The organism is Methylorubrum sp. B1-46 (genome assembly GCF_021117295.1).
GTDB lineage: Bacteria > Pseudomonadota > Alphaproteobacteria > Rhizobiales > Beijerinckiaceae > Methylobacterium.
The window spans coordinates 1,621,085-1,676,475 of sequence record NZ_CP088247.1 but is presented as its reverse complement, the minus strand read 5'-3'; the positions used below and the strand labels follow the sequence as shown (position 1 = coordinate 1,676,475).

The 55,391-nt window shown below is 70.6% G+C and carries 56 protein-coding genes and 1 riboswitch (2 of these 57 running past the window's edge); of the genes, 38 read left to right on the top strand and 18 right to left on the bottom strand.

Annotated features, from left to right (window positions below):
* From LPC10_RS07860 to LPC10_RS07845, 4 genes are all read right to left on the bottom strand, one after another.
* Window positions 1–762, bottom strand: the 5' portion of a protein-coding gene (locus LPC10_RS07860; protein WP_231346194.1) for an HlyD family secretion protein. 474 nt of this gene lie to the left of the window's left edge; 762 of the gene's 1,236 nt are visible here — the first part of the coding sequence; the start codon lies at window positions 760–762; its stop codon lies beyond the left edge, outside the window.
* 500 nt (window positions 763–1,262) lie between these two features.
* A complete protein-coding gene (locus LPC10_RS07855; RefSeq protein ID WP_231346193.1) occupies window positions 1,263–1,967 on the bottom strand; it encodes a uracil-DNA glycosylase in 705 nt (234 codons plus the stop codon).
* A gap of 10 nt (window positions 1,968–1,977) precedes the next feature.
* Window positions 1,978–3,480, bottom strand: coding sequence for a bifunctional UDP-sugar hydrolase/5'-nucleotidase (locus LPC10_RS07850; RefSeq protein WP_231346192.1), 1,503 nt, complete (start codon window positions 3,478–3,480; stop codon window positions 1,978–1,980).
* A 7-nt stretch (window positions 3,481–3,487) separates the two neighbouring features.
* Window positions 3,488–4,459, bottom strand: coding sequence for a bifunctional 2-polyprenyl-6-hydroxyphenol methylase/3-demethylubiquinol 3-O-methyltransferase UbiG (locus LPC10_RS07845; RefSeq protein WP_133087962.1), 972 nt, complete (start codon window positions 4,457–4,459; stop codon window positions 3,488–3,490).
* A 196-nt stretch (window positions 4,460–4,655) separates the two neighbouring features.
* On the opposite strand from LPC10_RS07845, the gene hemH reads away from it, so the two are divergent.
* From hemH to LPC10_RS07815, 6 genes are all read left to right on the top strand, one after another.
* Window positions 4,656–5,726: a ferrochelatase gene (gene hemH / locus LPC10_RS07840; protein WP_231346191.1), complete on the top strand. Its 1,071-nt coding sequence runs from the start codon at window positions 4,656–4,658 to the stop codon at window positions 5,724–5,726.
* Between the two features lie 270 nt (window positions 5,727–5,996).
* Window positions 5,997–6,566, top strand: a complete 570-nt coding sequence (locus tag LPC10_RS07835) for a F0F1 ATP synthase subunit delta (protein WP_231346190.1) — start codon at window positions 5,997–5,999, stop codon at window positions 6,564–6,566.
* A gap of 70 nt (window positions 6,567–6,636) precedes the next feature.
* Complete coding sequence (gene atpA / locus LPC10_RS07830; RefSeq protein WP_231346189.1) at window positions 6,637–8,166, top strand: F0F1 ATP synthase subunit alpha; 1,530 nt, start codon at window positions 6,637–6,639, stop codon at window positions 8,164–8,166.
* A gap of 90 nt (window positions 8,167–8,256) precedes the next feature.
* Window positions 8,257–9,147, top strand: coding sequence for a F0F1 ATP synthase subunit gamma (locus LPC10_RS07825; protein ID WP_231346188.1), 891 nt, complete (start codon window positions 8,257–8,259; stop codon window positions 9,145–9,147).
* A gap of 25 nt (window positions 9,148–9,172) precedes the next feature.
* A complete protein-coding gene (atpD, locus tag LPC10_RS07820; RefSeq protein ID WP_231346187.1) occupies window positions 9,173–10,621 on the top strand; it encodes a F0F1 ATP synthase subunit beta in 1,449 nt (482 codons plus the stop codon).
* 79 nt (window positions 10,622–10,700) lie between these two features.
* Window positions 10,701–11,102, top strand: a complete 402-nt coding sequence (locus LPC10_RS07815; RefSeq protein ID WP_108939453.1) for a F0F1 ATP synthase subunit epsilon — start codon at window positions 10,701–10,703, stop codon at window positions 11,100–11,102.
* A 167-nt stretch (window positions 11,103–11,269) separates the two neighbouring features.
* Here the strand turns inward: LPC10_RS07815 and LPC10_RS07810 are convergent, their stop codons facing one another.
* The 5 genes from LPC10_RS07810 to LPC10_RS07790 form a co-directional block, all read right to left on the bottom strand.
* Complete coding sequence (locus tag LPC10_RS07810) at window positions 11,270–12,532, bottom strand: CCA tRNA nucleotidyltransferase (RefSeq protein WP_231346186.1); 1,263 nt, start codon at window positions 12,530–12,532, stop codon at window positions 11,270–11,272.
* Window positions 12,529–12,786 carry a DUF6111 family protein gene (locus tag LPC10_RS07805; protein WP_231346185.1) on the bottom strand — a complete coding sequence of 86 codons (258 nt, stop codon included), beginning with the start codon at window positions 12,784–12,786 and terminating at the stop codon, window positions 12,529–12,531. The genes LPC10_RS07810 and LPC10_RS07805 overlap by 4 nt, the downstream gene beginning before the upstream one ends.
* A 68-nt stretch (window positions 12,787–12,854) precedes the next feature.
* A complete protein-coding gene (locus tag LPC10_RS07800) occupies window positions 12,855–13,535 on the bottom strand; it encodes a CoA pyrophosphatase (RefSeq protein WP_231346184.1) in 681 nt (226 codons plus the stop codon).
* Window positions 13,532–14,116, bottom strand: a complete 585-nt coding sequence (locus LPC10_RS07795; protein WP_231346183.1) for a DUF1285 domain-containing protein — start codon at window positions 14,114–14,116, stop codon at window positions 13,532–13,534. The genes LPC10_RS07800 and LPC10_RS07795 overlap by 4 nt, the downstream gene beginning before the upstream one ends.
* Window positions 14,113–14,547 carry a PaaI family thioesterase gene (locus LPC10_RS07790; protein ID WP_231346182.1) on the bottom strand — a complete coding sequence of 145 codons (435 nt, stop codon included), beginning with the start codon at window positions 14,545–14,547 and terminating at the stop codon, window positions 14,113–14,115. The genes LPC10_RS07795 and LPC10_RS07790 overlap by 4 nt, the downstream gene beginning before the upstream one ends.
* Before the next feature lie 197 nt (window positions 14,548–14,744).
* On the opposite strand from LPC10_RS07790, the gene LPC10_RS07785 reads away from it, so the two are divergent.
* The 5 genes from LPC10_RS07785 to LPC10_RS07765 all read left to right on the top strand — a co-directional run bounded on the left by LPC10_RS07785 (window position 14,745) and on the right by LPC10_RS07765 (window position 24,657).
* On the top strand, window positions 14,745–15,755 hold the full coding sequence (locus LPC10_RS07785; RefSeq protein ID WP_231346181.1) for a MoxR family ATPase: 1,011 nt from the start codon (window positions 14,745–14,747) through the stop codon (window positions 15,753–15,755).
* An 11-nt stretch (window positions 15,756–15,766) separates the two neighbouring features.
* Window positions 15,767–16,681, top strand: coding sequence for a DUF58 domain-containing protein (locus LPC10_RS07780; protein ID WP_231346180.1), 915 nt, complete (start codon window positions 15,767–15,769; stop codon window positions 16,679–16,681).
* A gap of 13 nt (window positions 16,682–16,694) precedes the next feature.
* A complete protein-coding gene (locus LPC10_RS07775) occupies window positions 16,695–19,529 on the top strand; it encodes a DUF4159 domain-containing protein (protein ID WP_231346179.1) in 2,835 nt (944 codons plus the stop codon).
* A gap of 85 nt (window positions 19,530–19,614) precedes the next feature.
* Window positions 19,615–21,705: a hypothetical protein gene (locus tag LPC10_RS07770; protein WP_231346178.1), complete on the top strand. Its 2,091-nt coding sequence runs from the start codon at window positions 19,615–19,617 to the stop codon at window positions 21,703–21,705.
* Between the two features lie 51 nt (window positions 21,706–21,756).
* Complete coding sequence (locus LPC10_RS07765) at window positions 21,757–24,657, top strand: PAS domain S-box protein (RefSeq protein WP_231346177.1); 2,901 nt, start codon at window positions 21,757–21,759, stop codon at window positions 24,655–24,657.
* A gap of 27 nt (window positions 24,658–24,684) precedes the next feature.
* Here the strand turns inward: LPC10_RS07765 and LPC10_RS07760 are convergent, their stop codons facing one another.
* From LPC10_RS07760 to LPC10_RS07750, 3 genes are all read right to left on the bottom strand, one after another.
* A complete protein-coding gene (locus LPC10_RS07760; protein WP_231346176.1) occupies window positions 24,685–24,990 on the bottom strand; it encodes an MmcQ/YjbR family DNA-binding protein in 306 nt (101 codons plus the stop codon).
* A 93-nt stretch (window positions 24,991–25,083) separates the two neighbouring features.
* Entirely contained in the window at window positions 25,084–26,286 is a 1,203-nt protein-coding gene (locus LPC10_RS07755; protein ID WP_231346175.1) for a YeeE/YedE thiosulfate transporter family protein, read from the bottom strand.
* A gap of 44 nt (window positions 26,287–26,330) precedes the next feature.
* Window positions 26,331–27,326 carry a sulfurtransferase gene (locus LPC10_RS07750; protein WP_231346174.1) on the bottom strand — a complete coding sequence of 332 codons (996 nt, stop codon included), beginning with the start codon at window positions 27,324–27,326 and terminating at the stop codon, window positions 26,331–26,333.
* 524 nt (window positions 27,327–27,850) lie between these two features.
* Between LPC10_RS07750 and LPC10_RS07745 the strand changes: the two genes are divergently transcribed.
* Window positions 27,851–28,297: a hypothetical protein gene (locus LPC10_RS07745; protein WP_231346173.1), complete on the top strand. Its 447-nt coding sequence runs from the start codon at window positions 27,851–27,853 to the stop codon at window positions 28,295–28,297.
* A 5-nt stretch (window positions 28,298–28,302) separates the two neighbouring features.
* Here the strand turns inward: LPC10_RS07745 and LPC10_RS07740 are convergent, their stop codons facing one another.
* On the bottom strand, window positions 28,303–28,569 hold the full coding sequence (locus LPC10_RS07740; protein ID WP_231346172.1) for a hypothetical protein: 267 nt from the start codon (window positions 28,567–28,569) through the stop codon (window positions 28,303–28,305).
* A 260-nt stretch (window positions 28,570–28,829) separates the two neighbouring features.
* Here LPC10_RS07740 and fae point away from each other — a divergent pair, with 260 nt between their 5' ends.
* Window positions 28,830–29,369, top strand: coding sequence for a formaldehyde-activating enzyme (fae, locus tag LPC10_RS07735; protein WP_231346171.1), 540 nt, complete (start codon window positions 28,830–28,832; stop codon window positions 29,367–29,369).
* On the opposite strand, the gene LPC10_RS07730 is transcribed toward fae, so the two are convergent.
* Window positions 29,356–29,769: a transcriptional regulator gene (locus LPC10_RS07730; protein ID WP_231346170.1), complete on the bottom strand. Its 414-nt coding sequence runs from the start codon at window positions 29,767–29,769 to the stop codon at window positions 29,356–29,358. The two genes, fae and LPC10_RS07730, sit on opposite strands and share 14 nt — an antisense overlap.
* A gap of 85 nt (window positions 29,770–29,854) precedes the next feature.
* Here LPC10_RS07730 and LPC10_RS07725 point away from each other — a divergent pair, with 85 nt between their 5' ends.
* On the top strand, window positions 29,855–30,664 hold the full coding sequence (locus tag LPC10_RS07725) for an IS5 family transposase (RefSeq protein WP_231346169.1): 810 nt from the start codon (window positions 29,855–29,857) through the stop codon (window positions 30,662–30,664).
* A 316-nt stretch (window positions 30,665–30,980) separates the two neighbouring features.
* Window positions 30,981–33,134 carry a methyl-accepting chemotaxis protein gene (locus LPC10_RS07720; protein ID WP_231346168.1) on the top strand — a complete coding sequence of 718 codons (2,154 nt, stop codon included), beginning with the start codon at window positions 30,981–30,983 and terminating at the stop codon, window positions 33,132–33,134.
* 403 nt (window positions 33,135–33,537) lie between these two features.
* On the opposite strand, the gene cobO is transcribed toward LPC10_RS07720, so the two are convergent.
* On the bottom strand, window positions 33,538–34,140 hold the full coding sequence (gene cobO, locus LPC10_RS07715) for a cob(I)yrinic acid a,c-diamide adenosyltransferase (RefSeq protein WP_231346167.1): 603 nt from the start codon (window positions 34,138–34,140) through the stop codon (window positions 33,538–33,540).
* The gene (gene cobU, locus LPC10_RS07710) at window positions 34,141–34,674 is read right to left on the bottom strand and encodes a bifunctional adenosylcobinamide kinase/adenosylcobinamide-phosphate guanylyltransferase (RefSeq protein WP_231346166.1); all 534 of its coding nucleotides are present in this window, start codon (window positions 34,672–34,674) and stop codon (window positions 34,141–34,143) included.
* A 66-nt stretch (window positions 34,675–34,740) separates the two neighbouring features.
* A riboswitch (cobalamin riboswitch) is annotated at window positions 34,741–34,941 on the top strand.
* 39 nt (window positions 34,942–34,980) lie between these two features.
* Between cobU and LPC10_RS07705 the strand changes: the two genes are divergently transcribed.
* The 15 genes from LPC10_RS07705 (at window position 34,981) to LPC10_RS07635 (ending at window position 50,466) form a co-directional block, all read left to right on the top strand.
* Window positions 34,981–35,160 (top strand): CbtB-domain containing protein, encoded by a 180-nt coding sequence (locus LPC10_RS07705; RefSeq protein ID WP_231346165.1) that lies wholly within the window; start codon window positions 34,981–34,983, stop codon window positions 35,158–35,160.
* A 29-nt stretch (window positions 35,161–35,189) separates the two neighbouring features.
* Complete coding sequence (locus LPC10_RS07700) at window positions 35,190–35,966, top strand: CbtA family protein (RefSeq protein ID WP_231346164.1); 777 nt, start codon at window positions 35,190–35,192, stop codon at window positions 35,964–35,966.
* Window positions 35,959–36,351 (top strand): DUF1636 domain-containing protein, encoded by a 393-nt coding sequence (locus LPC10_RS07695; protein ID WP_231346163.1) that lies wholly within the window; start codon window positions 35,959–35,961, stop codon window positions 36,349–36,351. Before LPC10_RS07700 ends, LPC10_RS07695 begins: the two co-directional genes overlap by 8 nt.
* Before the next feature lie 3 nt (window positions 36,352–36,354).
* Window positions 36,355–37,389: a cobalamin biosynthesis protein CobW gene (gene cobW / locus LPC10_RS07690; protein ID WP_231346162.1), complete on the top strand. Its 1,035-nt coding sequence runs from the start codon at window positions 36,355–36,357 to the stop codon at window positions 37,387–37,389.
* Window positions 37,386–38,285, top strand: a complete 900-nt coding sequence (locus LPC10_RS07685; protein WP_370644675.1) for a DUF4349 domain-containing protein — start codon at window positions 37,386–37,388, stop codon at window positions 38,283–38,285. The genes cobW and LPC10_RS07685 overlap by 4 nt, the downstream gene beginning before the upstream one ends.
* A 13-nt stretch (window positions 38,286–38,298) precedes the next feature.
* Window positions 38,299–41,883, top strand: coding sequence for a cobaltochelatase subunit CobN (cobN, locus tag LPC10_RS07680; RefSeq protein WP_231346160.1), 3,585 nt, complete (start codon window positions 38,299–38,301; stop codon window positions 41,881–41,883).
* Window positions 41,880–43,166 carry a precorrin-3B synthase gene (cobG, locus tag LPC10_RS07675; RefSeq protein WP_231346159.1) on the top strand — a complete coding sequence of 429 codons (1,287 nt, stop codon included), beginning with the start codon at window positions 41,880–41,882 and terminating at the stop codon, window positions 43,164–43,166. The genes cobN and cobG overlap by 4 nt, the downstream gene beginning before the upstream one ends.
* 6 nt (window positions 43,167–43,172) lie before the next feature.
* Window positions 43,173–43,805 carry a precorrin-8X methylmutase gene (locus LPC10_RS07670; protein ID WP_231346158.1) on the top strand — a complete coding sequence of 211 codons (633 nt, stop codon included), beginning with the start codon at window positions 43,173–43,175 and terminating at the stop codon, window positions 43,803–43,805.
* Complete coding sequence (locus LPC10_RS07665; RefSeq protein WP_231346157.1) at window positions 43,805–44,602, top strand: precorrin-2 C(20)-methyltransferase; 798 nt, start codon at window positions 43,805–43,807, stop codon at window positions 44,600–44,602. Before LPC10_RS07670 ends, LPC10_RS07665 begins: the two co-directional genes overlap by 1 nt.
* Window positions 44,599–45,360: a precorrin-3B C(17)-methyltransferase gene (gene cobJ / locus LPC10_RS07660; protein WP_231346156.1), complete on the top strand. Its 762-nt coding sequence runs from the start codon at window positions 44,599–44,601 to the stop codon at window positions 45,358–45,360. Before LPC10_RS07665 ends, cobJ begins: the two co-directional genes overlap by 4 nt.
* A 410-nt stretch (window positions 45,361–45,770) precedes the next feature.
* Complete coding sequence (locus tag LPC10_RS07655) at window positions 45,771–46,199, top strand: hypothetical protein (protein WP_231346155.1); 429 nt, start codon at window positions 45,771–45,773, stop codon at window positions 46,197–46,199.
* Entirely contained in the window at window positions 46,123–47,427 is a 1,305-nt protein-coding gene (locus LPC10_RS07650) for a DNA-packaging protein (protein WP_370644674.1), read from the top strand. Before LPC10_RS07655 ends, LPC10_RS07650 begins: the two co-directional genes overlap by 77 nt.
* Window positions 47,428–47,474: 47 nt before the next feature.
* Window positions 47,475–48,647, top strand: a complete 1,173-nt coding sequence (locus LPC10_RS07645; protein ID WP_231346154.1) for a phage portal protein — start codon at window positions 47,475–47,477, stop codon at window positions 48,645–48,647.
* 57 nt (window positions 48,648–48,704) lie between these two features.
* The gene (locus LPC10_RS07640; protein ID WP_231346153.1) at window positions 48,705–49,175 is read left to right on the top strand and encodes an HK97 family phage prohead protease; all 471 of its coding nucleotides are present in this window, start codon (window positions 48,705–48,707) and stop codon (window positions 49,173–49,175) included.
* A gap of 28 nt (window positions 49,176–49,203) precedes the next feature.
* Complete coding sequence (locus LPC10_RS07635; protein ID WP_231346152.1) at window positions 49,204–50,466, top strand: phage major capsid protein; 1,263 nt, start codon at window positions 49,204–49,206, stop codon at window positions 50,464–50,466.
* 11 nt (window positions 50,467–50,477) lie between these two features.
* Here LPC10_RS07635 and LPC10_RS07630 read toward each other — a convergent pair whose 3' ends face one another.
* The gene (locus LPC10_RS07630) at window positions 50,478–51,326 is read right to left on the bottom strand and encodes a trypsin-like serine protease (RefSeq protein WP_108939422.1); all 849 of its coding nucleotides are present in this window, start codon (window positions 51,324–51,326) and stop codon (window positions 50,478–50,480) included.
* 146 nt (window positions 51,327–51,472) lie between these two features.
* A complete protein-coding gene (locus LPC10_RS07625) occupies window positions 51,473–52,228 on the bottom strand; it encodes a trypsin-like serine protease (RefSeq protein WP_231346151.1) in 756 nt (251 codons plus the stop codon).
* Window positions 52,229–52,261: 33 nt separating this feature from the next.
* Between LPC10_RS07625 and LPC10_RS07620 the strand changes: the two genes are divergently transcribed.
* The 8 genes from LPC10_RS07620 to LPC10_RS07585 form a co-directional block, all read left to right on the top strand.
* Complete coding sequence (locus LPC10_RS07620) at window positions 52,262–52,837, top strand: hypothetical protein (protein ID WP_231346150.1); 576 nt, start codon at window positions 52,262–52,264, stop codon at window positions 52,835–52,837.
* 22 nt (window positions 52,838–52,859) lie between these two features.
* Window positions 52,860–53,201 (top strand): head-tail adaptor protein, encoded by a 342-nt coding sequence (locus LPC10_RS07615; protein WP_231346149.1) that lies wholly within the window; start codon window positions 52,860–52,862, stop codon window positions 53,199–53,201.
* Window positions 53,198–53,617: a DUF3168 domain-containing protein gene (locus tag LPC10_RS07610; protein ID WP_231346148.1), complete on the top strand. Its 420-nt coding sequence runs from the start codon at window positions 53,198–53,200 to the stop codon at window positions 53,615–53,617. The genes LPC10_RS07615 and LPC10_RS07610 overlap by 4 nt, the downstream gene beginning before the upstream one ends.
* A 29-nt stretch (window positions 53,618–53,646) precedes the next feature.
* Entirely contained in the window at window positions 53,647–54,057 is a 411-nt protein-coding gene (locus LPC10_RS07605; RefSeq protein WP_231346147.1) for a phage major tail protein, TP901-1 family, read from the top strand.
* Between the two features lie 2 nt (window positions 54,058–54,059).
* The gene (locus LPC10_RS07600; RefSeq protein WP_231346146.1) at window positions 54,060–54,386 is read left to right on the top strand and encodes a gene transfer agent family protein; all 327 of its coding nucleotides are present in this window, start codon (window positions 54,060–54,062) and stop codon (window positions 54,384–54,386) included.
* Between the two features lie 62 nt (window positions 54,387–54,448).
* Complete coding sequence (locus LPC10_RS07595; RefSeq protein WP_231346145.1) at window positions 54,449–54,613, top strand: phage tail assembly chaperone; 165 nt, start codon at window positions 54,449–54,451, stop codon at window positions 54,611–54,613.
* Window positions 54,613–55,185: a phage tail tape measure protein gene (locus LPC10_RS07590; protein WP_231346144.1), complete on the top strand. Its 573-nt coding sequence runs from the start codon at window positions 54,613–54,615 to the stop codon at window positions 55,183–55,185. Before LPC10_RS07595 ends, LPC10_RS07590 begins: the two co-directional genes overlap by 1 nt.
* 62 nt (window positions 55,186–55,247) lie before the next feature.
* Window positions 55,248–55,391, top strand: partial view of a DUF2460 domain-containing protein gene (locus tag LPC10_RS07585; RefSeq protein ID WP_231346143.1) — the 5' portion only. Its footprint extends 498 nt past the window's final position; 144 of the gene's 642 nt are visible here — the first part of the coding sequence; the start codon lies at window positions 55,248–55,250; the stop codon falls past the right edge of the window.

Here is a 55,391-nt window from a genome sequence, read left to right as displayed (position 1 = left end):
GCGCTCGATCAGAAGCTGCTTTTCCAGAAGCTGCACCCGCGCGCGTTCGAGCTTGGCCTGGGCCTCCACGTTGGCGAGCTGGATCGTGACCTCGTCTCCCCGCTGTTGCGAGTACGGAACATCGTTGCGGCCCTCGCCCACGAAGGTGCCGCGCTTCAGGGCGTCGAGCTGCTGATGGAGTCGGTCGAGTTCGGCTCGGGCGATCGTGCCCTCGTTGCCGGAGGCGACGGCCGCGGCCCGCGCCGCCTCGACCGAGCTGTTGGCGACCACGCCGGTCGCGCCGAGCGTCTGCTTGCGGCTGAGGTCGGCCTCGGCGGAGACGCGGTTGGCTTGAGCCGTGCTGATCCGCTGCTGGCGGATGATGATCTCCTGCTGGATGCTCTGCAGGCTCGCCTTCTGGTAGTCGCCGAGGCGCGCGGCGAGCTCCTTCTTGAGAACGGTGAGTTGACCGATCTGTCCGTCCAGCGCCTTCAGGCGCTCGCGCGCCGCGCCGAGATCGGCATCGAGCTGCGCCTCCGCCGTGCGGGCGATGCGATCGTTCGTGATCTGGAAGAGCTCCGCGTCCTCGGGAAGCGCTGTTCCGACCTTCGGCGGCGTATCGGACACGACCCCCTCGATCGGCGCCGACAGCACGGCGAAGCGCGCATTCACGGTGCCATCGAGGCTAGTATAACCTGTGAGGCCCGGCAGCATCACGACGATTGCGGTGGCTAGAAGCGCCAATCCGACAAGAATGCGAACAGCACGTGTGTTCCAAAACATGCCCCATCATCCTGAGACGGCGTCTCGGCGCCTTGTCGGTTCAGGCAGTTAGCTCAAGCGACCGCAGTGAGTTGCTTGGTTATTAACCTCGAAAACGCTCGTGATGCCGGACAGGATCCTTGAAATCGCACGATGGTTGTATTTTTCTCAACGATGCTGCTGCACTTTTACGCGTGAGGAAGCTGGGTCCGGGCGAGCCTGCCGAAGGGCGCCGTCCTTTCCTCGACGGCCCCTCTCGGATCCACGCAGGGACGGACGGATCTGCCGGCGTGCTCCGGTCCCGTCGGAGTCGCACCCCCCGCCTCGCTGGCCGCCGAAAGGCCTTGTTCGAGGGAGCTCTGCCGCACCGAGCTGCGGACGAACGCCTGCCGTGAAGGGGAGGAACCCTTCCGGCCTGTTCGGTCCGCCCGGAGGGCCGGATCGGATTGCCGGCAAGCAGGGCCTCTGACGACCCAAGCAGGCTCGGAAGCGGCCGCTTGAATCGTCGCGGCGAGATGGGTTCAGCCCTGACGCAGCCGCCAGTCGATCGGCGCGCGGCCCTGCGCTTCGAGCCACGCATTCGCCCGGTCGAACGGGCGCGATCCCGGAAAATCCCGCGCGCGGTTGAGCGGCGAGGGGTGACCCGAGGCGACGATGCCGTGGCGGCCCGTGTCGATCAGCGCCTCGCGGGCGCGGGCCTGGGCACCCCAGAGCAGGAACACCGTCGGCTCCGCGCGGCCGGAGACGGCGGCCACCGCCTCGTCGGTGAGCTGCGCCCAGCCGAGCCGCAGATGCGCACCGGCCTTGCCGGCCTCCGTCGTGAGCGCCGAATTCAGGAGCAGCACGCCGCGCTCCGCCCAGGGCGTGAGGTCGCCGCTGGAGAGGTCGGGCGTCTCCCCCTCGGGGGCCAGTTCGGCCAGGATCACCTTGAGCGAAGCCGGCAGGCGACGCGGGCCGACATAGGAGAAGGCCAGCCCGTTGGCGTCGCCCGGCGTCGGGTAGGGGTCCTGGCCGAGGATCACCGCCTTCACGGCGGGCAGGGGCGTCAGCGTCAGCGCCCGGAAGATCGCCGCGGGTTCCGGCAGCACCGTCGCCCCGGCGGCGACGCGGGCATTGACCTTTTGCGCGACCCGATCCGCCGCGCCCTCTCGGAAGAACGGCAGGTCGAGCCAGGGGGAGCCGCTGGCGCGGAACGCTTCGAGCGCGGCTTCGACGGGTCCGGTCACGCGAAATCCCCTATGGCAGAACCCGAATCCGTCCCCCGGTCTCGGCCGGGAGCGGTGCGTGGACGCGGATATAGGCCATCACCGTGTTCGCCAGCAGCGTCCCATCGGTGCCGCCGATCAGGACGCGGCCCTTGGCTAGCATCCCGTAATCGTTGCCGCCGCCCAGCATGAAATCGTTGGCCGCCACGCGGTAGGTGCGGGCCTCGTCGAGGGGCGCCCCGCCCACCCTCGCCGAGACGACGCGCCGGCCGGGCGGAGCCTTCGGGTCCAGGATCACGTCGACGCCTGAGACCTGCAGGAACCGGCCGGAGGTGCGTCCGAGATCGCGATACCCGTTCTCCAGGGCGTCCCGCAGGGTCGCCCCGTCGATCGCCACGAGCACGGTGGTGTTGCCGAAGGGCAGTTCGCTGAGGATGTCGCGCCGGGTGAGGCTCGCGCCGGCCGGGTAGAGCCGGTCGCCGCGGATGCCGCCTCCGTTCATCAGGCCGATCTCGGCGCCCGTGCCCGCCCGCACCGCGTCGGCGACGAGATCGCCGAAGCTCGCCTCCCGCGCCCGCACCGTGGCGATGCGGCTGTCGAGCGGCCCCTCCGTCGTGCCGAGCACGACGTCGAGCTCCCGCGACAGCTCGCCCGCGAGCCGCCGCACCACGGCCTCCGTTTCCGGATCGGGGGTCACCTCGGCGGTGTCGTGGATGCGGAAGGCGGCGCGCCAGCGCACCGTGCCGTCGGCTCGCGGGGTGACGAAGACGTCGATGGCCGTGACGGAGTGGGCGTCGTGGCTCGATTCGACCAGCACCGCCTGCCCGTCGTCGCGGACGCAGAGGTCGTGGTCGTGGCCCGAGAGCAGGATGTCGACGAGGCGCGCCCGCATGATCGCGTCGTCGGTCACCCGCGCCGTGTGGGCGATGCCGACGATCATCTGCGCGCCAGCCTTGCGCAAGGTGTCCGCCTCGCGGGCCAGGGTCTCGATCTCGGGGCCGAAACGCAGATTTCCCGATTGCGATTTTTCCGGCGTCGATTGCAGGGCGATGCCGACAAGGCCGACGCGGATGCCGCCGAGTTCGATCAGCCGCGCATCCTCAAGACCGGGCAGTCGTTCGCCGGCCGGCCCGCGCAGGTTGGCGGCGAGGAACGGGAAGCGGGCCTCGTTGCGGCGCTCGGCGAAGACGGCCGGTCCGAAATCGAACTCGTGATTGCCCGGCACGAACACGTCGGGCGGCGCCAGGTTCAGGAGTTCGACGATATGCGCGCCCCGGTCGAAGCCCGACATCAGCGAGGGCGAGAAGCTGTCGCCGGCATGGGCGTAGAGCAGCGGCACGCCGCGGGCGCGCTCGGCCTTCACCACCGCGTTGAGACGGGCGAAACCGCCGCGCCCCTCCACCGCCTCCATCGCGTAGATGTCGTTGACGAGGAGCAGGGTGAAGGTCGGCGCGCCCGCGAGCGCCGCCCCGGTGCCGGCCGCCAAGACACTGGCGCCGAGCCCGGCGACGGTCTGCCGACGGGTCGGGCGCATCACCGGCTCAGCGTTTGGCCACTCCGTCCTTGGCCATGCCGTCGCGCACCGCCTTGGCGTTGCGTCGCAGCGCCGGCCAGATCCAGGCGCCCGAGGCGAAGTAGAGCCCCGCCGACATCGGCTTCAGATCAACGGCGAGCCGGTCGGCGAGGCCGGGATTCGTCAGCGGCACGGCGGGCGCGTCGGTCTTGCGGTAGACCACCGTGGTGTCCTCGCGCCAGTACTCGGTATGCGGCACGAGGCCGGCGCGGCGGGCGAGCAGGTCGAAGGTCTCGCGGACGTAGCCGTGGACATGGGCGAAGTGGAAGCGCTCGTGCGGCGGCTTGCCGGTGGCGGCCATGTTCGGCACCGCGGCGTAGAGGATGCCGTCGGGCTTCAGCCAGCGGGCCAGCCGCTCCATCGTCTCGGCCGGGTTGCGCAGATGCTCGAGCACGTGGTGCGTCGAGATCACGTCGAAATGGCCGGCGGGGAAGCGGTTCGGGTCCTCGGCCTCGTCGAGCACCTCGACGCCGTGATGGGTCCGCGCATAGGTCGCGTAGTCGCGGCCCGGCTCGACGCCGATCACCTCGCAGCCGCGGCTCTTGGCTTCCGCCAGGAACTCGCCCGACCCCGAGCCGAAATCGAGCAGCTGCGCGCCCGCCTTCAGCTTCGGCGCCAGCAGGTCGGCGCGGAACTTCGCCTCGCGGGCCGAGCGGTTGAGGTGGTGGCGCGGCGGGCCGCCGGCGAAGGCGAGCTGGTAGTCGGCCCGGTAGGCGCTCGCATAATACTCCGCCAGCTCGTCCGGCGTCGGCATCGGGTCGGTGCGGATCAGGCCGCACTGGGTGCAGGCGATCGAGCGCAGGGTCTTGAGCCGCCGGTCGGTCTCGGCCACGGTGACGGCGTCGCGGCATCCGCACAGGTTGCACGCGGCCGGCGCCCCCTCGTAGGGGTAGCCGGTGAACGGCACGAAGTGCTTCAGGAAGTAGCGGGGGGACGGCATGTCGCGCTGGCCTCCGGAGCGATTTCGGGCAAAGGGTTTGCGCAAGATAAAGGCCGGACGCTCCGAGCGGAACTTCGGAGAATCTTGGCCTTGGAAAGCCGCCTGCTCTAGATCGAACGGCCGGCCCGCACAACCGGATCGCTTGCCGCATTGAGGCCGCGTTGAGGAAGGCGGGACGCCCGTGACCGGAAACCCGATGAACGAACGCGTCGAACCCGCAACCCTTCTGCGCAACCCCGTGAAGGTCGCGCCCACCGCCCTGCCGCCCGACCACCCGGCGGTGAAGACCGGCCGCGTCGGTGTGCTCTTGATGAATCTCGGCACCCCCGAGGGCACGAGCTACTGGCCGATGCGCCGCTATCTCAAGGAGTTCCTCTCCGACCGCCGGGTGATCGAGGTACCGCGGCTGATCTGGTGGCCGCTCCTCAACCTCATCATCCTGACCAAGCGGCCGGGGCCGAAGGGCCGCGACTACGCCAGCATCTGGAACAACGAGCGCGACGAGGGTCCGCTCAAGACCATCACCCGCGGCCAGTGCGAGAAACTGCAGGCGGCGATGGGCGACTCGGTCGTGGTCGACTGGGCGATGCGCTACGGCAAGCCGGAGGTGAGCCTTCGCATCCAGGCACTGCTCGACCAGGGCTGCGACCGCATCCTGCTCGTGCCGCTCTATCCGCAATACGCGGCCGCGACCTCGGCCACCGCCTGCGACCAGGCCTTCAAGGCGCTGATGCAGATGCGCTGGCAGCCGACCGTGCGGGTCTCGCCGCCCTATCACGACGATCCCGTCTACATCCAAGCCATGGCGGATTCGATCCGCGAGGGGCTGGCCAAGCTGGACTTCGAGCCGGAGGTGATTCTCACCTCGTTCCACGGCGTGCCGAAGAGCTACCTGCTCAAGGGCGACCCCTACCATTGCCAGTGCCTCAAGACCGGCCGGCTGATCCGCGAGGCGATGGGCTACACCCCCGAGCAGATGCGAGTGACCTTCCAGTCGCGCTTCGGCAACGAGGAATGGCTCAAGCCCTACACCGATGAGACCGTGCAGGCGCTGGCGAAATCCGGCGTCAAGCGCATGGCGATCGTGGCACCGGGCTTCACCGCCGACTGCCTGGAGACGCTGGAGGAACTCGACGGCGAGAACCGCCACTATTTCGAGGAGAACGGCGGCGAGAAGTATGCCTTCATTCCCTGCCTCAACGATTCCGACCTCGGCATGCGGGTGATCGAGCACATGGTCCGGCGGGAATTGCAGGGCTGGATCTGACGGCGAAGGGCCGGCCCGGATCGGACAACGCTCGCGCGAAACGATCTGAGCCGGCGTTCCGTCCATGCGCTCACGCCGGACGAAGGCTCAACCATGGCCCTAACGTTGCCTTGCGCCCCCCCGGATCGCATGCTAGGCGACAGCCGCGCCGCGGGGAGACCGTTCAAGGCCTTCCGAGCCCGGTGCAATTCCAATCCCCACGGACTTTGAGGCACCGCCGGATCCGGCGGGCGAGAAGGACCGGCGGGCAAGGATAAGAGAGAGCGACGGGTGGCGCAGAACGGTTCCGAGGGTCCCCTGCTGGCTGGTGTGGCGGGCCGCTACGCTTTGGCCCTGTACGAGCTGGCCCGCGACGAGGGTCAGGTCGACGACGTTGCCAAGAACCTCGATGCGTTCGACGCACTCTATCGCGAGAGCGCGGATCTCCGCCGCCTCGTGAAGAGCCCGGCCTTCTCGGCCGAGGAGCAGACGGCCGCCGTGAGCGCCCTGCTCGACCGCGCCGGCATCTCGGGGCTGGCCGCCAACTTCATCAAGCTCTCGGCCGCCAACCGCCGCCTCTTCGCCCTGCCGGACATGATCCGCGCCTATCGCGAGCAGGTGCGCGAGGCCAAGGGCATCGTCCGCGCCGAGGTCCGCGTGGCGGAGAAGCCCTCCGACGCCGTGATCGAGGAGATCAAGGCCTCGCTGCGCGACGTCGCCAAGTCCGAGGTCGATCTCGACCTCCACATCGACCCGAGCCTGATCGGCGGCATCGTCGTCAAGATCGGCTCGCGCATGGTCGATGCCTCGCTCCGGACCAAGCTCAACAGCATCCGTCTCGCCATGCGGGAAGCCCGCTGAGGGGCCTGTCCCCTCGCGACCGACCCGACACCCGAACAGACACGCACCCGACCTTTAAAGAGGCCCGACGATGGACATCCGCGCCGCCGAGATCTCCGCGATCCTGAAAGAGCAGATCAAGAATTTCGGCCAGGAGGCCGAAGTGACGGAAGTCGGGCAGGTGCTCGCCGTCGGCGACGGCATCGCCCGCGTCTACGGCCTCGACAACGTCCAGGCCGGTGAGATGGTCGAGTTCGAGTCGGGCGTGCGCGGCATGGCCCTCAACCTCGAGCAGGACAATGTCGGCGTCGTGATCTTCGGCTCCGACCGCGAGATCAAGGAAGGCCAGACCGTCAAGCGCACCGGCGCCATCGTGGACGTACCGGTTGGCAAAGGCCTGCTCGGCCGCGTGGTCGACGGCCTCGGCAACCCGATCGACGGCAAGGGCCCGATCCAGTCGACCGAGCGCCGCCGCGTCGACGTGAAGGCGCCGGGCATCATCCCGCGCAAGTCCGTGCACGAGCCGATGGCCACCGGCCTCAAGGCGATCGACGCCCTGATCCCCGTCGGTCGCGGCCAGCGCGAGCTGATCATCGGCGACCGCCAGACCGGCAAGACCGCGATCGCGCTCGACACCATCCTCAACCAGAAGCCGGCCCATTCGGGCACCGACGAGAACGCCAAGCTCTACTGCGTCTACGTCGCCATCGGCCAGAAGCGCTCCACCGTCGCCCAGTTCGTGAAGGTCCTCGAGGACCAGGGCGCGATGGAATACTCCATCGTCATCGCCGCCACCGCCTCGGACGCCGCGCCGATGCAGTTCATCGCGCCGTTCGCCGGCTGCGCCATGGGCGAGTATTTCCGCGACAACGGCATGCACGCCGTGATCGTCTATGACGACCTGTCCAAGCAGGCGGTGGCCTACCGCCAGATGTCGCTGCTCCTGCGCCGCCCGCCGGGCCGCGAGGCCTATCCGGGCGACGTGTTCTACCTCCACTCGCGCCTGCTCGAGCGCGCCGCCAAGATGGGCGACGCCGCCGGCAAGGGTTCGCTCACCGCGCTCCCCGTGATCGAGACCCAGGCCAACGACGTCTCGGCCTACATCCCGACCAACGTGATCTCGATCACCGACGGCCAGATCTTCCTTGAGACCGACCTGTTCTACCAGGGCGTTCGCCCGGCGGTGAACGTCGGCCTCTCGGTCTCGCGCGTCGGCTCCTCGGCCCAGACCAAGGCGATGAAAAAGGTCGCCGGCAAGATCAAGGGCGAGCTGGCGCAGTACCGCGAGATGGCTGCCTTCGCGCAGTTCGGCTCTGACCTCGATGCCTCGACCCAGCGCCTGCTCAACCGCGGCGCCCGCCTGACCGAGCTCCTGAAGCAGCCGCAATTCTCGCCGCTGAAGATGGAAGAGCAGGTCGCGGTGATCTACGCCGGCGTCAACGGCTACCTCGACAAGCTCCCGGTCAACCAAGTCCGTCCCTTCGAGGACCAGCTCCTGAACACGCTGCGCTCGAAGCACCAGGACTGGCTCGACTCGGTGCGCGACTCCAAGGACCTGTCGGACGCCAACGCCAACACGCTCAAGGGCGTGATCGAGACCGTCGCCAAGTCGTTCGCGTAAGGCGTCGATTAGAAAAGTAATGCCGGACGGCCGCTTTCTCCGGAGGGCGGCCGTCGCCGAGACGTCCGCGAGCGATCTGGAAATCCGCCGATGCCGAGTTTGAAGGATCTGCGCAACCGCATCACCTCGGTGAAGGCGACGCAGAAGATCACCAAGGCGATGCAGATGGTCGCCGCCGCCAAGCTGCGGCGCGCCCAGAACGCCGCCGAGAACGGCCGCCCCTACGCCGAGAAGATGGCCCAGGTGCTCGGCAACCTCGCCGGCAACCTGATCGGCGGCGTCGGCGCCCCGCGCCTGCTCTCCGGCACGGGCCGGGATCAGGTCCACCTGCTCGTCGTCTGCACCGGCGACCGCGGCTTGGCCGGCGCGTTCAACTCGTCGATCGCGCGTCTAGCCCGCGACCACGCCAACCGGCTGATGGCCGAGGGCAAGACCGTGAAGATCATCACGGTCGGCAAGAAGGGCCTCGATATCCTGCGCCGCCAGTTCCGCGACCAGATTATCGCCTCGCGCGATATCCGCGGCAACCGGCCGGTCGATTATCCCTTCGCCGCCGAAATCGCCGACGACATCCTCGCCCGTTTCGAGGCCGGCGAGTTCGACGTGGCGACCCTGTTCTACTCCGAGTTCCGCTCCGTCATCTCGCAGATCCCGACCGCGCAGCGGATCATCCCGGCCGAGCTGCCGCAGACCGACGCGACCGCCGCCAAGGCGGCCGGATCGGACGCGGCGATGGAGTTCGAGCCGAACGAGGAGACCATCCTCGAGACGCTGCTGCCGAAGAACCTCACCGTCCAGGTCTTCCGGGCGCTCCTGGAAAACGCCGCCTCCGAGCAGGGCGCGCGCATGAGCGCCATGGATTCGGCCACCCGCAACGCGGGCGAGATGATCAAGAAGCAGACGCTGGTCTACAACCGCACGCGTCAGGCCATGATCACCAAGGAACTCATCGAGATCATTTCGGGCGCGGAAGCGCTCTGACCGCCGCTTAAGAGGACATATCGCAATGGCGAACACCGCTTCCCCGGCCACCAATGCCAAGGGCCGCATCACCCAGGTCATCGGCCCCGTGGTCGACGTGCAGTTCGACGGCTACCTGCCGGAGATCCTGAACGCGCTGGAGACCAAGAACCAGGGCAACCGCCTCGTGCTCGAGGTGGCGCAGCAGCTCGGCGAGAACACCGTCCGCTGCATCGCCATGGACACCTCGGAAGGCCTTGTGCGCGGCCAGGAGGTCTCCGACACCGGCGCGCCGATCCGGGTGCCGGTCGGCCACAACACCCTCGGCCGCATCATGAACGTCATCGGCGAGCCGATCGACGAGGCCGGCCCGATCCAGGCCGACACCTACCGCGCCATCCACCAGCCGGCCCCGTCCTACGACGAGCAGTCGACCGAGGCGCAGATCCTCGTCACCGGCATCAAGGTGGTGGACCTGCTCGCCCCCTACGCTAAGGGTGGCAAGATCGGCCTGTTCGGCGGCGCCGGCGTCGGCAAGACCGTGCTGATCATGGAGCTGATCAACAACATCGCGAAGGCCCACTCGGGCTACTCGGTGTTCGCCGGCGTGGGCGAGCGGACGCGTGAGGGCAACGATCTCTACCACGAGATGATCGAGTCCAACGTCAACAAGAACCCCAAGGAGAACAACGGCTCGGCCGAGGGCTCCAAGTGCGCGCTCGTCTACGGCCAGATGAACGAGTCGCCCGGCGCCCGCTCCCGCGTGGCGCTGACCGGCCTGACCATCGCCGAGCAGTTCCGCGACGAGGGCCAGGACGTGCTGTTCTTCGTCGACAACATCTTCCGCTTCACGCAGGCGGGCTCCGAAGTGTCGGCGCTTCTGGGCCGCATCCCCTCCGCGGTGGGCTACCAGCCGACGCTGGCCACCGACATGGGCGCCCTGCAGGAGCGCATCACCACCACCACCAAGGGCTCGATCACCTCGGTGCAGGCGATCTACGTGCCGGCCGACGACCTGACCGACCCGGCGCCCGCCGCCTCGTTCGCCCACCTCGATGCCACGACCGTGCTCTCGCGCTCGATCGCCGAGAAGGGCATTTACCCGGCCGTGGACCCGCTCGACTCCACCTCGCGCATGCTCTCGCCGGCGATCCTCGGTGAGGAGCACTACGACGTCGCCCGCCGCGTCCAGCAGACCCTGCAGCGCTACAAGTCGCTCCAGGACATCATCGCGATCCTGGGCATGGACGAGCTCTCGGAAGAGGACAAGCTGACGGTGGCCCGTGCCCGCAAGATCGAGCGCTTCCTCAGCCAGCCGTTCCACGTCGCCGAGGTGTTCACCGGCTCGCCGGGCAAGCTCGTCGCGCTCGAAGACACGATCAAGGGCTTCAAGGGCTTGGTCGAGGGCAAGTACGACGACCTGCCGGAGGCCGCCTTCTACATGGTCGGCTCCATCGAGGAGGCCCAGGAGAAGGCCAAGAAGCTCGCCGCCTAACCACGGCCGACGCTTCCAACCCGGTGCGCGGAACCGATCCGGTCGGCGCACCGCTCAACCTCTCGCGGACACCTGACGCATGGCCACCTTCCAGTTCGATTTCGTCGGCCCCGAGCGGACGCTGTATTCCGGTGAGGTCGAGGCGGTTCAGCTTCCCGGCGCCGAGGGCGAGATGACCGTGCTGCCGGGCCACGCCCCGGTGCTGACCGCTCTTAAGGTCGGCGTCATCACCGTCACCGAGACGGCGGGTAACGGCAAGCGCATCTACGTCCAGGGCGGCTTCGCCGATATCGGGCCGACCTCCGTGACGGTGCTCGCCGAGCGCGCCGCGCCGATCGAGGAGCTGACCCCCGCCATGCTCGACAAGGAGATCGAGGCGGCGGAGCTGGCCCGCGACGCGACCCAGGACTACGCCAAGCGCGAGGCCCTGAACGCTCAGATCGTCCAGATGCAGGAAGCCAAGCACACGCTGAGCCTCTGATCCGTTTCGGAGTTTCGGATTTTGCAGGGCGCCGGGAAACCGGCGCCTTTTTTGTCTTTGCGGAAGACTTGTTTGTTTTTGCGGAAGTCTTGCGCCCTCGCGGAGCGGGGCTTCGCTTTCGCTCGCGACGACGGCGCAGAGGCGAAGCGAACCGAGCGGATTCCGTCCTAGGGCGTCCCTGCCACCTCCAGCGCCCGCGCGATCAGCCGTTCCCGCGCCTGCGCATCCGCCGGGCAGCCGCTGGCGAGCCACAGCGTCCGGGCGGCCCGCAACCCTGCTCCGACCGCCCGGCCCGGCGGCACGCCGCGCGCCACGAGGTCGGCACCCGCCACAGGGAAGACGGGCTGCGTGCCCGAAGCCTCCATCCGGTCGAGCGTTGCCCGCGCCTCGGCTGTCACGAGCGGGCGCGGCTCACCGTCGAGGGCGGTGAGGACCGCGCGCAGCGGCCCGGCGCCGTGGGTCGCGACTAGGGCCGGCACCGCCTCCGCCGCGATCACCGGCCGGTCGTGGAGAATCGCGAGCGCCGCGGCGTAAGCGGTGAGGCGGGTATGCTCGGCCCGGGACAGGCGGAGGCTTTCCTGCAGCCGGTCCGCATCCTCGGTCGTGCGCACGGCGAGCGCCGCGAAGCGGGCGACGGCATCGAGGCCCGGCTCGGCCGCCGCGCTGCGGGCGAAGCGACCGAGTTCGCCGACGCCGCCGAGGATGCGCAGCAGCAGACCGGTCTCGCTGAGCGAGGCCACCGCCTCGACCGCGCGGGGTGCGAGCAGCAGCTTCAGGAACTCGGCGCGCACCCGCTCCCGCGAGAGCCGATCCAGGCTGTCGCGGGCGGCGATGGCGGCGAGGAGGCCCTCCGGGTCGGGCGCGCCGTGTCCGTAGCGGGCATGGAAGCGGAAGAAGCGCAGGAGCCGCAGGGCATCCTCGCGCAGGCGGGTCGCGGCCTCGCCGATGAAGCGCACCCGGCCCGCGGCGAGGTCGGCCACGCCTCCGGTCGTGTCGTGCAGGCGGCCCTGCGCGTCGAGCGAGAGTGCATTGATGGTGAAATCGCGCCGCTCGGCATCGCGCGAAAAATCGCGGCCGAAGCGCACCACCGCGTGGCGCCCGTCGGTTTCCACATCCTCGCGCAGGGTCGTCACCTCGTGCGGCTGCCCTTCGACGACGAGGGTGATCGTGCCGTGCTCGATGCCGGTCGGAACCGCCTTGATTCCGGCGGCGCGGGCGCGCGCCATCACCGCCTTGGGCAGAAGCGTGGTGGCGAGATCGATGTCGCTGACGCTCGCGCCGAGCAGCGCGTCGCGCACGCAACCGCCGACGAGGCGCGTCTCCTCCCCCGGCCCGTCGAGCGCCGCGAGGCAGGCCTGCACGCCTTCCCGCGCCAGGAGGCGGGCGGGGCCGTCCGCGGCAAGGGGAGGGGGCAACGAGTCGGCGCTCATCGGAAATGGCCCGGCACCAGCCGACCGTTCTCGAAGCGGGGCAACTCGTAGCCATCCTGGGTGCGTTCCCCGGTCAGGCCGGTCATGACGAGGGAGGCGATGACGATGAACAGTCCGGCCAGCACCAGCCGCGTCCATTGCGGCTTCCACTCCGCATGGTCGAGCGGCGAGCGCCGGGCGAGCAGCAGCCACGCCGCGAAGGCGAGGAAGGGCAGGGAGAACAGGAGGATTTCCTGGAGGACGAGGCGGAGCATCAAGACTGCGATCTGCAAGGGGCCGCGAGGGGCCTGTCAGGCGTCAAGGCGTTCAGGGGTAAAGACCTTCAGGGGTAAAGACGTTCTTGGAGGTTGTGCACGATCCCCGCCGTGACGCCCCAGATCAGGTGCTCCGCGAAGGGGATGGCGTAGAAATAGCGCGTCCGGCCCTTCCATTCCGCCGAACGGACGAGATGCCGCGCCGGATCCATCAGGAAGGCGAGCGGCACCTCGAACACGGCCGCTACCTCCGCCGGGTTCGGGGTGAGAACGGCCTCATGCGCCACGAGGCCGACGACCGGCATCACGAGGAAGCCGGTGCCCGAGAGATAGGGATCGAGATAGCCGAGCGGTCGCACCGCCCCGCTCTCCAGGCCGATCTCCTCCTGCGCCTCGCGCAGAGCGGTGTCGATCGGCGAGGTGTCCTCGGGATCGACCTTGCCACCGGGGAAGGCGACCTGCCCCGAATGGTCGCGCAGATGCGCAGCCCGTTTCGTAAACAGCAGCGTCACGCCGTCCGGGCGGTCGATCACCGGAACCAGCACGGCGGCCGCCCGGTGAGGCGTGGCCGGCGCGACGGCGAAGCCCTCCGGCTGGAGGTCGTGGTCGCCGCGCGGGTTCGACAGCGGCACGCCCGGCCCCGGCGGCACGTGGCTCAGGCGGGTCTCCGCCCGCGCGAGGAAGCCGTCGAGGCCGAACACGTTCGCGGACGCGCCTTCCACAGACCCCGCCGCCTCGGCCAGCCTCATGCGCCCTCGCTGGCGGGGGCGATGCGGTGGAAATGGCCCCCGGCCCAGAGGCCGAACCACGCCTGCCCGTCGATTTCGCGCTCCTCGCCCATCTCCACGAGGTCGTAGGTCAGGGGGCGGCTCACCAGGGCCCAGAGGTCGCGGCGGACATGGAGATAGGGCTTGAGCCCGTCCGCCCCGTCGGCAAAGCGGATCGGGTGGTCGGCATCGGCCGGCACGAGGTCGTCCACGGTGGTGCGGAAGGCGATGCGCCGGCCCTCACCCTCGCCCTCCACCGCCATCTCGACGGCGGCGAAGGGCGCGTCGTCGACCTGAATGCGCACCCGCTCGGCGGGGGTGACGAGCACGGTCGAGCCGTCCGGCTCCTTGCGCAGGATCGAGGCGAAGAGCTTCACGAGCTTCGGCCGGCGGATCGGCGAGCCGTTGTGGAACCACGTCCCGTCGGCCGCGATGCGGATGTCGATCACGCCGCAATGCTCCGGGTTCCAGCGCTCCACCGGCGGCAGGCCGCGTTGGCCGACCTCGCCGAGGGCGGCGCTGAGGCGGGCCAAAGCCGGATCGTCGGAGGGAGGCTGGGTCATGACTTGCCGCCGGGCTTGTCCCGCAGAACCTTCCAGATTCCCGTCACCGCCGCCAGCGGCCGGCCGCCGCTGGTCAGCGTGCCGCGCACGAAGACGAGGGAGGCGGTCTTGCGCACGATTTCCGGGACGGTCTCGATCAGGTCGCCGATCTGCGCCGCGCCGACGAACTGGCTCGACATCTCGATGGTCACGGCCCGCGCCCCCTCGCAGGCGTCGCGCACGACGATGCTGAGCGCCCGGTCGGCGAAGGTCAGCAGCATGCCGCCATGGACGATGCCGACGAGGTTGCCGTGCCGCTCGTCGGTGCGGAAGGCGAATTCCTTCCGACCGCCGGCCGTGCGGTGATAGACCGGCCCGACATGAGCGATGAAGCCGGGATCGGTGAAGGCCTCCCACCCCTCCGGAAAGGCCGCGCGCTCCTCGTCCGTCATCCGATCTTGCCTCCCCGAATTGCGGAGGTCTCGGCCCCCGCGATGCACGATGTCGCGGGCGTCCTGCCCGCCGCGCCTGGACCGCCCATATAGTGCCGAACTGCCGCGCGGCAGCGCCGCGCTTGCGTTCGGCCCGCGTTCGGCGCCAGACTCAGGCACTTTCGGGCCCCGCGCCCGGTCATCGCAAGGTTCACTTCATGGCACAGGGCGCCGGACCGGCCAGCACGACGAGCCTCGACGACGGGATCGTCGCCACCGCCGAGACCTGCCTCGCCGCGATTCACGAGGCGCGGGAGGCGATCCACGGGGTCATCTTCGGCCAGGAGAAGATCGTCGATCTGGCCCTGGTCACCATCCTGGCCGGTGGCCACGGCCTGCTCGTCGGCCTCCCCGGCCTCGCCAAGACCAAGCTGGTCGAGACGCTGGGCACCGTACTCGGGCTCGACGCCCGCCGGGTGCAGTTCACGCCGGACCTGATGCCCTCCGACATCCTCGGCACCGAAATTCTCGACGAGGATGCCGAGCGCCGCCGCTCCTTCCGCTTCGTCAAGGGACCGGTCTTCACCCAGCTCCTGATGGCCGACGAGATCAACCGGGCCAGCCCGCGCACGCAATCGGCCCTGCTCCAGGCGATGCAGGAGCATTTCGTCTCGGTGGCGGGCGAGCGCCACGACCTGCCGCGGCCCTTCCACGTGCTGGCGACGCAGAACCCGATCGAGCAGGAGGGCACCTACCCGCTGCCCGAGGCACAGCTCGACCGCTTCCTGCTGGAGATCGATGTCGGCTATCCCGACCGCGCCGCCGAGCGCCGCATCCTCATCGAGACGACCGGCGTCGAGGACGCGCGAGCGAGGGCGGTGATGAACACCGAGCAGTTGCTCACGGCGCAGCGCCTCGTGCGGCGCCTGCCGGTGGGCGATGCCGTGGTCGACGCCATCCTCGACCTCGTCCGCTCGGCCCGCCCCGAGGGTGGCGATCCGGCCATCGCGAAGAAGCTGCTGTGGGGGCCCGGCCCCCGCGCGAGCCAGGCGCTGACGCTGGCTGTCCGCGCCCGCGCGCTGATCGAGGGCCGCGTCGCCCCTTCTGTGGCCGACGTGAAGGCGCTGGCCGAACCGGTGCTCAAGCACCGCATGGCCGTCACCTTCGCGGCGCGCGCCGACGGCGAGACGGTGACCGGCCTGATCGGCCAGCTCGCCGCCAAGCTCTGAGTTCCGCGCGGATGGCCTCCACCCGGCTCGTCGAGGCCGAGAGCCGCCGCCCCGGCGGCGCGCAGACCGGCGGTGCGCTCGCGCTCGCCGAGGTGATGCCGCGGCTCGTGCTGGAATCGCGCCGCGTCTCCGGCACCCTGGCGCACGGCCTGCACGGACGCCGCCGCGCCGGGCCGGGCGAGAGCTTCTGGCAGTTCCGCCCCTTCGTCACCGGCGAGGCGGCGGCACGCATCGACTGGCGCCGCTCGGCCCGCGACGACCGGCTCTACGTACGCGAGCGCGAGTGGGAGGCCGCCCACAACATCTGGATCTGGATTGACCGCTCCGCCTCGATGGGCTTCGCCTCGGACCTGGCCCAGACCTCGAAGGTCGAGCGGGCCCTGGTGCTCGGGCTGGCGCTCGCCGACACGTTCGTGGAGGGCGGCGAGCGCGTCGGCCTGCTCGGGCTCACCCGCGCGACGGCCGCGCGCGGCATCGTCGAGACCCTGGCCCAGGCGCTGGTCAACGACCGGGCCGGGCTGAGTCAGGACCTGCCGCCGCCGGCGCGGCCCGGCCGCTTCGACGAGGCCGTGCTGGTGAGCGACTTTCTCACTCCCCTCGACCGGGTGCGCGAGTCGGTGCAGGCCAATTCCGTCCACGGCAACCGCGGCCACCTCGTGCTGGTGGTCGATCCGGTGGAGGAGACCTTCCCCTTCACCGGCCAGGCCGTGCTGCACGATCCGGAAAGCGGAGCGAGCCTCGATATCGGCGAGGCGGGCGCCTGGGGCGAGACCTACCGGAGCCGCATCGCGGCGCACCGCGACGGCCTGTCCGAGATCGCCCGGCAGCGGGGCTGGACGTTGACGATCCACCGCACCGACCGGCCGGCGAGCGAGGCGGCCCTGCGCGTCCTCACTCTTGTCGCCGCCGCGCGCGGGCTCGGCTGAAAGGCGAACCGCATTGCTCGGGATTCCGCTCACTTTCGCCGCCCCTCTCGCGCTGGCCGCCCTCGTCGCGCTGCCGGCGCTGTGGGTGCTGCTGCGGGTCACGCCGCCGCGCCCGCGCCGCATCGCCTTCCCGCCGTTGGCGCTGGTGGCCGATCTGCTGCCGAAGCGCGAGACTCCGGCCCGCACCCCGCCGTGGCTGCTGGTCTTACGCATCCTGGCCGCCGCCTGCCTGATCCTCGCGGTGGCGGGACCGGTGTGGAATCCCGGCGGCATCGGCGCCGCCGCGGGACGCAACCCCCTTCTCCTCATCCTCGACAACGGGGTCGTCGCCGCCCACGATTGGCGCGAGCGCCTGCGCGCGGCCACCGACGAGATCGAGGCCGCCGCGCGTGATGGGCGTCCGGTGGCCCTGGTCGCGAGCGCCGAGGCGCCCGCACCCTTCGAGGCGAAGACCCCGGCCGCGGCCCTGGAACGCCTGCGGGCGATCCAGCCGCGCCCGCATCTCGGCGACCGTGACGCGCATCTGGCCTCGATCGGTACCTTCCTGGAGCGGATGCCCGGCGCCTCGATCGTCTGGATCAGCGACGGCGTGCGCGGCGCGGGCAGCGGCGATTTCGCGACAGGGCTCGGCGAACGGGCGAGCCGCCACGGCAGCGCGGTATCCGTGCTGAAGGCCGAGCGCGCCCCGGCGCTGGCCCTCGAAGGCTCGCCGGTGCAGCCGGGCGAAAAACTCTCGGCGCAGGTGCTGCGGGCCGAAGCCAATGGCCGCGATACCGGGCTGGTGCGGGCCCTCGATCAGAAGGGCCTGCCGCTCGCCGAGAGCCGGTTCACGCTCCCGCCCGAGGCGCGGGCGACGAGCGTCAGCTTCGACCTGCCGGTAGAGCTGCGCAACGCCATCGCCCGCCTGGAAATCGAAGGCGAGCGCTCGGCCGGCGCCGTGGTGCTGATGGACGAGCGCGGCAAGCGCCGTCGGGTCGGCCTCGTTTTCGGCGGCACGCTCGATCAGGCTCAGCCGCTGCTCGCGCCGACCTACTACCTCGCCAAGGCGCTGACCCCCTTCGCCGACGTGCAGCAGCCCCGCCCCGGCCAGGGCACGGCTGAATCCATCGGCGAGATGCTCGACAATCAGGTCTCGGTGTTGGCGCTGGCCGATGTCGGCGCCCTCGACGAGCGCACCCTCGCGCGGGTGGAAAAATTCGTGGACGAGGGCGGGCTGCTCCTGCGCTTCGCCGGGCCGCGGCTCGCCGCCGGCAACGATCCGCTGGTGCCGGTGCGCCTGCGCCGGGGCGGGCGTTCGCTCGGCGGCACCCTGTCCTGGGACCGGCCGAAGACGCTCGCCGCCTTCGCCCCCGAGAGCCCGTTCGCCGGCCTCAACCCGCCCGCCGATATCGGCGTGCGCCGCCAGATTCTGGCCGAGCCCGACGGCGATCTGCCGGGCAAGACCTGGGCGGCACTGCAGGACGGCACCCCGATCGTCACGGCGGGCAAGCGCGGGCAAGGGCTCGTGGTTCTGTTCCATGTGACCGCCGACACCACATGGTCGAACCTGCCGCTCTCGGGGCTGTTCGTGGACATGCTGCGCCGGGTGGTCGGGCTCGCCGGCCCTTCGGCCAAGCTCGGCGAGGGCGACGGGCGGCAGGCGAAAGCCGCGCTGCTCGCCCCGCGCCTGACCCTCGATGGTTTCGGCGCGCTCGGCTCCCCCCCGGCGAGCGCCACCGCCGTGCCCGCCGACTTCGCCGACCGCGCCGGCCCCGAGCATCCGCCGGGCTTCTACGGCACGGCGGAGGGCGGCATCGCGGTCAACGCGCTGGTGCCGGGCGATAAACTCGAACCCCTCGATCTCACCGGCCTCAGGGGCGCTCGGATGGGCTCGCTCGCGGGCGCCGAGACGCTCGACCTGCGCGCGTTCCTGTTCAGCCTCGCCCTGGCGCTGCTCGCCCTCGACACGCTGGCCGGCCTCTGGCTCGGCGGCTTTTTTCGCAGTTTGAGCCGAGGTTCAGCCGGGAAGGCGGCGCCGGCCGCCCTGCTTCTGCCGGTGCTGGTCGGCCTCGCGCTGGCCTGCACCCCCTTGCCGGTGCGGGCGCAGGAGCCGGCCGCCAACCGGCCGAACGGCATCGAATCGGCGCTCGCCACGCGGCTCGCCTTCGTCGTCACGGGCGACGCGGCGACCGATGCCGCGAGTCGCGCTGGCCTGTCGGGCCTGAGCCAGATGCTCGCCGCCCGCACCGCCCTGGAGCCGGGCGAGCCCGCCGGCCTGAACCTGGAGAAGGATGAACTCGCCTTCTACCCGCTGATCTACTGGCCGATCGTGGCTGGGCGCCCGCAGCCGAGCGAGGCGGCGATCCGCAAGATCGACGCCTTCATGAGGAACGGCGGCACCGTGATCTTCGACACCCGCGATGCCCAGACCGCCCGCGCGGGCGGTCCGCCGACCCCGGAGACGGCGTATCTGCGCAAGATGCTCGCCACCCTCGAAGTGCCGGAACTCGAGCCCGTGCCGCAGGACCACGTGCTGACCAAGGCGTTCTACCTCGTCGATGCCTTCCCCGGCCGTTACGGCACAGGCCAGACCTGGGTCGAGACGATTCCCCCCGCAGGCGAGGGCGGCGAGCGCCGCCCGGCGCGCGCCGGCGATGGCGTCACCCCGATCATCATCACCGGCAACGACCTCGCGGCCGCCTGGGCGCTCGGTCGCAACGGCGAGCCGCTCTATCCCGTGAACGGCGACCAGCGGCAGCGCGAGATGGCGTTCCGCGGCGGCATCAACATCGTGATCTACACGCTGACCGGAAACTACAAGGCCGATCAGGTCCACGTGCCGGCCCTGCTGGAGCGGTTGGGACAGTGATGGCTGCGCCGTTTCTCTCGTGTTTTCCCCTCTCCTCGCACGTGGGGAGAGGGTTTTTACGCTTCATCACAGGAGGCCCTAGCCCATGCTGAGCCTCAGCTTCACCCCCCTCGTCCCCTGGCCGGTGCTCGCCGCCTTCGGTGTGCTCGCCGCGATCCTCGCGGTCGTCGCCGTGCTCGCCCGCGGGCGCACGGCTCTGCTGCGGACGGTGGCCCTCGGCCTCGTCGTGCTCGCGCTGGCCAACCCTTCGCTGGTGCGCGAGGACCGCGACCCGGTGAAGGACGTGGCCGCCATCGTCGTCGACCGCTCCGGCTCGCAGACGCTCGGCGATCGCCCGGCCATGACCGATGCGGTCAAGGCCGAGCTGGAACGCCGCTTCGGCACGCTCACGAACATCGAGCCCCGCTTCATCGAAGTCGGCGACGCGCAGGGCTCGGAGGGCGATGACGGCACCAAGCTGTTCACCGCGCTGACCCAGGCGCTCGCCGACGTGCCGCCGGAGCGGATCGCCGGCGTGGTGATGCTCACCGACGGCGTGGTGCACGACATCCCCGCCTCGCTCAGCGCCCTCGGGCTCAAGGCGCCGCTGCACGTCCTCGTCACCGGCCGGCCGGACGAGCGCGACCGTCAGATCAAGATGCTGGAGGCCCCCCGCTTCGGTATCGTCGGCAAGGACGTGACCTTGCGCGGCGAGGTGATGGAGCGCGGCGGCACCGGCACGGCGACCGTCACCGTGCGCCGCGACGGCGAGGAGATCGACCGGCAGAGCATCGCGACCGGCGTGCCGTTCTCGCTCACCACGCATATCGAGCATGGCGGCCCGAACGTGGTCGAGATCGAGGTCGAGCCGCTGCCGGGCGAACTCACCACGGTGAACAACCGCGCGGTGCTCCCCATTGAGGGTATCCGCGAAAAACTCAGGGTGCTGCTGGTCTCCGGCGAGCCGCACCAGGGCGAGCGCACTTGGCGCAACCTGCTGAAGTCGGACGCCTCCGTCGATCTCGTCCACTTCACGATTCTCAGGCCGCCGGAGAAGCAGGACGGCACGCCGATCTCCGAACTCTCGCTGATCGCCTTCCCGACCCGCGAATTGTTCGTTCAGAAGATCAAGGATTTCGACCTCATCATCTTCGACCGCTACGCCAACCAGAGCGTGCTGCCGCAGGCCTATTTCGACAACATCGTCCGCTACGTGCGCGAGGGCGGGGCGCTGCTCATCGCCGCCGGACCGGAATTCGCCGGCCCCGCCAGTCTCGCCCGCACCCGGCTGGCAACGATCCTGCCGGGCGACCCCTCGATGAAGGTCGTCGAGCAGCCCTTCAAGGCCGCGCTCACCGAGACCGGCCACCGCCACCCCGTCACGCGGGCGCTGCCGGGCTCCGAGGCCAACCCTCCGGCCTGGGGCGACTGGCTGCGCATCGTCTCGGCGCAGACGCGGCCGGGCGTGCAGCCGATCCTGTCCGGCGCCAACGGCCTGCCGCTCCTGGCTTTGTCCCGCGAGGACAAGGGCCGCGTCGCCTTGATGCTGTCGGATCAGGCCTGGCTCTGGGCCCGCGGCTACCAGCAGGGCGGGCCCTATCTCGACCTGCTGCGCCGCCTCGCCCACTGGCTGATGAAGGAGCCGGCTCTCGAAGAGGAGGCCCTGCGCGCGCAGACCACGGGACGCGGCCGCGAGGTCCGCATCGAGCGCCAGACTATGGCCGAGGAAGCCGGCCCCGTCACGATCACCGGCCCGACGGGAAAGGAGCGGAGTCTCGACCTGACCAAGGCCGAGACCGGCCTGTTCACCGCGACCTTCGAGGCGGAGAGCCTCGGGCTTCACACCATCCGCTCCGGCAACCTCGTGGCCTTCGTCAGCGTCGGGCCGGCCAACCCGCGCGAACTCGCCGACGTGTTCAGTGACACCGAGCGGCTGAAGGGCGTGGCCGAGGGCTCCGGCGGTACGATCCGCCGAGTGGCGGCGGCGGGCGGCGGTCTCGACGTGCCGCGGCTCCAGATCACCCGCGGCGGTCGGCTCGGCGGCGCCGACTGGATCGGCTTCCGCCCGAGCGACAGCGCCACCGTGCGCGGCGTCGAGGTCTATCCCCTCGGCATCGGCCTGTGGGCACTGGTGGCGCTCGCCGCCGCCGTGCTGGCGATGTGGCTGGTGGAGGGACGGCGCGGGCGCGCGGCCTGACCTGAGATGGCCCTGTCTGACCGGGCTTCACCTGTGTAAAGCCGGTCGGGCATGACCGACTTTCCTCCGTTCCTGGCCGGCGGCGGTGAAGCCGCCCGCATGATCGCCGAGCGCGACTGGACGGATCATCCCCTCGGCCCGCCGCAGACTTGGCCGGAATCGCTGCGCACCGCGCTCAGCCTCATCCTGAACTCGCCCGAGAGCATGATCCTGGCCTGGGGGCCGGATCTACACTTCTTCTTCAACGACACCTACTTCCCGCTGCTCGGCCCGCGCCTGTCCTGGGCCATGGGCGAGCGCTTCGACCGGGTCTGGGCGGATGGCTGGGACCAGGCCAAGCCGATCATCGACGACGCCTTCGCCGGAAAAAGCCGCCGCTTCGAGGACCTGCCGTGGAAGCTCGCCACCGATCGGGGCGAGGCCGAGACGTGGTGGAGCTTCTCCTACTCGCGGGTTCTCGACGGCGAGGGCCGCGTCGCGGGCCTCTTCATCTTCACCAACGAGACGACCAAGCGCGTCCGCACCGAAGCTCGGCAGCGGGAGAGCGAGGCGGCCCTGCGCCGCAGCGAATCCTTCCTCACGGCGACCCTGGAGGGGCTGCCCGTCGGCGTCATCATCGCCGATGCCGACGGGCGGATCGTGCGCGACAACCCCGCCAACCGCGAGCTCTGGGGCGTGCCGCCGGAAACCGCGAACTGGGAGGGCTACGGCGAGTGGGTCGGCTATTGGCCGGAGACGGGCCAACGCCTGAGCGCCGAGGAATGGGGCATGGCCCGCGCCCTCCTCAACGGCGAGACCGTGCGCGGCGAACTCGTGGAGATCGAGCGGTTCGACGGCGGCGGGCGGCGGCTCTTCCTCAACAACGCCGCGCCGATCCGCGATCGCGCGGGCGCCATCGTCGGCGGCGTGGTGGCCGAACTCGATGTGACCGAGCGGATCGAGGTCGAGCGGCGGCTGCGGGAGAGCGAGGCGCTCGCCCGCGTGAACGCCGAGCGGGTCCAGCTCGCGCTCTCGGCCGGCGCCATCGTCGGCACGTGGCTCTGGGATCTGACGACCGACCGCTTCACCGTGGACGAGGCCTTCGCCCGCGCCTTCGGCCTCGATCCGGCGCTCGGCCGCGAGGGCCTAAGCCTCGCCCAGGTGGTCGAGACGGTTCATCCCGACGACAAGGCGGCGCTGGCGGAGGCGATCAACGCCGCCATCGCACGCGGCGGCGCCTACGCTCACCAGTACCGGGTGCGGCGGGCCGACGGGCGCTATTACTGGATCGAGGCCAACGGCCGGGTCGATCACGGCCCCGACGGCACGCCGCTGAGCTTCCCCGGCGTCCTCATCGACGTGGAGGAGCGCCGCGCCGTGGCGGAGGAGCGCGACCGGGCGATCGTGCTCCTGCGCCGGCTCAACGAGACGCTGGAGGAGCAGGTCGCCGCGCGCACCGCCGAGCGCGACCAGATCTGGCAGGCGTCGAGCGACCTTCTGGCCGTGGCCGATTTCGAGGGCCGCTTCGTCAGCCTCAACCCGGCCTGGAGCGCCACGCTGGGCTGGAGCGAGGCCGAGCTGAAGGCGGTCCCCTTCCTCGACTTCATCCACCCCGACGATCGGGAGCGGACGCGTGAGGCCGCCGCCGCCCTCGCCCGCGGCGAGATGCAGCTCGGCTTCGAGAACCGCTACCGCGCCCGCGACGGCGGCTACCGCTGGTTCTCCTGGAACACCGTGCCGCGCCAGGGCCTCATCTACGCCTCGGTGCGCGACGTGACCGCGATCCGGGAGCAGGCCCGCGCTCTGGCCGAGGCCGAGGAGGCCCTGCGCCAGAGCCAGAAGATGGAGGCGGTCGGCCAGCTCACCGGCGGGCTCGCCCACGACTTCAACAACCTGCTCGCCGGCATCTCGGGCAGCCTGGAGCTGATGCAGACCCGCATTGCCCAAGGGCGGCTCAAGGATGTCGATCGCTACATGGGCGCTGCTCAGGGAGCGGCCAAGCGCGCCGCCGCGCTGACGCATCGCCTGCTCGCCTTCTCACGGCGTCAGACCCTCGACCCGCGGCCGACCGACGTGAACCGGCTGGTGATGGGGATGGAGGATCTGATCCGCCGCACGGTCGGCCCCACCATCACCATCGATGTCGTCGGCGCGGCCGGGCTCTGGCCCTCCCTGGTCGATCCGCCGCAACTCGAGAACGCGCTCCTGAACCTCTGCATCAACGCCCGCGACGCGATGCCGGAGGGGGGGCGCATCACCATCGAGACCGCCAACACGTGGCTCGATCCGCGCGCCGCGCGCCAGCACGAGGTGATGCCCGGCCCTTATCTCTCGCTGTGCGTGACCGATACCGGCACCGGCATGAGCCCGGACGTCCGGGCCAAGGCGTTCGACCCGTTCTTCACGACCAAGCCCACCGGGCAGGGCACCGGGCTCGGACTGTCGATGATCTACGGCTTCGCCAAGCAGACCGGCGGGCAGGTGCGGATCTACTCGGAGGTCGGCCAGGGCACGACGGTCTGCATCTATCTTCCCCGCTTCCACGGCGAGGCCGAGTCGCCGGACGCGCTCGGAGCCCTGGTTGACGCGCCCCGCGCCGAGCAGGGTGAGACGGTGCTCGTGGTCGATGACGAGCCGACGGTGCGGATGCTGGTGACCGAGGTTCTGGAGGATCTCGGCTACACCGCGATCGAGGCGGCCGACAGCGCCTCGGGCCTCCAAGTGCTGCAATCGGACGTGCGCATCGACCTGCTCATTTCCGATGTCGGGCTCCCCGGCGGCATGAACGGCCGCCAGATGGCCGATGCCGCCCGCGTCACCCGCCCCGATCTCAAGGTGCTGTTCATCACCGGCTACGCCGAGAACGCGGCGGTGGGCAACGGCCAGCTCGAACCGGGCATGGCGGTGCTGACCAAGCCGTTCGTGGTCGAAACGCTCGGCCTGCGCATCCGCGAGATCATCTCACGCGGGTAGGGATGCCGCGCGCGACGGGCCGGCGCCTCACGCCTCCACCTGCACAGTCTCGAAGCGCGCAACGAGGCGTTTGGGTGCCACCGCCCGCCAGCGGCGCAGGAGGAAGGGCCGGAGCCGCTCCGGCTCCAGGGCCGCCAGCCGCGCGAGGACGATCGCGTGCCCCTCGTAATGGGGCGTGATGTGGAAGGTCTCGGGATCGGCGGCGATCAGCATGTCGCGCTCGTCCGGCGGGACTTCGAGGAGGACGAGACTATCGTCCTCGGTCCGCAGGCGCGTCACGAGCGTGCCGCGGACTTTGAGCGCGGGCGTGCCGTAGGAGGTCGCGGCCTCCATCTCCGGCAGCGCCAGGCCGACGGCGAGGACGTCGTTCCAGTTCAGGCGCGGATCATCGCGGATCGAGACCGGGAACGGAAGACGCGAGCGGCGTCAGGCGAGCCATCCCAGGCGCCGCCCGAGCCACAGCGTTCCCGCCGCTCCGGCGAACATCGTCACGCCGAACACCCAGCCCGAGACGGCGCCGGCCATGATGCCCGACAGCAGCGTGCCGACGCTGCAGCCGAGCCCCGTCATCGCGCCCCAGCCCAGCAGCACGCCGCCGCCCAACCCGCGCACGATCTGGCCCCGCGTCGGCAGAACGGGCCGGAACTGACCGGCGACGAGGGCGGCGGCCAGTGCGGCGAGCACGAGGCCGCCGATGAACAGGCCGTTGGGCGTGAGAAGCGCATCGCGCACGGCGGTGGCGCAACCCCGAAACGTGTCGAGGCCCTCCAGCCGCTCCGGCAGCAGGCCGAGCGCGCCCGCCGCCTGCCGCGAGCGACCGCCGATCTCCGCGGTGACGCCGAGGGGGCCGACCCGCAAATAGGCGAGCGTCCCGAGCGCCCCGACCGCGAGACCCCCGAGCCAGACCGGCCAGCGGGCCACGAACACCGCGTGGAAGGGATCGCGCCGGGTCGGCGCCTCCGGCTCGGGCAGCCGGCGCAGCAGCGGCCAGGCCAGGGCGGCGAGCAGGGCCAGCGTGAGCACGAGGCTGAAGCCGTAGCCGAGATGGCGCGGCAGCCACAGCACGGACGCCTCGGAGAGGCTGGCGAGATAGAGCGGATTCCAGCTCGCGAAGCCGAGGACGAAGCCGAGTCCGGTGCCGAGCAGCGCGAAGGGCGCCGTTGGCGAGCCCTCGCCGAGGCGGTAGAGATGGGCGCTGATGCAGGAGCCCGACACCGCCATGCCAGCGCCGAAGGCAAGCCCGGCCAGGGCGAGCACCGGCCCCACGGGACCGATATGCGCGTCCGGCGGCAGGCGGGTGCCCGAAGGATCCGGCATCCAGGCGCCGAGCACCACGGCGTAGCCCGCCGCGCCGGCCGCGAGCGCCGCCAGGATGCCGAGCATCCCCCGCGGGTCGCCCGCGACCAGGTAGTCGCGCCACTGGCAGTAGAAGCAGAAGCGGCTGCGCTGGAGCACAAGGCCGAACAGCGCACCGAAGACGAGGGACAGGGCCAGGCGCGCGCCGCCGGGCTCGCCCGAGAGGCGCCAGGACGCCGCCGCGAGCCCGGTGGCGATGAGCGCGGCAAAAGCCGCCCGAACGGGAAGGGCTGCCCGAACGGGAAGAGCGCGCCCGGCTCCGGGCGCGCCCACGCTTCGGGGTGGGAGAGGCAGTGCATCCCCCGCGGGTCCGGCGCTCACTTGCCGCCCCAGACGGTGCCGGCGAGGTTGACCACCGGCACGCCCACCGCGTTGCCGTACTCGGTCCAGGAGCCGTCGTAGTTGCGCGCGTCGTAGCCGAGGATGCGGCTCAGCACGAACCAGGAATGGCTCGAACGCTCGCCGATGCGGCAGGAGGTGATGATCGGCTTGCGTCCGTCGATGCCGGCCGCCGCGTAGAGCGCCTTCAGCTCCTCCTTGGACTTGAGCGTGCCGTCCGGGTTCACAGCCTTGGCCCAGGGGACATTGACCGAGCCGGGGATGTGGCCCGCGCGGATCGCCAGTTCCTGGATGCCGGCGGGAGCGATGACCTTGCCGCTGAACTCGTCGGGCGAGCGGATGTCGAGGATCTGCTCGTCCCGCTCCCGCTTGGCCACCGCCAGCACGTCGGCGAAGCGCGCCCGCAGCTTGCCCGAGGGCGCCTGCGCCGTGAAGGCCGAGGGGGCGACCTCAGTCGTGCGGGTGTCGAAGGGACGCTTCTCGGCCTCCCACTTCTTGCGTCCGCCGTCGAGCAGCTTGACGTTATCGACGAGGCCGTACTGGGCGAGCACCCAGGCGCCCCAGGCGGCGAACCAGTTGTTGTTGTCGCCGTAGAGCACCACGGTCGTGTCCCGGTCGATGCCGAGGCGACGGGCGAGGGCGGTGAACTTCTCCGGCCCGGCGATGTCGCGGCTCACCGTCTCGACGAGGTCGGTGTGCCAGGCGACGTTCTGGGCACCGGGAATGTGGCCGCGCTCGAACACGCCCGGCTCGACGCTGACCTCGACGATGCGGACGTTCTTGGCATCGAGGTTCTTCTCCAGCCACTCGGTCGAGACGAGAGGGCTGTCCTGCGCCGCGCCCGGCTTGGCGGCGCTGTCCTTGGCGGTGCTGTCCTTGGAAGCCTTGGCCGCCGGGTCCGGCGCGGCGCACAGGCCTGTCGGTGCGAGAAGGCCCGCGGCGATCGTGAGCAGGAAGGCGGATTTGCGCAGCACGGGACAAGCTCCGGAATGGGCAGCCGAGGTCGTTCGGAGCCGCGGGGACTCCGGGAGAACGTTTTCGGGAAGGTTGAGGCCGTCCGTCCTCTTTAATCGCCCGCCTCAGATCAGTCCCGTTCGCGAGGCTGTTCCGGATGCGTGCTGTCGAGGTCGAACCGCACATCAATGTCGCCGTGACGAGCGCGCCGGGTCAACGGAATAATCATCCGTTTATTTCGTGCAGTCGGAGAGATCGCTCCCGCAGGACTTGCGCGAAGACGAAGGATTATCTTGAGCCTTCGAACGTGGTGGCGATTTCGGTCGCGGGTCGTGCCGGAGGGACGATGGTGACGGAGGCCGACGGTGCCGGGTGGTATCCTCGGGCTTGCCCTCCGGCGTCGGGTTCGAAGTCCGGCCTGCATGGGACACGCGCGGGACCCATCGCGCCGCCGCTGGCTTGACCGGGCAAGCTGGACTGTTTCAATGCGCCGGTTCCCGCCCCTTTTGACGGGCGGCCGATGGGTGCGGGTATGAGGCGGCAGATGGCGACGACAGTTCGGCGACTCGCGCTCCCGCTCGCTTTGGGCGTCAGCCTGTCTGTCTCGGGCTGCACCGGCTTCGGCTACATCTCCCAGACCTATGTCTCCCAGGTGCCGCAGGTCGTCACCATCGGCTGCAACGAGCCCTACGAGATCTACGACAACCGCCAGCGCCGCCGGGTTCTGGTGGTCTCGAACGCCCTGCGCGAGGTCACGGGCTGCGATGTCGGCAGCCTCGGCGCCGGCCGTCCGCCCGCCGAGACCCGCGCCGCGCGCTTCCGCACCGCGGCGCGCACCTATCTCGACGAGACCGTGCGCGAGGATTGCAAGATCACCGGCGAGACCGTGTTCAGCGACCTGCAGACCGAGTTCGCCTACGCCTGCGATGCGCCGGTGGAGCCGCGCGGCACGGTGGTGCCGCGCCTGCCCGGACGGCGCACGCAGCGCTGATAAGATCAGCGGTCGGGCTCGACGAAGGTTCGCTCGGTCGCATCGCCCGCCGCGGCCAGCAGCGCCCGGGCGAAGGCCCGCGCCTCGCCGCGGTCGAGGCGGATCACCGCGGTGACGGGGCGGCCGCCGAGATCGGGCAGGCCGAGTTCCAGGCGCACGCCCTCGCCCTCCGGCGTGGCGGACAGGCTCCAGCCCGCCTCCCGGCCGCTCCGCTCGCCGCGCCTGTCGCCTTGCCTTTCGCCTCGTCGGTCGCCCTGGCCGGGCTCGCTCATCGAATCGGTCCTTCCGGTCTCGTGCGATCCTGGCACGAGCAATTTTACATGGGCGATTTTCCGGTCGCAGACCAGGGGCGCCGCTTCAGCGGGACATCCGGCCCGGAAGGCGGCGGGCGCGGTCCCGCCGAGAGCCGCCAAGGCGAACCGCAGGCCGGTCGCCGATGCGCCGACAGGCGATTGACGCGGGCGGCCGGGGATGGTGTCTGCGCGCCGACCGCCCGCCGGGCGCGACCTCACACCATCATGGGATGACCGACATGTCCGAGATCTGGTTCCGCACCGGCGAGGCGACCGTGCTCGCGGCCGAAGGGCAGTTCACCGACGCGATGCCGGAGGTGCTGATCGGCTCCACCCGCGGGCCCGTGGGCCACGGCTTCGCGAGCATGCTGGGGCAGGTGCAGGGCCACACCCGCATGTTCGTGGTGCGCGACCTCAACCAGCTCGTGCGCCCCGCCACGATCATGACCACCAAGGTCACGATCCACACCGCCGAATATGCCGAGCTTCTCGGCGGCGTGGTCCAGGCGGCCACGGGTGATGCGATCATCGATTGCGTGATCGAGGGCATCCTGCCGAAGGACGGGCTCGACGAGCTGTGCATGATCATCACGATCTGGCTCGACGAGCGCTGCGCCAAGGACGAGAACCTCGACCGCAAGGATCTCTACCGCACCAACTACGAGGCGACGAAGCTCGCCATCGCCCGCGCCATGAAGGGCGAGCCGACGATCGACGAGCTGATCGCCAACCGCAAGACGGTGAAGCACTACGCGCTCGAAGACATCATCGAGTATTGATTCTCGACGGGTGAGGGACGCGGCTCAGGCCGCGTCCCGCTTGAGGCGATACGGTCTCGCCGGAGCGGCGATCGGCAGCTGCCACGCCTTCCGCGATCCGTCGGATCTGTTCCAGGCTGAGCGGATGTTTGCGGTTCAGGATCTCGGAGGCCTGCGCGCGGGCGCCGAGAAGCCCGGCCCCCTCGGCCTGTGACCATCCCCTCTCGCCGATGGCGAAGTGAAGGATCTCGACGGGATCGCTCTCCGGCACCAGAGGCTGTGCCCGCTCATAGGCGCCCGCCGGCGTGCCAGGACATCGAGCTTGTCGCCCTCCGGCGTTCCCGCAGGGCCCACGGAGCCGGCTGATTTCTCGTAACGCCTCGGTCAGGTCGACACCCATGCGGATCAGGCGGATCTCCATGGCTGGCTTTCAAGGTCTCTACTGAATTAGCTTGCCCCTAAAGGCTGTTATGGACCTATCGGCTGGGCGGCTCAGATGATGGGTCATGAGCCAGTCCCGGAAAGCCTACCCGTCCGATGTGTCCGACGACGAATGGGCGTTGGTCGCTCCGTATCTGACGCTGGTGCGCGAGGATGCGGGCCAACGCGCGCATCCGTTGCGGGAAGTGTTCAACGGGTTGCGCTACGTGGTGAAGACAGGCGCGCCGTGGCGCTGGATGCCCCACGACCTGCCGCCGTGGGCGGCGGTCTACCAGCAGGCGCAACGCTGGCTGTCGGCGGGCTGCTTCGAGCAACTGGCGGAGGACCTTCGCGCCGTTCTGCGCTTGGCGGCCGAGCGCAAGGCCGAGCCCTCGGCGGCCATCCTCGACAGCCGCACGCTGCGGGCGACGCCCGAGAGCGGCGAGCGGGCCGGCTACGACGGGGCCAAGCGCAAGCAGGGCTCGAAGCTGCACATGGCGGTGGACACGCTCGGCCATCTTCTGGCTCTGCACGTCACGCCAGCCAACACTGATGACCGTGCTCAGGTCGAGCATCTGGCCAAGGCCGTGCAGGCGGTCACTGACGATCACGTCGAGATCGCCTTCGTCGATCAGGGCTACACCGGCGACAAGGCGGCCACAGCCGCGCGCAAGCACGGCATCGACCTGGAAGTCGTGAAGCTGCCCGAGGCCAAGCGCGGCTTCGTGCTGCTGCCCCGGCGCTGGGTCGTCGAGCGCTCCTTCGCCTGGGCCACCCGCTTCCGCCGGCTCGTCAAAGACTACGAGCGATATGCAAGCACATTGGCAGACCTGCACCTCGTCGCCTTCGTCTGCCTCATGCTCAGGAAGGCTGCTCTACTCGTAGCCGGTTCATAACAGCCTCTAAGACCTAGCCGCTTTCGACCTTAAGCTGCCCTCCCTACGCTATCAGGAGGCCGTACTTCAGGCGTGTGCATCAGGTCCTTGAAGGTCTGGGCTGAGTTGGGACTGGGCTTACGGATAGACTGCGCGCTACGGCTGAGCGTCATTTCGCAGGGCCGGAAAGTCGCAGCCTGATTATGCATTCGGCGCCTAACGTTCAGCAGTGATGTATCTATGCAGGCGATGCGTAATTTTATGCAACTTAAACGAAAGTTAAGAGTCGACTGGGCATTCCAGCGATCTCTTGAGTATGCCGTCGAGACGCAACACCATGATCAACGCATCCCGGCTCGGGATCCGGCTGCCTGCAACGACAATCGGTCTTGCCCTTATCAGCGCTGCGGCCATGGGCGGCTTCAGTTGGTCGTCCGCTAAGTCCGGCCTCATTGAGGCGGCAGGTGCGCGCCTTGAACTGGCAGCTGCGGCCCGGCGCGACGGCATCGAGCTGGTAGCGGACCGCATGCAGGCAGATTTCCTGGCCGCAGCTGGACACCCCCAAATCGTCTCGAACTTCCCTGATCTCATCGAGAACCTTGACCCAGCCAAGCCCGACTTCACCGGGATCGTCGAAGCTTTCCGATCGCCAGCAACCGTCGAGGCGCGGGTTGCACTCGACAGCACACCGACAACAGCAATGTACGGGCGCCGTCACGCCAAGGTGCAGGAGGTAGCCCGCCGAATCGTGGCCGAGCCAGGTTATGCGGACCTGATATTCCTCGATGAGAGTGGCCGCATCGTCTACACGACGACCAAAGGCGAAGACTTTGCCAAGTCGCTCGATGATCCGAACCTCAAGGGAACCGGCCTCGCCCGTCTCGTCGAACGTCTGAAGGGGCAGGATCCGGCAGCAACCACGTTCGAGGATTTCGCGTCATACCCGGTCGGCACGGGTCCCTCGGCCTTTATCGGCCGCGCGATGACCAAGCGCGCCAACGTCGCCATGGGCACGGCCCAGGCCGCGGAGCGGATCGGCTTCGTCGCGCTGCGCGTCACCCCGGCGCTGTTCGATCGGACGCTGACGAAGCGTGCAGGGCTCGGTGAGACCGGGCAGATCTTGGCGACCGGCACAGATGGGCGCCTACGCTCAAACCCGCCGCTCAACCCCAGTGTGAAGGCTGGCGCGCCTATATCGGACCTCGGGTTGGGAGCAGCCCAACTTGTGGGCGGCAGTTTCACCTACCCGGGCGCCGATGGCACTCACATGGCAGCGAGCGCCGCCGTGTCGGTGCTCGGCGCGCCCTGGACGGTCGTGGCCGAGCAGGCGGAGGCCGAGGCAATCGGTGCCGTACAGACCCTGTCGCGGACACTTGCCTTCATCGCACTGGCGGTACTTGTCGGCACGGCTATCCTCGGCCTGCTGTTCGCCCGGTCGATCGTCACACCTCTTGATGCGCTCACCCGGGCTCTAAAGGCGCTCGCGGCCCGGCAGGCGCTGGCAGAGGTTCCTGGCAGCCGGCGCTCCGACGAGATCGGCGACATCGCCCGAGCAGTGGTGACAATCCGAGACATGTCACTGGAAGAAGCGGCCGAGCAACTCAAGACCACGGAGGCCGCGCGTTTGCGTGAGGAGCAGGCTCGCCGCTCCTTGCTGCGCGACCTCGCGGACAGGTTTGAGCGCTCCGTTGGGGGCATCGTCACCAGCGTCGCACAAGCGGTCGCAGACTTGCAGGGCTCGGCTGCCACGATGCAAAACGCGGTTGCCGGAACGGCACAGCGTTCGACCAGTGTGGCTGGCGCAGCGCATCAGACAGCCGACAACGTCAATGCCGTGGCGGCCGCGGCGGAGGAACTCGGCGCGACCGTCGAGGAGATCGGCCGCCAAGTAGAGCAGGCCGCCGGGATGTCGGCTTCTGCCGTGCAGGCAGCCTCGTGCACCGAGGAGACGATGGCGGCTCTTGCCCAGGCGGCGACCCGCATTGGGGACGTCGTCGGTCTCGTCTCGAACATTGCGAGTCAGACCAACCTGCTTGCCCTCAATGCCACGATCGAGGCGGCGCGCGCGGGTGAGGCCGGACGCGGCTTCGCGGTTGTTGCTGCGGAGGTGAAGGAGTTGGCGAGCCAAACGACCCGTGCGACCGACGAGATCGGCCAGCAAGTCGCTGCGATCCAGGCAGCGACCACGGGCGCTGCTAAGGCAATCCAGGATATCGCCCGTCAGATCCAGTCCATGAGCGGCGTGACCACGAACATCGCGACCGCGATTGAGGAGCAGGGTGTAACGACGCAGGAGATCGTGCGAAGCATGGCTCAGGCCTCGGCTGGCACCTCGGAGGTGACCACGAACATCGCCGAGGTCGCGCAGGAGGCGGAGGGCGCCGGGCACGCCGCTCAGGCCGTTGCATCAGCCGCCAATGGCCTGGCAGGGCAATCCAATGCGCTACGCGTCGAAATGGAGCAGTTTCTCGCGAACGTCCGCGCAGCCTAGTTCAGGCAAAGGCTTGGCGCACTACAGAAATCTGCAACGACACATCATGGTTGCAGATCAAATATATTATCCAAAAACTTGGGAATCAATGCGCGAAGAATAGGCAAGCGCTTTTCGCCAAAATGTCCTGGCCAGCTGGAAGGGCTGCTTTCCACTTAGCAGCCCTTCAACGTCGATCTGATACTGTTTCCGCTTGGAGAGTTCGACCTTGCGTTGACCTTCGTCATTCCGGGGCGCCGCAGGCGAACCCGGAATCCACGACTGGCCTCGCAGGCGCCGGGCCTCCCGCATCACGGGTGGATCCCGGCTTCCGCTGCGCGGCCCCGGATGACGGGGGACAGCCCTACCGAAGGGATTAACCGGATTCGGTATGATTGGCTTTGGCCTGGAATCGCGCGCAACCTTAGAACTCGATCCCCTCCTGCGCTTTCACCCCCGCGGAAAAATGGTGCTTCACGCTGCCCATCTCGGTGACGAGGTCGGCGGCTTCGATCAGGGCCGGCTTGGCGTTGCGGCCGGTGACGACGACGTGGAGGTCGGGGCGTCGGGCGGCGAGGTCGGCCAGCACCGCGTTGAGATCGAGGTAATCGTAGCGTAGCGCGATGTTCAACTCGTCGAGGACGAGAAGACGGATCGTCTCGTCCGCCATCAGCGCGCGGGCGGTCTCCCAGGCGTTGCGGCAGGCGGCGATGTCGCGGGCCTTGTCCTGCGTCTCCCAGGTGAAGCCCTCGCCGAGCGCGTGCCATGCGATCTGGTCACCGAAGTTCTTCAGCGCGCGGGCCTCGCCGGTGTCCCAGGCGCCCTTGATGAACTGCACCACGCCGACCCGGTGCCCGCGCCCGAGCATCCGCAGCACGAGGCCGAGCGCGGCCGTCGTCTTGCCCTTGCCGGGGCCGGTATGGACGATGAGCAGGCCCTTCTCGATCTTCTTGGAAGCAACCTCGGCGTCCTGCACCGCCTTGCGCTTGGCCATCTTCTCGCGGTGACGCGCGTCGTCTTCGGTCATCTAAGGAGTCTCGCGTGAGGGTTTGACCGTCAGGGGCAGGCCGGCAACCGTGAGGACGACGCGGTCGGCCTCGCGCGCCAGCCGCTGGTGCAGCCGCCCGGCCGCATCGCGGAAACGGCGGGCGAGCGCGTTGTCCGGCACGATGCCGAGGCCGACCTCGCTGGCCACCAGCACCAGCGGGCCCGGTGCCGCGGCGCAGGTCCGCGCCAGCGCCTCGGTCGCCGCATCGAGATCGGCCTCGGCCAAGAGCAGGTTGGTGAGCCAGAGCGTGAGGCAATCGACCAGCACCGGTCCAGTCGCGGCGGCAATCGCTTCCGGCAGGGCCGTCGGCACGTCGAGGGTGTGCCAGGAATCCGAGCGCCGCGCCCGGTGCTCGCCGATCCGGGCGCGCATCTCGTCGTCCCAGGCTTGCGCCGTGGCGATGTAGAGCCAGGGGGCGGGGCAAGCCTCGATCAGCCGCTCCGCATAGGCGCTCTTGCCCGAGCGCGCGCCGCCGAGCACCAGCGTCATCCGGTCGGGCGCCGCATCCGTCATGGCCGCCGGTTTGCACCGAGCCTGCCCGTTCACGCAATGGCGCTTTGCAAGGCCCGCCGCTCCGCGTTACAAGCGGCGGGTGACGGTGCCCCGGCAACGGGGTGAAAAGGGAATGCGGTGAGAGGTTTTGCCGAAACCTCGATTCCGCGGCTGCCCCCGCAACTGTAAGCGGCGAGTTCCTGCCACGAGCCACCGGGTGATCCGGGAAGGCGGCAGGCGCGAGACCAGCCGCGAGCCAGGAGACCTGCCGTCCGACGATTTTTGTTCTCGAACGCCGCCGGTGGGGCGGCCGGAGCCCGTGACCCGATGACGACTGCGACCCTTCACACCCAGGCCACCGCCCGCTCCGCCGAGGGCGCCCGCGCGCTTCTCGTTGCCGCCTTCCTCGGCCTCGGTCTCGTCTTCGTGGCGGGCTTCGCCCCGGCCTCCGTGCTGCACAACGCGGCGCACGATTTCCGCCACGCGCAGAACTTCCCCTGCCACTGATCCGCGTTCCAGCGGCTCAAAGCGGTTCCATGATTTCCCGATTGCTGTCGGCGGCGCTCGTCGCCGGCTTCCTCGCGTCCGTCGTCGCGACGGGCCTTCAGCTCGCGCTGACCTCCCCGCTGATCCTTCAGGCGGAGACCTACGAGGGCGAGGGCGCGCATGCCGCCCTCGCGCCTTCCCGCGATTCCGCGCCCTTCGCGTCCCTGATCGTCCCGGCCCATGCACCCTCGCAGCATGCCCACGGCGGGGCCGGTCACGACCATGACAAGGCCGACGAGTGGCAGCCCGCGCCCGGCCTGCAGCGGATGGCTTTCACCGGGCTGGCCACGCTGGTCGGCGGTGTCGGCTACGCGCTGCTGCTGGCGGCGGTGATGCTGGCTCTGCGCCGTGAGCCGACGCCGCAGAGCGGGCTCGTCGTCGGCGTGGCGGGCTTCCTCGCGGTGGCGCTCGCCCCCGCCATCGGTTTGCCGCCGGAACTGCCCGGCATGGGCGCGGCGCCGCTCGTGCTGCGCCAGTCGTGGTGGCTGATGACGGTGGTCGCCACAGGGCTCGGCCTCTACCTGATCGCTGTGCGGCGGGTGCCGCTGACGATCCTGGGCGGCCTCGTCCTCATCGTCGCGCCGCACCTTGCCGGGGCGCCGCAATCGGTCGACACCGTCTCCTCGCAGGTGCCGCCGGCCGCGGCCGCACAGTTCGCCGCGCGCTCGCTCGCCATCGGCTTCGTGTTCTGGGCGGTGATCGGACTCACTTATGGCTGGGCCTGGAGGCTGTTCGGCCGCGAGGCGGGCGCCCGCGCCCATGCCTGATCCCGACAGCGCGACCCTGTCCGTCTGCATCACCTGCCGCGCGGCGGGTGACACGTCCGAGCCGCGCGCCGGGGCCAAGCTTCTGGCCGCGCTGCGGGCGGAGGCCGAACGCGAACCGGTGCCGGGCCTGACGATCGAGGGGGCCGAGTGCCTCTCGGTCTGCAAGCGGCCCTGCACGGTGGCCGTCGTCTCACCGAACCGCTGGACCTACGTCTACGGCGATTTCGACGCCCTGGAAGATCCCGAGACCTCGGCCCGCACATTGCTCGCGGGCCTGCGCCGCTACCTCGAGACGCCCGACGGCGTCGTGCCCTGGCGCGAGCGGCCGGAGGCGTTCCGCAAGGGCGTCGTCGCCCGCATCCCGCCGCTGAACCGGACGCGCTGACCCATGAGCCTCGTCGACAAGATCCCCTGCACCATCGTCACCGGCTTCCTCGGCGCCGGCAAGACGACGCTCGTGCGCCACACGGTGGAGAATGCGGGCGGGCGCCGGCTCGCCATCATCGTCAACGAGTTCGGCGATCTCGGCTTCGACGGCTCGTTTCTCGCCGCCTGCGGCATCGAGGGCTGCAACGAGGATTCGGTGGTGGAGCTGCCCAACGGCTGCATCTGCTGCACGGTCGCCGACGACTTCGTGCCGGCGCTGACAAAGCTTCTCGACCGGCCCGAGCCGCCGGAGCACATCCTGATCGAGACCTCCGGCCTCGCGCTGCCCAAGCCCCTGGTCCAGGCCTTCCAGTGGCCGGCGATCCGCTCGCGGGTGACCGTGGACGGCGTGATCGCGGTGGTGGACGGCCCGGCGGTCGCCTCGGGCCTGTTCGCCGAAGACCCGAACGCGCTCGCCAACCAGCGCGCGGCGGACCAATCGGTCGATCACGACAATCCGCTGGAGGAGGTGTTCGAGGACCAGATCCTCTGCGCCGATCTCGTGGTGCTCAACAAATCCGATCTGCTCGACGAGGCGGGCCGCCAAAAGGTCCGCACCGAGATCGAGGCGCACCTGCCGCGCGCCGTCGAGATCGTCGCGACCGAGCACGGCCGCCTCGATCCGCGGGTGCTGCTCGGCATCGCGGCGGCGGCGGAGGACGATCTCGACGCCCGCCCCTCGCATCACGGCGAAGGCGAGGACCACGACCACGACGACTTCGAATCCGTCGCGATCCCGGTCGGCGTCGCCGTCAGCCCGGAAGACCTGTCCGCCCGCGTGGAAAAGGCGGCCGAGACCGAGGGTGTGCTGCGGATCAAGGGCTTTGTCGAGGTGAAAGGCAAGCCGATGCGCCTCGTGGTGCAGGGTGTTGGCCGGCGCGTCGCCTCCCACTACGACCGCCCCTGGAAGGGCTCGGAGCCCCGCGACGGGCGCCTCGTCGTCATCGGCCTCAAAGGGTTCGATCAGGACGCGGTCGCCGCCGCCCTGCGCGGATGAGCCGGGGCGTGGCTGCAGGTCGGCTGCCGCGCGGGTGTCTGTTCGCGGCCGTTGCCGCGCTCACCCTCCTCGCCGGCTGTTCCGATGCCCGGCGCGAAGTGCGCCAGGGCAGGGAGGGGGCCGATGCGGCGGCTCCGGCCCCGTTCGTCTCCGCCGCGCGCGAGGGCAGTGCGGCCAAGCTCGCCTACCGCCACGACCTCACCGTCGGCCTCGCGCCGGACCGGGTGGCGCCGCATTTCGCCGCCGCCCGCGACCGCTGCCTCGCCGAGGCCGCGACCTGCACGCTGCTGAATTCCTCGATCCGGGATGGCAGCGGCACCCGCCCGCCGCAGGCGCAGATTCAAGTGCGGCTGCCGCACGAAGCGGTCGCGCCTTACGTCGCCTTCGTCACCGCGCCCCTGCCGGGCGAGGCGGCGGGCGACGTCGCCTTGATCGAGCAGGCGACCCGCGCCGAGGATCTGACCGCCTCGATTGCCGATACCGGCCGGCGGCTCGCCCAGCTCAACGACTACCGCACCCGCCTGACCGCGCTCGCCGAGAAGCCGGACAACCGGGCCGAGGATCTCATCAAGATCGCGGGCGAGCTGGCGCAGGTCCAGAGCCAGATCGAGGAGTCGGAGGGGACGCGCCGCGGACTCGACGAGCGCGTGGACACCGAGATCGTCACGGTGAACTTCCGCGCCAGTCAGGCGCGGGCCGGGGCCTTCGCGCCGGTGCAGGAGGTCTGGGCCCGCAGCGGCCCAATCCTCGGCGAGAGCGCGGCGACCGCCCTGCGGTTTACGGTCGCGAGTCTGCCCTGGCTGCCGATCGTCCTCTTGGCCATCTTGCTCCTGCGGCTGGTCTGGCGCATCCGGCGCAAGCGGGCGCAGCCGGCTCGCAACCGCCTGGAGTCGTGAGGGCGCCTGCGCCATGCACCTGATCCGCCTCGATACGGTCTCCCTCGACGAGGGCGAGGCGGCGGTCGATCTCGGCCAGAGCCCGGGCGAGATCGTGTTTCTGTCGTTCACCGACACGGACCTCGCAGCCGTCGCCCGGGCGCACACGGCCGAGCCCGGCCTGCCCTCGCTCCGGCTCGCCAAGCTGGCGCAACTGCGCCACCCGATGTCGGTCGATCTCTACGTCGATGCGGTGATCGCCCGGGCGAAGGTCTGCGTCATCCGCTGCCTCGGCGGGCTCGATTACTGGCGTTACGGCATCGAGCGCGTCGCCGCCGCCGCGCGCGCCAACGGCGTGCGGCTCGCGGTGCTGCCCGGCGACGACCGGCCGGACCCGCGCCTCGACGCCTTCTCAACCCTGCCGCCCGAGACCTGCGCGCGCCTCGACGCCTATTTTCGCGCGGGCGGACCGGAGAACCTGACGAACCTGCTGCGCAGCCTCGCGCGGGAGGCGGGCGCCGCCGTCGAACCGGAGCCGCCGCGGGCGCTGCCGCGCGGCTTCGCGTGGTGCCCCGGCTGCGGGCCGCTTTCCCTTGAGACGGCGATGCAGGCCGCCGGGCCGGGGCCGCTGGCGCTGCTGCTGGTCTACCGCTCGGCGGTGCTCTCCGGCGAGACCGCGCCGGCCGTGCAGCTTGCCGCCGCCTTGCAGGAACGTGGCATGGCTTGCATCACGCTCGCGGTGTCGAGCCTGAAGGACCCGTCAGCCGTCGCGACCTTGCGCGCGACGCTTTCGCGGCGTCGCCCCGACATCGTGCTCGCCGCCACCGCCTTCTCCGCCCGCGACGATGCCGGCTTCGTGCTCGACGCCGCCGATTGCCCCGTGCTTCAGGCCTACACGATCGGCGCCCCGCGCGCCGCATGGTCCGCGTCCGCGCGCGGCATGAACGCGTCCGACCTCGCCATGCAGATCGCGCTGCCGGAATTCGACGGGCGGCTCTCGGGATTTCCGATCTCGTTCAAGGAGGAGGCGGAGGCCGTCGAGGGTTTTTCGGAACGCCGCGCCGTGCCCGATCCCGCCGGCATCGCCGCTTTGGCCGAGCGCGCCGCCGCCTGGGTTCATCTGCGTAGAACGCCGCGTGAAAAGCGCCGATTGGCTATGGTGCTGTCCGATTACCCCGCCCGCGGCGGACGGGCCGGATACGCCGTCGGCCTCGACACGCCGGAGAGCGCCCGCGCCATCGCTGCCGACCTCGCCGCGGCGGGCTTTGCGGCGGGCGATCTGCCCGAGGCGGGCGCGCTGATGGAGGCACTGACGGAGGGTGAGCCGGGTTTTTCGGTCTCGCTGGCCGATTACGTGGCTTGGTTCGAGGGGCTGCCGGAGGCGCGGCGGGCGGAACTCACCGAGCGTTGGGGCTCACCGGAGGACGATCCGGTGTGCCGCGACGGCGCGTTCCGGTTCCGGATGGTGCGCACGGCTGCCGCGCACATCCCCTCTCCCGGCACGCGGGGAGAGGGCTTCGGCGACCACAGACCTCGGGTGTTCCCGAGTTCTGATCCAAGGTGCCCAAGTCGGGCAGGCCCGACTTGGGGCGTCGCCGGTGCGAGGCGGCAGCCGAAGGTGAGGGGGCCGCTCCGCGAGGAGCTCGACTTGAAGCGCCCCCTCACGCTCGCTGCCGCTTGTCGCAACGACGTCGAGGTCGTCGCGACCCTCTCCCCGCACGCGGGGAGAGGGGATGCGCTTGACGCCCCGCGCGAGGCTGGCGGCGGCGGAAGCCTCACCCTGTTCCTCCAGCCCGACCGCGGCCGTAGCACCGACCGCAAGGCCGGCTACCACGATCCCGACGAGCCGCCGACCCACGCCTACCTCGCCTTCTACCTGGGTCTGCGCGCAGACTTCGACGCGCTGATCCATCTCGGCACCCACGGCACCACCGAGTGGCTGCCGGGCAAGGCGGTGGCGCTCGCGGCCGATTGCTGGCCGGCACTCGCCGTCGGGGCGCTGCCGGTGGTCTATCCTTTCATCGTCGACGATCCCGGCGAGGCCGCGCCAGCCAAGCGCCGCCTCGGCGGGATCGCGCTCGGCCATCTCACCCCCACGGTCGAGGCTGCCGGGCTCACGCCTGAGGCCGCGGCGCTCCGTGAACTGGTGGAAGAATATTCCGCCGCGAGCGTGCTCGATCCGCGCCGGGCCGGGTTGATCGCCGAGGCGATCCTGGATGAAGCGGCTTCCAACGGCCTGCTCGCAGGGGCGGGTATCGATGGCGACACGCCGATGGCCGACGCGCTGACCGCGCTCGACGCGCATCTGTGCGATCTCGGTGAGACCCCGTTCCGCGACGGCCTGCACGTGTTCGGCCGCGCCCCTGCCGATGCCGGCGAGCCGGTTCGCGCCAGCGCCGAGGCCGAGCGCGCCGCTCTGATTGCCGCCCTCGACGGCCGCTTCGTCGCGCCGGGCCCCGCCGGCTCGCCCTCGCGTGGGCGACAGGACGTGATGCCCACCGGCCGCAACCTGACGACGCTCGACCCGCGTGCCCTCCCGACCCGCGCCGCGACCCTGCTCGGCACCAAGGCGGCGGAGGCGGTGGTGCGCCGCTACCTGCAGGACGAGGGAGAGTATCCCGCCCGCATCGTCATGGATCTCTGGGCCTCGCCGACGCTGCGCACTGGCGGAGAGGACGTGGCCCACGCCCTCGCGCTGATGGGCGTGCGACCGATCTGGGACCACGCCTCGACCCGCGTCACCGGCTTCGAGGTGCTGCCGCTCGCCCTCCTCGACCGGCCGCGCATCGACGTGACCTGCCGCGTCTCCGGCGCCTTCCGCGACACGTTCCCGGAAACCCTGTCGTTGCTCGACCGGGCGGCGCGTGCCGTCGCCGCCCGCGAGGAGGAGGACGAGGAGAACCCGCTTGCCGCCGCCCGGCGCCGGGGAGAATCCGCCGCGCGCATCTACGGCGGCGCCCCCGGCCGCTACGGCGCGGGTACGGCCGAGACCGCCCTCGACGGGGCCTGGGTGGGCCGCAGCGATCTGGGTCACGCCTATCTCGCTGCCACCACCCACGCCTACGGCGACGCGGAGGGCGCGGACGCGGATTTCGCCGCCCGCGTCGCGGCCGCCGACGCCTATGTCCATGCCTTCGATGTCGCCGAGCGCGACCTGCTCGACGGCGACGCAGCCGCCGATGCCATGGGTGGTTTCTTCGCCGCCGCGTCTGGGGAGGGGAGGGCACCCGCCCTCTACAGCCTCGATGTCTCGAACCCGGAGGCGCCGCGCACCCGCACCGCTGCCGAGGACATCGCCCGGTTGATCCGCGGCCGGCTCGGCCATCCGCGCTGGATCGCGGCCCAGCTCCGCCACGGCTATCGCGGTGCGCAGGAATTCGCGCAGGGGATCGATGCGGTGTTCGTGCTCGCTGCCGCGACGGATGCGGTGTCGAGCGCCGACCTCGACCGGCTCTACGGCGCCTGGATCGCCGATCCGGAGACGTTCGAGGCCCTGAAGGCGGCCAATCCGGAGGCGACCCGCGCCATCCTCGAACGCTTCGATGAGATGCGCGCCCGTGGCTTGTGGCAGAGCCGGCGCAACGCGGCGCCTGCCGATGCCATGATGGCCGCCGAATGAGCCCCCGCCGCACCCTGCCCGAGGGCGCCCGCCGCGGCTGGTGTCCCTCGCTCGCCCGGCCGATGCCGACCGGCGACGGATTGCTCGCCCGCATCCACCCGCCGCTCGGGCGCCTGACGCCCGCGCAGTTGCGCGCGGTGGCGGACGGCGCCCGCGCCTATGGCAACGGCCATATCGACGTCACCGCCCGCGGGAACCTCCAGATCCGCGGCGTCAGCGAGGCCAGCGCGCCGCGCCTCGCCTGCGCCCTGGCGGCGGCGGGTCTGGGCGACATCCGCGACGATGGCGGCCCGCAGCGCCTCACCCTCACCGCGCCGCTCGCCGGCCTCGATCCGGACGAAAAGATCGACGTGCCGGCGCTCGCCCGCGCCGTGGAGGTCGCGGGGCACGCCGTGCCGGGCCTGCCGGCGAAGACCCTGGTGGCGATCGACGGCGGCGGTGCCCACGGCCTCGGCGGGGCGGAAGCCGATTTCTATCTGTTTGCCGAGAGGCCGGGGCAAGTCACCTTCGGGCTCGCGGATGCGAGCGGTGCCCTCCGCTGCGGCGTGCTGCCGGAGCGTCAGGCGGCCGGTGTCCTCGGCCTCGCCCTCATGGCCTTCGCCGAGATCGGCGGACGCCGGGTGCGCGACCTCGATCCGCACCAGCGGGCCGTGATCGCGGCGGTGGCCGGCTTCTTCCCGTTCGCTCCGACACCGCTCGCGCCCGCGCGCGTTCCTGGCGCACCGGGACGCGTCGCCTTGAGCGGAGAGGTTGCGGCGCTCCTGGTGCAGGCGCCCTTCGGCCGCTGCACCGCGGACCGGCTGGAGCAGGTGGCCGCTCTGGCCGGCGACGGGGAGGTGCGGCTGAGCGCGGAGCGCGGCTTCGCGCTGATCGCCCCCGCGAGCCGCACCGCCGTGCTCCGAGAGGAATTGGCGCAAGCCGGCTTCATCGTGGCGCCGGACGATCCGCGCCGCCGGATCGCCGCCTGCCCCGGTGCGCCGGCCTGCCGCTCCGGCACCACGCCCGTGCCCGACCACGCCGCCCGGTTGGCGCAGGCGCTGGCGCCGTTCGCCGGGCTCACCGCCCATGTCTCGGGCTGCGCCAAGGGCTGCGCCCATCCGAGCCCCGCCGATCTCACCCTGGTCGGCCGGGACGGCGCCTACGACGTGGTGCTCGCCGGCCCCCCCTCTGGCGAGCCGGCAACGCGTCTCGCTTTCGAGGCGGCGCTGGACCGGATAAGGAAGGCCGCAGCCGCCGGGCTTCCGGGGCTAGACCCCGTGTTTCGCGACGACGTGTCAGGATAACGTGCGATGAGTGCCCGCCACGACTACATCCGCGACGGCGGCGCGATCTACGCGCGTTCCTTCGCGATGATCCGCGCCGAATCCGATCTCGCCTGCTGGTCCGGCGCGGCCGAGCGGGTCGTGGTGCGGATGATCCATGCCTGCGGCATGACCGACCTGCCGCGCGACGTGGAGATGTCCGACACCTTCGCGGCCGCGGGCGAGGCGGCGCTGAAGTCCGGCGCGCCGATCCTGTGCGACGTGCGCATGGTCGCCGACGGCGTCACCCGCGCCCGACTGCCGGCCAAGAACGAAGTGATCTGCACGCTGGGCGATCCGCGCGTGCCGGATCTGGCAGCGGAGATGGGCACCACCCGCTCGGCCGCGGCGATGGAGCTGTGGCGGGACAAGCTGCCCGGCAGCATCGTCGCCGTCGGTAACGCGCCGACCGCTCTGTTCCGCCTGCTCGAACTGCTCGACGAGGGCGTCGCGCCTCCGGCGGCGGTGATCGGCATCCCCGTCGGTTTCGTCGGCGCGGCGGAATCGAAGGAGGCTTTGGCGCGGGACGGGCGCGTGCCCTTCGTCGTGGTCCACGGCCGCCGCGGCGGCAGCGCCATGACGGCGGCGGCCGTCAACGCGCTTGCCAACGAGATCGAGTGATGGAGGGGAGCGTGCGCATCGACGCCCCGGCCGAGACCGCGGACGGCGCGGGCGAGACCCCCGCCATCGCCAAGACCGGCACGCTCTACGGCGTCGGCATGGGACCGGGGGACCCGGATTTCCTCACCGTGAAGGCGATGCGGGTGCTGGAGCACGCCCCCGTGCTCGTCCATTTCTGCAAGCGGGGCAAGCGCGGCAACGCCCGCACCATCGCCGACGCGGTGGTGTGCGACCCGACCCGCGAGTTTCCGCTGGCCTATCCCTACACCACCGAGCTTCACCCGGATCACCCGGAATACGTCTCGGCCCTGGCCGGCTTCTACGACGAGGCGGCGGGGCGGCTCGCCGACCATCTCGACGCGGGCCGCGACGTGGCGATCCTGTCGGAGGGCGATCCCTTCTTCTACGGCTCCTTCATGCATCTGTGGCGGCGCCTGAAGGACCGTTTCCCCGTGGAAGTCATCCCCGGCGTCACCGGTATGTCAGGCTGCTGGACGCGGGCCGGTACCCCGATCACGTGGGGAGACGACGTGCTGACCATTTTGCCCGCGACCCTGCCGCGCGAGGCCCTGGTGGAGCGGCTGAAGGGGACGAATGCCGCCGTCATCATGAAGCTTGGCCGTCACCTGCCGAAGGTGCGCGGCGTGCTGGCCGAGACCGGTTTTCTCGCCCGCGCGGTCTATGTCGAGCGCGGCACCATGGCGGGCGAGCAGGTGGTGCCGCTGTCCGAGAAGGCGGACGACGTTGCGCCCTACTTCTCGATGGTGCTGGTGCCCGGGGAGGGCCGCCGCCCGTGAGCGCGTCCGGGAGCGTCATGATTATCGGCCTCGGGCCGGGCGATCCGCGCCTGCTCACCGAATCGGCCCGCGCCGCCCTCGACCGGGCGCAGGATCTGATCGGCTACATTCCCTATGTCGCCCGCGTGCCCGAGCGCGCGGGGCTGACGCGCCACGCCAGCGACAACCGGGTCGAGGTCGACCGCGCCCGCCACGCGCTCGAACTCGCGATGTCCGGCCGGCACGTCGCCGTCGTGTCCGGCGGCGATCCCGGCGTGTTCGCCATGGCGGCCGCCGTGTTCGAGGCGGTGGAGCACGGCCCCGCGGACTGGCGCGACCTCGATATTCGCGTCGAGCCCGGCATCACCGCGATGCTCGCTGCCGCCGCCCGCCTCGGCGCGCCGCTGGGCGGCGATTTCTGCGCGATCTCGCTCTCCGACAACCTCAAACCCTGGGAGGTCGTGACCGCTCGGCTGGAGGCGGTTCTGCGGGCGGGGCTGAGCGTGGCCCTCTACAACCCGATCTCTTCGGCGCGCCCCTGGCAGCTCGGGCGGGCCCTGGCACTCGCCGCCGAGATCCTGCCGCCCGCCACGCCGGTCATCTTCGCCCGCGCCGTGACTCGGCCGGACGAGTCCCTGCAAGTGCTGACCTTGGACGAGGCCCGCACCGCGTCGGCCGACATGGCGACCATGGTCATCATCGGTGCGCCGACGACTCGGCTGATCGAGCGGGAGGGGCGGCTGCCTTTCGTCTACACGCCACGGAGCGTGACAGCCTGACGCGAAGGCCGATAGGGGCATGTTCGAAGTCGAAAATGGCGTCGGCCGAGGTCCGATGCCTCGACCCCGACGCCGGAGAGGCTTTAGAACACCCCGAAAAACCACAGTAGAAGAATGATCGGCAGAGGAATGCCGATCAGCCAGAGAAGTCCACCTTTGAGCATCTGCTGACTCCCATTCATTGGCTGCGGTGATGCGCACGCCTTGCTACAAAGACCAGCGAAGCTCGGTTCGCGTTCCTCCTTTGTGTAGAAATTCATAGCAGGTCCGCGTCCTCGGCCTTCCGCCGCATGCCCTATTTTCGGACTAAATTCCGATTTCGGTCAAGAATAGGAATTTATGGTTTGACACCGCGACGCTCCTCGTGTAGGTAAAGGGCACGCTCAAGAAGTGTGAATGGAGACGCCGCGATGCCGGACCCCTCCGAACCACGCGGTGAGCCCGGGCCCAGCGCCCCTTCGCAGCCGAACTCTCGAAAAGCGCGCAAGCGTGCACCCGATGCCAAGCGGCTGCGGGCGCGATTGCGGACGCATATCGAACGGCAGATCGAGCGCTTCGATGCCGCTCTCAACGCCGAGCCGCCGCCCACCGGGTTCGATTCCGGAAAGGTGCTGCGCGATCTCGGCGGGTTGAAGAACCTGCTCGACGACATGAAGGCGGCCGATCGGACCGTGCGGGAGGGAGGAACGGATGGCGCGGCCGGCCGATCATCCCTGTCCGCCACCGATCTCGTGGCGATGCGCACGGATATCGCGCGCCGCTATGCTGCATTCGCGGCAGCGGAGCCGAACGTTGGCGTTCCTGAACCGACTCACGCCGGCGCATCTGCGCCTGCTTGAGACCGATTGGCTCCATTTGGCGCGGCACGACCAGCTTCCGCCACCGGGAGATTGGACCACCTGGGCGGTGATCGGCGGGCGCGGTTCCGGAAAGACCCGAACCGGCGCCGAATGGGTGCGCGGCCTCGCCCATGGCGACCCGGTGTTCTCAGTGGAGCCGGTCGAGCGGATCGCGCTCGTCGGCGAGACCTTTGCTGATGTGCGCGACGTGATGATCGAGGGGCCGTCCGGCCTCCTCGCTCTGCCGCGGTTCGGCGGGGAGCCGCCGATCTGGCAACCGTCGCGGCGGCGGGTGGTGTTCGGCAACGGCGCCGTGGCGCTCGTCTTTTCGGCCGAGGAGCCGGATTCCCTGCGCGGGCCGCAATTCGGCGCCATGTGGTCCGACGAGATCGCCAAGTGGCGTGAGGCCGAGATCACCTACGACATGATCCAGTTCGGTCTGCGGCTCGGGCGCCATCCGCGCGGCCTCGTCACTACGACGCCGCGCCCGGTGCCGCTGATCCGCCGGTTGCTCGCCGATCCGCGCACGGTGGTGACGCGCTCGCGCACTGCCGACAATGCAGCGAACCTCGCACCGAGTTATCTGGAGGATGTGGTCGGCCGCTATGCCGGCACCCGTCTCGGCCATCAGGAACTCGACGGTGAAGTGATCGAGGATCGGCCGGATGCGCTCTGGACCCGCGACGCCATCGAGCGGGCGCGCGTCCGTGAGGCGCCGCCGCTGCAGCGCATCGTCGTCGCGGTCGATCCGCCGGCCTCGTCGCGGGCCGGGGCCGACGCCTGCGGGATCGTCGCGGCGGGGCTCGCGGCCGATGGAGCTGCCTATGTCCTGGCCGACGCGACCCTGGAACAGGCCGCGCCCGCTGTTTGGGCGCGCGCCGCGCTGGCCCTGTATCACCGGCTGAAGGCCGACGCGCTGGTGGCCGAGATCAACCAAGGCGGGGAGATGGTCGTCGCGGTGCTCGCCGAGGCAGACCCCAGCGTGCCCATCGTGACGGTGCGGGCAAACCGAGGCAAGTGGCTGCGGGCCGAGCCGGTCTCGCTGCTTTACGCCCAGGGGCGCGTCCGCCATGTCGGCCCGCTGCCGCCACTTGAAGATGAGATGTGCGCCTTCGGTCCCGGTGGTCTGCCGGGCGGCGGTTCACCGGATCGGCTCGATGCGCTGGTCTGGGCGCTCACGCATCTGATGCTTGCCTCCGCGGCCGAGCCGCGGATCCGCCGACTCTGACGGCCGCGGTTAATTTCACGTGAAACATTGCTGGCGAGGAGCGTGCCATGCCTGGATTCATCGCGCGGCTCGCCAGGGCTGCCGGGTTCGCGCCGGCGACGAAAGCGGCCACGGCTTTCGCCCTCTACGGAGAGGGCAGGGCGGTTTGGACGACGCGCGATTACGCGGCTCTGGCGCGCGAAGGCTTCCAGCGCAACGCTGTCGTTCATCGCGCTGTCCGGCTCGTCGCCGAAGCCGCCGCCGCCTTGCCCTTGACGTTGGCCGGCGCCGACGATGCGCACCCGTTGATGGCGCTGCTCGCGCGTCCGAATCCGCGCGAGGGAAGGATGCGCTTCCTCGACGGGGTCTACGGACACCTTCTGGTCTCCGGCAACGCCTATATAGAAGCGGTCGAGATCGACGGCACGCCGCGCGAACTGTTCTCCCTGCGGCCGGACCGGATGCAGGTCGTGACCGGGGCCGATGGCTGGCCGGCGGCTTACGAGTACGCCGTCGGCGGCCGGCGCCTCCGCTACGAACAGGCCAGCCCGGTGCCGCCGATCCTGCACATGACGCTGTTCAACCCACTCGACGACCATTACGGCCTCTCGCCGATGGAGGCGGCGGCGGTGCCGCTCGACATTCACAATGCGGCCGGCGCCTGGAACAAGGCGCTACTCGACAACGCGGCGCGTCCGTCCGGTGCACTCGTCTTCGCTCCTTCGACCGGCACGGCGCTCAGCGACACGCAGTTCACCCGTCTCAAGGCGGAGCTGGAAGCGAGTTACCAGGGGAGCGCCAATGCGGGCCGTCCGTTGCTTCTCGATGGCGGGCTTGACTGGCGCCCGCTCTCGCTTTCACCCAAGGAGATGGACTTCGTCGAGGCGAAGGCGGCGGCCGCGCGCGAGATCGCACTGGCCTTCGGCGTGCCGCCGCTGCTGCTCGGCCTTCCCGGCGACAACACCCACGCCAACTACGCCGAGGCCAACCGCGCCTTCTACCGCCAGACGGTGATCCCGCTGGTGCGCCGCACCGCCGACTCGCTCGCCCGCTGGCTGGAGCCGGCCTTCGGCACCGCCCGGCTGGAGCCGGACCTCGACGCCGTCGAGGCGCTGGCGACCGAGCGCGAATCGCTGTGGCGCCGGGTGCAGGGCGCCGACTTTTTGTCGGAGGCCGAGAAGCGCGAGGCCGTTGGCTATCCGGCGCAAAGATCGGGGCTAGGCACCGGCTCTCCGGCCTGAGGCCCCGGTACGATCCGGGCAGAGCCCGCACTTCACTCCTCTCTTCGAGGTTGTTCGATGGATGGCCATTTCACCGGCTACGCCAGCCTGTTCGGCGTGCCCGATCTCGGCCGCGACACCGTCCTGCCGGGAGCGTTTGCCGCAAGCCTCGCCCGGCGGGGCGCGCGTGGGGTGCGGATGCTGTGGCAGCACGATCCGGCCGAACCGATCGGCTCCTGGCTTTCCCTCACGGAGGACGGACGGGGTCTGCGTGTCGCTGGGCGGCTCAACCTCGCGGTCCAGCGCGCCCGCGAGATCGACGCGCTGATGCGCGAGGGCGCCCTCGACGGCCTTTCGATCGGGTTTCGCGTGGTGCGGGCGTCCCCCGAACGCGGCGGACGGCGGCTCCTCGCCGTCGATCTGTGGGAGGTCTCGCTGGTGACCTTTCCCCTGCAGCCCGATGCGCGGGTGATCCGCGCCGCAGCCCCGCGCCCCTTCGTCCCACCGCGCCCGCGCCTCGCCGCTCCTCCGCTCGCGGCGCGCGCCTGACACTTTCCCTTCCACCAATGAGGATGCCATGACCGAGATGCGTTTCGAGACCAAGGCCCCCATGGGCCTGCCCGAGAACAAGGCGGCGACGTTCGGCACGGAAGCCGTACTCGACGAGTTCGCCCGTGCCTTCGAGGCCTTCAAGGAGGCCAATGACACGCGGCTCTCCGAGATCGAGACCCGGCTCACCGCCGATGTCGTGATCGAGGAGAAGCTTGCCCGTATCGACGCCGCTCTCGATCAGGCGAAGGGTCGGCTCGACCGGATCAGCCTCGACCGCGCCCGGCCGCCGCTCGGTCGGGATACCCCGCGCGACGCCTCCACCACCGAGCACAAGGCTGCCTTCGACCTCTACGTCCGCGCCGGCGAGAGCGCCGGGCTGAAGCGACTGGAGGAAAAGGCGCTCTCCGCCGGCTCGGGACCGGATGGCGGCTATCTCGTGCCGCCGACAATCGAGCGCGAGGTCTTGCGTCGTCTGGCCGAGATCTCGCCGATCCGTGCCATTGCCACGGTCCGCGCCGTCTCCGGCGGCCAGTACAAGCGGGCGGTCTCGGTGAACGGTCCCGCCGCGGGCTGGGTCGCCGAGACGGCGCCCCGGCCGCAGACGGACGCGCCGAGCCTGTCCGAACTGAGCTTCCCGGCGATGGAACTCTACGCCATGCCGGCGGCGACGCAGACCCTGCTCGACGACGCTGTGCTCGACATCGATGCGTGGCTGGCGGAGGAAGTCGAGACGGCGTTCGCCGAGCAGGAGAGCGTCGCCTTCGTCACCGGCGACGGCGTCGGCCGGCCGAAGGGCTTCCTCAGCTACGATACGGTGGCCAACGCCGATTGGGAGCCGGGCAAGCTCGGCTTCGTGGCGACGGGGGCGGCCGGCGCCTTCCCCGCGAGCAACCCGAGCGACGTGTTGTTCGACCTGATCTACGCTTTGCGCGCCGGATACCGCCAGGGCGCGAGCTTCGTGATGAATCGGCGGGTGCAGAGCGCGATCCGCAAGTTCAAGGATGCGGACGGCAACTATCTCTGGCAACCGCCGCTGGCCGCCGACCGCGCCGCGACCCTGATGGGCTTCCCCCTCGTCGAGGCCGAGGCGATGCCCGACTTCGGGGCGGGGAACCATTCCATCGCATTCGGCGACTTCAAGCGCGGCTACCTCGTAGTGGATCGCGTGGGCCTGCGGACCCTGCGCGATCCGTATTCCGCCAAGCCCTACGTACTGTTCTATACCACCAAGCGCGTCGGCGGCGGCGTGCAGGACTTCGCCGCGATCAAGCTGCTTCGGTTCGCCTGAGCGGCGCTCCCTCAGTAAGCCCGCCGCCGGCCGGGCCGGGCCATCCACTCGGTGCGCCCGGCCTGTGCGGCGGCCATGTCCGGGGCCATCGCCTCCATCTCGGCGGCGCGCGAGGAGATCCAGCTCGCGTGCTCGCCGGTGGGTGTCACGGCGGTAAACCCGCCGCAGGCGGTGCGGGCGCGCCGGTCCTGGCGCATGGCGCCGCTCGACCAGCTCACGACGCCGACCATCTGGCCGCCGCGCAGGATCGGGCCGCCGGAATCACCCAGGCAGGCGCCCGCGCCCGCGGTCTCGGCCATGCGCCGCGCATCGGTCACGACGGTGACGCGATTGGCGACCTGCAGCGAGCCGATCGAGACGAGATGGGCGGTGCGCAGCGTCCGCGCGGTGTTGCGGCGGTTCTCGGCGAGCACGCCGAAGCCGGCAATGTCCACGTTGTCGCCGGTGGTGATCGCGCCGCCGCGGGGATCGAGCGGGCGGAAGCCGGGTCCGGCCGGCTGTTCCAGCTTGATCAGGGCAAGATCGATGCCCGGCTGCTCCTCCGGCGTCGTGCCGGGGACGAATTCGGGATGCATCGAGACCGCGACGGCGCGCAGGCGGCGCTGGCGGAAATTCGGATCGACCACGACCACGTTGTAGCCGGCCTTGTGCATCACGCAGTGGGCCGCAGTGAGCACAATGTCCTGCGCGATCAGGGTGCCGGAGCAGATCTCACCCTGCGTGCTCTCGATCCGCACCACCGACGCGCGCAAGCCCCCAGGATCGCGCGAGGTGCGGCCCTCGACCACGGCCTGGGCCGAGAGCGGGACAAGTCCCAGCAGGGCACCGAACAGGCACGCGCGAAGGGGGCTCGCAACCATTTTTTCCGTTCTCCAGGGCCTGGGCGCGGTCCGCAGAGGGCTGCGGCCGAATCCCGGACCGGTTGAAGCGTATCCGAAGCCAATTCGGCGGCCAAGCTCCGGTTCCGCCTTGGTGTCCGCGGCAGGATCACGATCGGTTAAGGACGTCACCACCGTGCAGAGGTCCCCCAGCCGGCCAGCGTCCGGTCGACCCACGCCCGCTGCGGCCCGAGCAAGATGCCTTGAGTCAGGCCGCCGCACGCGTCCTTCACCCAGGCGGCCACCGCCATCACCGCGGCACCCTCCAGAATCGGCCCGCCGGAATCCCCCTGGCAGCCGCCCGCCCCCTTGGACTGCATCCAGACCAAGATGCGGCTCGGGCCGTAGGGTTCGATCACGGTGAGGGTGGCGCCGCGATAGCGGCCGATCGAGCGCCGGTCGCCGCCCCGCGTGGCGCCGTAGCCGGCCAGCGTCAGGCTCTGGCCGGCCCGCGGCATCGCGCCGCTCAAATCCGCCGGTACAAAGCGGGCGGGCAGCGGCTCGCGGGTGCGCAGAAGCGCCAAATCGATGGAGCGGGTGCGCCCGCGGATCGCATCGCCGTCGTAGCCGGGATGAAGGCTGCGGGCAGCGACTTCGGCCAGCACCGGGCGCCCCGTCTCGTCGCGGTAATGCACGCGGTTCTCGCCCGCGCCCGCCACGCAATGGCCGGCGGTGAGCACCGCGTCCGGTGCGACCACGATCCCTGAACACACTCCGCCGCCCGCGGTCAGCACCATCACCGCCGAGGTCGCGCCCGGCACCGCCGCGCCCTCGCGGCCGCCGACGATGGCGGCTGCCGGCGTGGCGGCGAGCAGGGCCGCGAGGGCGGCCGCCCGGAGAGCAGGGCGCGCCGAGCGGGCGGCGGGCGGGGTCGGCGCACGCATCGAGGGCGAGGAACGCTTTCAGGAGAGACTGGCATGATCCCGATACGCGTCGAGGAGACCGGCGTCGAGCCGGTGAGCGTGGCCGAGATGCGCGGCCATCTCCGGCTCTCCTCCGATGAGACCGCCGAGGATGCCCTGATCGCCCGCCTGATCCCTGCGGCGCGGGCGGCGGTCGAGGCGGCCACCCGTCGGCTGTTGCGGTCCGCCCGCTTCCGGGTGGTGCTGGCGGCCTGGCCCCAGCTCGGTCTGCTGCCGCTGCCGCTGAGCCCCCTCGTCGCCGTGCTGCGCGCCGGGCGGGTTGATGCGGGCGGGACCCTCGTCGCGATCGAGCCGGGACCGATCCGGATCGGGCCCGACCCTTGGGAGGCACCCTGTCTCCTGTTCGGGCCGGACCTGCCGCCGCTCGGCGCAGCCTCGGCGCTGGTCGAGGTGAGCGCCGGCTGCGGCGGCGAGGGACCGTCGGTCCCCGAGCCCCTGGTCCAGGCCCTGCGCCTGACGGTCGCGGATTGGTTTGAGAACCGCGGCGATGCGGGCCGCGAGTGCGCGCCCCGGCCGCTGCCGCCGGAGGCGGCGGGCCTCGCCGCCGCCTGCCGCCGGATGCGGCTCTGACCCCGAACCTCTGAGGCCGATTATGACGCACAGACCGCTCGGCGCGCGGCGACGCCGCCTCGTGCTCGAACTCCCCGTGGATGAGCCCGACGGATTCGGCGGCCGGCTCCGGCGCTACGTCGCCGGGCCGGTTCTGTGGGGATCGCTGGAAGCGCTCGGCGGCGTCGGCGCATCCCGCGGCGGGCGCGACGACCGGCCGGGCCTCTATCGGGCCAGCCTGCGCTACCGCCCCGGCGTCACCCCGTCGATGCGCCTCGCCGACGGGGCGCGCCGCTTCGCGATCCGCGCCGCCGCCGACCCTGACGGGCGCCGCCGCGATCTGGTCTGCGAGGTCGAGGAGATGATCGAGGAGTCGGTGCCGTGACGCGATCGAGCCCTCTGCTGGCGCTGCGGGCCGGCCTTCTCGCCCGCCTTGCCGGCGATGCGCCGCTGGCCGCGCTGATGGGCGGTCGCCTGCGGCTCTACGACGAGCCGCCGCGGGGCGCCGCCCCGGTCTACGCGGTGTTCGGACCGAGCGAGGCCAGCGACGACTCGGTCGAGGGCGCCCGGCGCCACCGCCACGCCTTCGCCCTCACCGTTTTCGCCAAGCCGGGCTCGGCCCGCTCCGCCCTGGAGGTGGCCGAGCACATCGCCGGCCGCCTCGATGAGGCCGACCTCGTCTTGAGCGGCCACGTCCTCGTCTTCCTGCGCCTCAAGAGCCTCGCCGCTCTCCGCGACGAGCGCACCGGCGAAGCGCGGGCGACCCTCTCCTTCGAGGCGGTGACCGAAGTCGCCGCCTGACTTTCCCCGAGAACAGCGGAGCCGCGAGCATGGGCGCACAGAAGGGCAGGGACCTCCTGGTCCGAGTCAGTCACGGGGCCGACGGCTTCGTCGCGGTGGCGGGCCTGCGCGCCCGGCAGCTCGCCTTCAATGCCGAGACGGTGGACGTCACCAACGCTGATTCCGCCGGCCGCTGGCGTGAGCTGCTGGCCGGTGCAGGGGTGCGCCGCGCCGCGGTCGCGGGCTCCGGTGTGTTCCGCGACGAGGCCTCCGACGCACGCCTGCGCCAGACGTTCTTCGACGGCGTGATCGAGCTGTTCCAGATCGTGGTCCCCGATTTCGGCACGATCGAGGGCCTGTTCCAGATCACCAGCCTTGAGTACCGCGGCGAGCATGCGGGTGAGGTCACCTTCGACATCGCCCTCGATTCCGCTGGACCCTTGAGCTTTACGGGGGCGTGAGCATGGCCAACCGCCGACGCGGCGAGGTGCCGCTGACCTTAGGCCACGAGCGCTACACGCTCTGCCTCACCCTGGGCGCGCTGGCCGAACTGGAGGACGCACTCGGCGCGGGTGATCTCGTGGGCCTTGCCGAGCGCTTCGCCGACGGCCGGCTCGCGGCCCGCGACGTGATCGCGCTGCTCGGCGCGGCGCTGCGCGGCGGCGGCCACGTCCTCGACGACGAGGCGGTTGCCCGCCTGCCGCTCGACGGCGGACTGGCGGCCGTGACCGCCGCGCTCGGCGAGGCGCTGGTCGCGGCCTTCGGCGCGGCGCCGCCCGCGGACCCTTAATCCTCACGGGAGGTCACGCGCCGGAGACGCCCGTCTCCGCCTTCCCGTGGGATACGGTGCTGATGCTCGGTCTTTCGACCCTGCGCTGGCGCCCGCGCGACCTCTGGGCGGCCACACCCCGCGAACTCGCCGCCGCGTCCGGCCTGATCCGTCCGGCGCCCGACGCGCCGAGCCGGGCCGATCTCGACCGGCTGCTCGCCGCCCATCCCGATCCGGGGGTTCTCTGATGTCAGACGGCGACCGCGGCACGACCGAGCGCGCCAGGCAGCTCGAAACCCTCGACCGTCTGGCCCAGCGCTTCGGCCAGACCCTGTCCTCGGCTTTCGACCGGAACCTCAATGCCGGGCGCCAGCTCGACGGGGTGCTGGCCTCGCTGGCGAGCAAGCTCTCCAACGTCGCGGTCAAGGCGGCGCTCGCGCCCGTGAAGACGGGCGTGACGAGCCTCGTCAACGGCCTGCTGAGCGCGGCCTCCGGTGCCGGCACCACGGCGCTGGCTAGCGGCGGCCTCGTTGCCGACGGACGGATCGTGCCGTTCCGCCTCGGTGGCGTTCTCGGGGGCGGGCGGGTGCGCCCCTTCGCGGCCGGCGGCGTCGTCGCGGCGCCGACCTATTTTCCGCTTGCCGGCCCGGAGGGCGGCACCGGCCTGATGGGCGAGGCCGGGCCGGAAGCGATCTTGCCGCTCCGGCGCGGCAGCGACGGCCGCCTCGGGGTCGCTGCCGGCGGGGCCGAGCGGCCGGTTTCCGTCACCGTCAACATCGCCACGCCCGATATCGAGGGCTTTCGCCGCTCCGAGGCCTAGGTCGCCGCCCGCCTCGCCCGCGCCGTCGCCCGCGGTCGACGAGCGCTCTGAGGAGCACCGCGATGCCATCCGACTTCCACGAAGTCCGCTTTCCGCTCGACGTCGCGTTGCGCGGCAGCGGCGGGCCGGTGCGGCGCACCGAGATCGTCACGCTGGCGTCGGGCCGCGAGCACCGCAACAGCCGCTGGGCGGATTCGCGACGCCGC

Coding starts and splice junctions, on each gene's coding strand:
- LPC10_RS07850 (WP_231346192.1), bottom strand. CDS start 3,480: ATGCGCCCGACCCGTCGGCAGACCGTCGCCGGGCTCGGCGCCAGTGTC.
- LPC10_RS07845 (WP_133087962.1), bottom strand. CDS start 4,459: ATGCCGTCCCCCCGCTACTTCCTGAAGCACTTCGTGCCGTTCACCGGC.
- hemH (WP_231346191.1), top strand. CDS start 4,656: ATGAACGAACGCGTCGAACCCGCAACCCTTCTGCGCAACCCCGTGAAG.
- atpA (WP_231346189.1), top strand. CDS start 6,637: ATGGACATCCGCGCCGCCGAGATCTCCGCGATCCTGAAAGAGCAGATC.
- LPC10_RS07825 (WP_231346188.1), top strand. CDS start 8,257: ATGCCGAGTTTGAAGGATCTGCGCAACCGCATCACCTCGGTGAAGGCG.
- atpD (WP_231346187.1), top strand. CDS start 9,173: ATGGCGAACACCGCTTCCCCGGCCACCAATGCCAAGGGCCGCATCACC.
- LPC10_RS07815 (WP_108939453.1), top strand. CDS start 10,701: ATGGCCACCTTCCAGTTCGATTTCGTCGGCCCCGAGCGGACGCTGTAT.
- LPC10_RS07810 (WP_231346186.1), bottom strand. CDS start 12,532: ATGAGCGCCGACTCGTTGCCCCCTCCCCTTGCCGCGGACGGCCCCGCC.
- LPC10_RS07805 (WP_231346185.1), bottom strand. CDS start 12,786: ATGCTCCGCCTCGTCCTCCAGGAAATCCTCCTGTTCTCCCTGCCCTTC.
- LPC10_RS07800 (WP_231346184.1), bottom strand. CDS start 13,535: ATGAGGCTGGCCGAGGCGGCGGGGTCTGTGGAAGGCGCGTCCGCGAAC.
- LPC10_RS07795 (WP_231346183.1), bottom strand. CDS start 14,116: ATGACCCAGCCTCCCTCCGACGATCCGGCTTTGGCCCGCCTCAGCGCC.
- LPC10_RS07790 (WP_231346182.1), bottom strand. CDS start 14,547: ATGACGGACGAGGAGCGCGCGGCCTTTCCGGAGGGGTGGGAGGCCTTC.
- LPC10_RS07785 (WP_231346181.1), top strand. CDS start 14,745: ATGGCACAGGGCGCCGGACCGGCCAGCACGACGAGCCTCGACGACGGG.
- LPC10_RS07780 (WP_231346180.1), top strand. CDS start 15,767: ATGGCCTCCACCCGGCTCGTCGAGGCCGAGAGCCGCCGCCCCGGCGGC.
- LPC10_RS07770 (WP_231346178.1), top strand. CDS start 19,615: ATGCTGAGCCTCAGCTTCACCCCCCTCGTCCCCTGGCCGGTGCTCGCC.
- LPC10_RS07765 (WP_231346177.1), top strand. CDS start 21,757: ATGACCGACTTTCCTCCGTTCCTGGCCGGCGGCGGTGAAGCCGCCCGC.
- LPC10_RS07760 (WP_231346176.1), bottom strand. CDS start 24,990: ATGGAGGCCGCGACCTCCTACGGCACGCCCGCGCTCAAAGTCCGCGGC.
- LPC10_RS07745 (WP_231346173.1), top strand. CDS start 27,851: ATGGCGACGACAGTTCGGCGACTCGCGCTCCCGCTCGCTTTGGGCGTC.
- LPC10_RS07740 (WP_231346172.1), bottom strand. CDS start 28,569: ATGAGCGAGCCCGGCCAGGGCGACCGACGAGGCGAAAGGCAAGGCGAC.
- fae (WP_231346171.1), top strand. CDS start 28,830: ATGTCCGAGATCTGGTTCCGCACCGGCGAGGCGACCGTGCTCGCGGCC.
- LPC10_RS07730 (WP_231346170.1), bottom strand. CDS start 29,769: ATGGAGATCCGCCTGATCCGCATGGGTGTCGACCTGACCGAGGCGTTA.
- LPC10_RS07725 (WP_231346169.1), top strand. CDS start 29,855: ATGAGCCAGTCCCGGAAAGCCTACCCGTCCGATGTGTCCGACGACGAA.
- LPC10_RS07720 (WP_231346168.1), top strand. CDS start 30,981: ATGATCAACGCATCCCGGCTCGGGATCCGGCTGCCTGCAACGACAATC.
- cobO (WP_231346167.1), bottom strand. CDS start 34,140: ATGACCGAAGACGACGCGCGTCACCGCGAGAAGATGGCCAAGCGCAAG.
- cobU (WP_231346166.1), bottom strand. CDS start 34,674: ATGACGGATGCGGCGCCCGACCGGATGACGCTGGTGCTCGGCGGCGCG.
- LPC10_RS07705 (WP_231346165.1), top strand. CDS start 34,981: ATGACGACTGCGACCCTTCACACCCAGGCCACCGCCCGCTCCGCCGAG.
- LPC10_RS07700 (WP_231346164.1), top strand. CDS start 35,190: ATGATTTCCCGATTGCTGTCGGCGGCGCTCGTCGCCGGCTTCCTCGCG.
- LPC10_RS07695 (WP_231346163.1), top strand. CDS start 35,959: ATGCCTGATCCCGACAGCGCGACCCTGTCCGTCTGCATCACCTGCCGC.
- cobW (WP_231346162.1), top strand. CDS start 36,355: ATGAGCCTCGTCGACAAGATCCCCTGCACCATCGTCACCGGCTTCCTC.
- LPC10_RS07685 (WP_370644675.1), top strand. CDS start 37,386: ATGAGCCGGGGCGTGGCTGCAGGTCGGCTGCCGCGCGGGTGTCTGTTC.
- cobN (WP_231346160.1), top strand. CDS start 38,299: ATGCACCTGATCCGCCTCGATACGGTCTCCCTCGACGAGGGCGAGGCG.
- cobG (WP_231346159.1), top strand. CDS start 41,880: ATGAGCCCCCGCCGCACCCTGCCCGAGGGCGCCCGCCGCGGCTGGTGT.
- LPC10_RS07670 (WP_231346158.1), top strand. CDS start 43,173: ATGAGTGCCCGCCACGACTACATCCGCGACGGCGGCGCGATCTACGCG.
- LPC10_RS07665 (WP_231346157.1), top strand. CDS start 43,805: ATGGAGGGGAGCGTGCGCATCGACGCCCCGGCCGAGACCGCGGACGGC.
- LPC10_RS07655 (WP_231346155.1), top strand. CDS start 45,771: ATGCCGGACCCCTCCGAACCACGCGGTGAGCCCGGGCCCAGCGCCCCT.
- LPC10_RS07650 (WP_370644674.1), top strand. CDS start 46,123: ATGCTGCATTCGCGGCAGCGGAGCCGAACGTTGGCGTTCCTGAACCGA.
- LPC10_RS07645 (WP_231346154.1), top strand. CDS start 47,475: ATGCCTGGATTCATCGCGCGGCTCGCCAGGGCTGCCGGGTTCGCGCCG.
- LPC10_RS07640 (WP_231346153.1), top strand. CDS start 48,705: ATGGATGGCCATTTCACCGGCTACGCCAGCCTGTTCGGCGTGCCCGAT.
- LPC10_RS07635 (WP_231346152.1), top strand. CDS start 49,204: ATGACCGAGATGCGTTTCGAGACCAAGGCCCCCATGGGCCTGCCCGAG.
- LPC10_RS07630 (WP_108939422.1), bottom strand. CDS start 51,326: ATGGTTGCGAGCCCCCTTCGCGCGTGCCTGTTCGGTGCCCTGCTGGGA.
- LPC10_RS07625 (WP_231346151.1), bottom strand. CDS start 52,228: ATGCGTGCGCCGACCCCGCCCGCCGCCCGCTCGGCGCGCCCTGCTCTC.
- LPC10_RS07620 (WP_231346150.1), top strand. CDS start 52,262: ATGATCCCGATACGCGTCGAGGAGACCGGCGTCGAGCCGGTGAGCGTG.
- LPC10_RS07615 (WP_231346149.1), top strand. CDS start 52,860: ATGACGCACAGACCGCTCGGCGCGCGGCGACGCCGCCTCGTGCTCGAA.
- LPC10_RS07605 (WP_231346147.1), top strand. CDS start 53,647: ATGGGCGCACAGAAGGGCAGGGACCTCCTGGTCCGAGTCAGTCACGGG.
- LPC10_RS07600 (WP_231346146.1), top strand. CDS start 54,060: ATGGCCAACCGCCGACGCGGCGAGGTGCCGCTGACCTTAGGCCACGAG.
- LPC10_RS07595 (WP_231346145.1), top strand. CDS start 54,449: ATGCTCGGTCTTTCGACCCTGCGCTGGCGCCCGCGCGACCTCTGGGCG.
- LPC10_RS07590 (WP_231346144.1), top strand. CDS start 54,613: ATGTCAGACGGCGACCGCGGCACGACCGAGCGCGCCAGGCAGCTCGAA.